Here is a 56,567-nt window from a genome sequence, read left to right on the forward strand (position 1 = left end):
CCGCAGGGGCGTATCGAGCACATGCTGGTCGAGTAGCCCCGCAGGGGCGTATCGAGCACATGCTGGTCGAGTAGCCCCGCAGGGGCGTATCGAGCACATGCTGGTCGAGTAGCCCTGCAGGGGCGTATCGAGACCCACCCTGTCAGCAGTGCGGGACTGCAGACCCGACTCCCGGTGACGCGGATCTCGATACGCCCGCTCCGCGGCCTACTCGATCAGCATGAAGCGCCCCGCCCGCCGCTCGCACGCCGGTCGAGCAGCCCCGCAGGGGCGTATCGAGCACATGCTGGTCGAGTAGCCCTGCAAGGGCGTATCGAGACCCACCGTCCCCACCACGCCGGATCTCGATACCGCGCTGACCCGCTCGCCCCTCACCCGACCTCCGGCACGCGGAACCACCCCGGGCACGCCGGAACCACCCGATCCCACGAGCCCGACCCCGTTCCACGAGCCGAACCCGACCCCGGCCGACCTCCGGCACGCGGATCCACCTCCGGCACGCCGAAATCGCCCGATCCCACGAGCCGGACCTCACTCCGCGAGCCGAACCGACGCCACCCGACCTCCGGCACGCGAAACCACCTCGGGCACGCCAGAACCACCTGATCTGACGAGCCCGACCCCATTCCACGAGCCGAACCCGACCCCGGCCGACCTCCGGCACGCGAAACCACCTCCGGCACGCCGAAACCGCCCGATCCCACGAGCCCGACCCCGTTCCACGAGCCGAACCCGACTCCGGCAGACCTCCGGCACGCGAATCCACCTCCGGCACGCCGGAACCGCCCGATCCCGCGAGCCGACCCCGATTCCGCGAGCCCGAGGTCCTCCCGAGCCGCGCACCCGCCCCGCGCGTCAGCGCCAGGCCAGCGCCGACCGCTCGGCCCAGTACTCCCCCGGATCCTGCGTCGGCAGCCCCTCCGGCACCGCGCCGGCCCGCGCGCGCACGTTCTCCCGCAGCTGCCCCGGAGTCGCCGCCCCGCTGAGCACCACGTCGGCCCACGGCTGCCCGAGCGCCGCACCGAGCGCGAGCTCCTCGGGAACCCCCGGCAGCCCCCGCAGCACCTCCGGCGCCCGGCCGCCGACCAGCCGCCCGTTCGCGAGCGCCTCCTTGACCACCACGGTCCACCCCGCGTCGTGCGCCTCGGCGAGCGCCGCCCCGGCCGAGCGCTCGAGCAGGTTCCAGGTCGTCTGCACCGTGCTGAACGGCGAGTCCGGGATCGCCAGGGCGAGCCGGATCGTCCGCGCCTGCTCCGGTCCGCTCGTCGACAGCCCGACCGCGACTCCCGACCCGGCGAGCCCGCGCAGCCGGTCGAGCAGCGCCCGGTCCACGAGCGCCGGGCTCTCCGGCGTGATCGAGTGCACGAGGTAGCGGTCCGGCGCGCTGCCCAGCGCCGCGAGGGTCGCCGACCACTGGCGCTCGAGCATCGCGACCGAGTGCTCCTTGCGCTCGTGCACCTCAGCGTCCATCGCCCAGTCGCCGACGTACTCGTAGCCCCACTTCGACTCGACCGTCAGCTCGGCGCGCCGCTCCGGATGCTCCGCCAGCCACCCGCCGAGGAACTCCTCCGCGCGCCCGTACGAGCGGGCCACGTCGAAGAAGCGGACGCCGAGACCCCACGCGGTGTCGAGCAGCTCGTGCGACCGCGCGCGGAGGGCGTCGACGCTGCGCCCCTCCGGGGGCCCGAGATCGCCGTCCCGCCCGGCGGTGATGTAGGCCGGTCGCCCGACGGCGGCCAGGCCGAGGCCGAGGCGGGGAGTGCGGGATGCCATGGTGCTCGTTCCGTCCGGGGTGCCTCCACCGTAGCCACCGCACGCCCACACCGCCCGCGCACCCCGCCCGCCCCGCTACCGTCGAGCGGTGACCACCACCGACCGCCGCACCCTCGACCGCAGCATCCTGCGGCTCGCCGTGCCCGCGCTCGGGGCGCTGATCGCCGAGCCGCTGTTCCTGCTCACCGACTCCGCCCTCGTCGGCCACCTCGGCGCTGTGCCGCTCGCCGGCCTCGCCCTCGGCGGAGCGGTGCTGCAGACGATCGTCGGCCTGATGGTGTTCCTCGCCTACAGCACCACTCCCCGGGTCGGCCGCGCGCTCGGCGAGGGCGACGAGCGCCGTGCCGTCGCGGCCGGCATCGACGGCGGCTGGCTCGCGCTCGCCCTCGGCGCGGTCATCGCGGTCGCCGGAGCCATCGCCGCTCCCGCCCTGATCGGTCTCTTCGGCGCCGAGCCCGCGGTCGCCGATGCGGGCGTCCGCTACCTCTCGGTGAGCATGGCCGGCATCCCCGCGATGCTCGGCGTCTTCGCCCTGACCGGGCTGCTCCGCGGCTTCCAGGACACCCGCACTCCGCTGATCATCGCGGGCGGCGGATTCGCGGTGAACGCGGCCCTGAACGCCGTGCTGATCTACCCCGCCGGCCTGGGGATAACCGGGTCCGCCCTGGGGACGGTGATCGCCCAGTGGGGCATGTTCGGCGCCTACGCGGTGATCGCCCTGCGGCTCGCCCGCCGCGTCGGAGCGCCGCTGCGCCCGCACCCGGCCGGGCTGCGCGCCTCCGCCGGCTCGGGCGGCTGGCTGCTGCTGCGCACCGCCTCGCTGCGCGCCGCCATCCTGCTCGCCGTCGCGGTCGCCGGCTCTCTCGGCGCGGAGGAGCTCGGCGCGTTCCAGGTCGCGATGACGCTGTTCTCCACGGTCGCCTTCGCCCTCGACGCCGTTGCGATCGCGGCGCAGGCGCTGCTCGGCCGCCTCCTCGGCGAGGGCGACCCGGCGCGCGCCCGAGCGGTCGCGAAACGCTGTGTGACCTGGGGAATCGGCGCGGGAGTCGCCCTCGGAGCGGTCATCGTCGCGACGAGCGGAGTGCTCCCGTTCGTCTTCTCGAGCGACCCCGAGGTGCTCCGCCTGCTCCCCGCCGCCCTCGTCGTGGTCGGCCTGACGGCTCCGCTCGGCGGCTTCGTGTTCGTCCTGGACGGCGTGCTGATCGGCGCCGGCGACGGCCGCTACCTCGCCCTGAGCGGCCTCGTGAACCTCGCCGTCCTCGCCCCGCTGGCCCTCCTCGCGCCCCTCGCACCCGAGGACTGGCGCCTCCTGGCCCTCTGGATCGCCTACGCCGCGGGCTTCCTCGGCGCCCGCGCGCTCACCCTCGGCCTCCGCTTCCGCGGCGACGTCTGGCTCCGTTGACCCTCGAACGAAGTTTCGAACACCCTGTGGACAACCCTGTGCACAACTCCCGGCGACCCCCGCGTCCGCCCCCTCCCGCGAGATGCCACTTATGAGCCCGACACGCCGCAGAATCCGCTCATAAGTGGCATCTCGCGGAGGGAGTCAGCGCGGCGGCGCGCTCGTGGTGCCGCGGTGGAAGACGGAGGTGAAGCGCACCGGCTCGGCCTCGTCGCCGGCGATCAGCGCGAGGACGGCGCGCGCCGCAGCCCGGCCCTTCTCGACCGCGGGCTGCACCATCGTCGTCAGGTCGTACTCGGCCGCGAGCCCCGGGACCTGCACCCCGTCGAAGCCGACCACCGACACCTCGGCCGGCACCCGCAGCCCGAGCTGCTCGGCCGCGAGGACGACCCCGGCCGCCAGCAGATCGCTCTGCGCGATCACGGCCGTCGGCGGCTGGGCGGCATCGAGCAGCACCCGCCCGGCGGCGACCCCCTCGTCGACCGTGCTCGCCCCCGCCGCGACGACCGCCAGGTCGCCGAACACGTCCTGCGCCCCGAGAAGCCGCTCGACCGCGGTGATGCTCGGGCTCGACCGCCAGTCCGCCGGGATCGCGCCGCGGCGGCGGTCCTTCGCGAAGGGCAGCGAGACGACGGCGACGCGCTCGTGCCCGAGCTCCCGAAGGTGCTCAGCGAGCGTCCGGGTCGCCTCCCGGTTGTCGAGGGAGACGACCGCAGCGCCGAGGTCGGAGACCCCCTCGACCACCACGACCGGCACGCCGCGGCGCCGCAGCACCGCCACGGAGTCGTCGACGGAGGGACTGCAGCCGACCAGGATCATCGCGTCCACCGGCGCCGTCGCCAGCAGCCCCGAGCCCCCCTCGGTCTCGGTGAGCAGCAGGATGCCCGCGCCGGCCCCGCCGAGCACGTCGGCGATGCCGTCGAGCATCGCGATCTTGATCGGGTCGCGGAAGGCGTGCAGCACGCGCTCGTCGACGACGACCCCGACGATCCCCGAGCGCCCGCGCCGGAGCGACTGCGCCCGCGGGTCCGGTCCGGCGTAGTCGAGCTCGGCGGCGGCCTGCAGCACCCGCTCGCGGGTCGACGCCGCGACCGGTCCGGAGCCGCTGAACACGAGCGACGCCGTCGACGGCGACACGCCCGCCCGGCTCGCGACCCGCGCGAGGGTCGGGCGCGACGTCGGCGATCCGCCGCTCTTCGACTCCACGGCCTTGCTCGACTCCACGGTGCTCCTCGTCCCCGACCCGGAGGGCCGGCGCCCGGCGACCCGTCCTTGACCGGTCCCGGCGTTCCGGATAGCTTAGACCGGCCCGCATCGAATCGATTCGATCATCGTCGATCAGGCCCCCACGACCGCCCCGCGATCAGCCAGGACCCCGCATGCCCTCGACCTCCGCCCTCAGCCGCCCGCAGCTCGTCGCGTGGCGCAACGCCGTCTTCACGATCTTCGTGCTGAGCGGCCTCTCGATCGCGACCTGGGTCTCGCGCACCCCCGCCATCCGCGACGAGCTGCAGCTCCCCACCTCCGGCGTGGGCCTCCTGATCCTCTCGATGTCGATCGGCGCGATCGTCGGCCTCAGCCTCTCCACCGCGATCATGTCGGCGCTCGGCGCCCGCCGCGGCATGGTCGCCGGACTCGCCGTCTGCTCCTCCGGTCTCGCGCTCCTGGGCCTCGCGGCGGACGCGTTCGGCGCGCTCCCCCTCGCCTTCGCGGGCATGGTCCTGCTGGGCTTCGGCAACGGCGCGGTCGACGTGATGATGAACGTCGAGGGCTCCGCGAACGAGAAGGCCTTCGGCAAGACCCTGCTCCCGCTCTTCCACGCCTTCTTCAGCCTCGGCACCGTCCTCGGCGCGATCCTCGGCGCCGCGGCCTCCGCGCTCACCGTGCCGGTGGCCGCGCACCTCTCGGGCGTCGCCGTCGTCGTGGTGATCACCGTCTCCGTCGCGATCCGCTTCGTCCCCGTCCGCGACGAGCTCGACACCTCCGGGGTCGCCGTCGTCGCGAAGGCGCCGGTCCGCGAGCGCGTCGCCGCCTCGCTCGGCGTCTGGCGCGACCGCCGCCTGGTGCTGATCGGCCTGATCATGCTGGGCATGGCCTTCGCAGAGGGATCGGCCAACGACTGGCTGACCCTCGCGATGGTGGACGGCCACGGCACCGACAAGACCACCGCCGCCGTCGTCTTCGGCGTCTTCGTCGCCGCGATGACCGTCGGCCGGGTGCTCGGCGGCCCCGTGCTCGACCGCTTCGGCCGCGTGCCCGTGCTCCGCGCGTCCGCCGGGCTGGCGATCGTCGGCATCCTGCTCTTCATCCTCGCTCCGGTCGACGGCCTCGTCATCGCCGGAGCGGTCGCCTGGGGACTGGGCTGCTCGCTCGGCTTCCCGGTCGGCATGTCCGCCGCGGCCGAGGGCCCGCACTCGGCGGCCCGGGTCAGCGCCGTCGCGATGCTCGGCTACGTCGCCTTCCTGGTCGGCCCGCCCGCGATCGGCTTCCTCGGCGAGCACTTCGGCCTCCTCAACGCGCTGTTCCTGGTGCTCGCGCTCGTCGTCCTCGCCGGTCTCGCCTCACCCGCCGCCCGCCCGCAGAAGGAGCCCGCGGAGCGCGTGCAGGACGGCGCGCGAGCATGAGCGCCCCCGGCCTCGAGCCCTGCCGCGTCGCCGTCGTCACCGGCGCGAACCACGGCATCGGCGCCGCGATCGCCGCGCGCCTCGCCGCCGATGGTCTGGCCGTGCTGGTCGCCTTCCTCGCCGAGGATCTGCCGGAGTACGAGCCGGAGCGCCAGCGTCTCGCCCACCGCACCGACGGCGAGCAGGTCGCCGAGCGGATCCGCGCCGCGGGTGGCCGCGCCCGCGCCGTCTCCGCCGACCTCCGCGACGCCGCCTCCGCCGCCCTGCTCCTCGACGCCGCAGAGGAGTCGCTCGGCCCGGTCGACGTCCTCGTGCACAACGCCACCGGCTCCGTCATCGACACCTTCCGCACCCGCCCGAACGACTGGATGGGCCGCCCCCAGCGCCGCGTCGACGCCGCGAGCATCGACCGGGTGCTCGCCATCGACGCCCGCGCCGGCGCGCTGCTGATCGCCGAGCTCGCCGAGCGCCTGGAGCGCCGCGGCGGCCACGGCGGGCGGATCGTCACGCTCACCTCGGGCGGCGAGCGCGGCTTCCCCGGCGAGGTCTCCTACGGCGCCGCCAAGGCCGCGCTGGTGAACTACACGATCTCCGCCTCGCTCGAGCTCAGCCCGCTCGGCGTCACCGCCAACGCGGTCCACCCGCCCGTCACCGACACCGGCTGGGTCACCGACGACGTCCACGCCGCCGTCGCCGCGAACGACGCCTTCTTCGACGTCGCCCGCCCCGACGAGGTCGCCGACCTCGTCTCCTACCTCGTCTCCCCCGCCGGCCGCCGCGTCACCGGCAACGTCCTCCGCATGGCCTGACCCCGCAGGGGCCCCCTGCATGCTGGTCGAGCAGCCCCGCAGGGGCCCCCAGCATGCTGGTCGAGTAGCCCCGCCGGGGCGTATCGAGAGCCACCGTCCCCAGCACGACAAGCCTGCACTCCGCCCTGCGGACATCGCCGGATCTCGATACGCCCTCTGCGAGGGCTACTCGATCAGCAAAGGCCGCGGCCTCACCCGTCAGGGGGAGTCCGCCGGCCCCCCTTCATGCTGGTCGAGCAGCCCCGCAGGGGCGTATCGAGACCCACCCGTCCGACCACCCCCGACCGCCCCCGTCTATCCTCGACGGGTGCGTCTCGTCATCGCGCGCTGCTCCGTCGACTACACCGGCCGTCTCAGCGCCCACCTCCCCCTCGCCACCCGCCTGCTGCTGGTCAAAGCCGACGGCAGCGTCCTCGTGCACTCCGACGGCGGCTCCTACAAGCCGCTGAACTGGATGAGCCCCCCGTGCACCCTCAGCACCGGCGAGCCCGACGAGGACGCCCGCGCGGCCGGCGTCCACGAGCAGTGGACGGTCACGCACCGCAAGACCGGCGACGCCCTGGTCGTCTCGATCCACGAGGTCCTGCACGATTCGGCGCACGAGCTCGGCGTCGATCCCGGCCTGATCAAGGACGGCGTCGAGGCGCACCTGCAGCGCCTGCTGGCCGAGCAGATCGATCTGCTCGGCGAGGGCCACACCCTCGTCCGGCGCGAGTACATGACGGCGATCGGACCGGTCGACATCCTCGCCCGCGATTCGAGCGGCGCCTCCGTGGCGGTCGAGATCAAGCGCCGAGGAGAGATCGACGGCGTCGAGCAGCTGACCCGCTATCTCGAGCTGATGAATCGCGATCCGCACCTCTCTCCGGTCACCGGAGTCTTCGCGGCGCAGGAGATCAAGCCGCAGGCGAGGACCCTCGCGCAGGACCGCGGAATCCGCTGCGTCGTGCTCGATTACGAGTCGATGCGCGGCGTCGACGATTCGCACACGCGCCTCTTCTAGCGCTCGCGTCCCCCTTTCCAGGGGCTCCGCGAGAATCCACGAGCGGTCGCGGAGAACAGCACGCGAAAGGCCCCGTCGACGGATCGACGGGGCCTTTCGACGATGCGGGCGCGACCTCTCGGTGCGCCCGGCGCGGCTCTACTTGTGAGCGGCGGCGTAGGCGGCCTGGACCTCGGCGGGGATGCGTCCGCGGTCGGACACCTGGTGTCCGTTGGCATTCGCCCACTCGCGGACGGCCTTCAGCTGCTTGGGGTCGCTCTTCGACGCCGAGGCGACCGACGTGGCGGCAGCGGGGCGCGAGCCGACACGGCGGCCGTTCGAGACGAACTTCTCGAGCACGGAGTGCAGCTCGGCGATGTTGTCCGGACCGAGGTCGATCTCGTAGTTGGCTCCGTCGATGCTGAAGCGGACGGTGCCGCCGTCCCCGGAGTCGATAGGGGTTCCGTCGATATCGTCGACAAGCGTGATCTTCTGGGCCACTTTTCCTCCTGGATGTCACTGACAGGAGGAGACATTACCCCTTCTTGTCGGCGGTCGAGCACTTATCGGCGCCATTCGCCCGATTCTCCGTCGTCATCTGCGCCGATACTCAGGATAAGCGTCGCAATCCGCCTGAGAATCGGCTCATCTCTCCGGCATCCGTCGTATAGCGCACTCGGACATCGAATGCGCGCGATTGTCGCGATGGATTCGAGAGATGGCGCGAACCCGGATACCGTGAAGACATGCCACGGAGGAACGGACCCCCTGCCCGCCCGTCGCGACCCGGCCCGTACCGCAACACCGCGGCGCGCGAAGCGCTCGAGGCACTGGTCGCCGACGCGACCGCGGAGGGGGTCGAGCGCCTCCTGGCCGCCTGCCTCGAGGGCTCGCTCGTCGTCGACGTGACCGGCTCGCAGCCCGGTGGCGTGCCGCACGTGCGCGTGGTCGCGACGACCACCGGCGAGCAGGTGCTCCCGCTGTTCACCTCGACCGACGAGCTGCGAGCCGCCGTCCCCCGGCAGCAGCACCCGCGCGTGCAGATGCTGGTCCTGCCCGGCCGCGAGGCGTTCGCGCTGATCCGCACCGCCGACTTCGTCGCCGTCCAGCTCGACGCCGGCTCGATCGCCCAGGTCGTCGCCCGGTCGTTCATCGAGCAGTCCCTCGACGCCGCGGCACCGTAGAGTGTTCCCCCCGACGGGGCACACCGCCGGGATCACGACGTCCCTCCGAGGGCAGGAGCCCGCCATGTCCGACACCACTCTCGCGCCCGACGCGCAGCCCGGCATCGAGGCGACCTGGAGCTGCATCCTCTTCGATCTCGACGGCACGATCACCGACTCGGCGCCCGGCATCACCGGCACCCTCGTCGACACCTTCGTCGAGCTCGGCCGCCCGGTGCCCACCCCCGTCGAGCTGCTCGCCTACGTCGGACCGCCGCTGCTCGACGCGTTCCGCGAGCTCGGCGGGATGAGCGTCGATGAGGCGCAGGCCGCCCTCGTCGTCTACCGCCGTCGCTACAACGCGGGCGGCCTCTTCGACTCCAGCGTCTACCCCGGCCTGCCGGAGCTGCTGGCGGGCATCGCCGCCGCCGGCATCCCGCTCTCGCTCGCCACCTCGAAGCCGGAGTCCGCCGCGCGCCGGGTCCTCGAGCACTACGGCCTCGCGCAGCACTTCACGATCATCTGCGGCGCCTCCGAGGACGAGGTCCGCAGCGCGAAGGCGGACGTCGTCGAGGAGGCGCTGCGCCGCCTCCGCGAGATCGGCGTCGACCTCTCCACGCCGGTCATGGTCGGCGACCGCGAGCACGACGTGCACGGCGCCGCCGCGCACGGGGTGCCGACGATCATGGTCGAGTGGGGCTACGGCTCCCCGCTCGAGGCGGTCGGCACCATCGCGGTGGCCGCGGGCGCGGACGAGCTGCGAGCGCTCCTGATGCCCTGAGGCCGGGCGCCCTTCCCGCCCCGCGCCCCGTACGATGAGGGCATGACTGGTCTGGGCGTCGTCCTCTCTTTCGTGCTGTTCCTCGGCGGCATCCTGGTGCTCGGCAACTCGTTCCTGCTGCCCGATCTCGCCGGGTTCCTCTTCTTCGGCGGGATCCTGATGATCTCGGCGTCGCTCGCGCTCGCCTTCCACCTGCTGCCGAAGTCGGAGTAGCGCCCGGCGCCGAGCCGGCGATCGAAGCGGCGCCGGCGGTCAGCCCAGGTAGTTCGCGTCGAGGTTGATGACGTTGCCGATGTAGACCGCCTCGCCCGCCCCCGCGACTCCGGGGTTCATCCGCAGGAGCTGCTGCACGGGGATCCCGAAGCGCTGGGCGATGTCGAAGAACGAGTCGCCCTCGACCACGGTGTAGGTCACGATGTCCCCCGCGCCGTTCGTCGTCGGCTCCCCGCTCGCTCCCGGGATCGCGCCGTTGTCGACGGCGAACGCCGTCTCGGGGATCACGGGCACGTCGTTCGGGGTGAAGGTGACGGTCGCCTCCGGCACCGGCACGAACACCGTGGCGGTCGACTGCGGAAGTGCGGCAGTGACGGTCGGATCGGGAGTCGGCGTCGCCGTCGCGAAGACCGTCACCGTGGGCGCAGGAGCCGGCGCGGAGCAGCCGGCGAGCACCCCCGCGGCCACCAGCGCGAGCAGTGCGCCTCCCAGAACTCGTGCGCGCATGTGCTCCCCCTCGTCGCGCCCACCCCCGGGCGCACGGATCCACCCTAGGAGACGTGCAGGGCGCTGCGATGCCGGACGACGCTCGGGAGCAGGCGTGCGGCGCGGATCAGGCGTGCGGCTCGGGCAGCAGCCGCAGCCCGCCGCCGCCGTTCGCCGCGTCCATCAGCACCTCGACCCAGGACGGGTTGATCGTGGGCTGGCGGCTGCCGGCGAAGTGGAACTGCAGGGCGATGTTCGGGTTCATCCAGAACGAGTGGCGGCCGCGGGCCCCCTCGGGCATCGAGTCGAGAGTGAGGCTGAAGCGCTCGTCGCGCCGGAACTTCGCGTAGACGACGATCTGCAGGTGGGCGAGGGTCCGGTCCTCGATCTCGATCACGGCCGGCGGTGTGCCGTAGAGGAATTGACCCATGACGCCAGCCTATCCCTAGTCCGGCTCTTTACTAGAATGTCTAGCTACTTCTCGGGTTCGTCGTCCGCGGCGGCGTCGATCTCGTCGACCGCGGCGCCCATCCGGCGGAGGAAGTTGACGACGACCTCGGCCTCGCCCGCGTCGAGGTCCTCCGCGATCTCGAGCATCCGGCGGTGCATCTCCTGCAGCGTCTCGCGGACCTCCTGATCGCTGTCGACCGTCGCCTCGACGACGATGCCGCGGCGGTCGCTGGGGTGCGGCTTCCGCACCAGGTGCCCGCTGCGCACGAGCCGGTCGATCAGCACGGTGGTCGAGGCGGAGGAGATCGAGAGGTGCGCGGCGAGATCCTTGGCGCTGACGAGGTCGCCCTCGCGCTGGCGCCGCAGCAGGAACTGGATCGCGATCAGGTCGGTCTCGCCCATCGCCATCTTCTCGCGCGTGCGGCGGCGCATCGCCACCTCGGAGACGCGGTACCCGCGCATCGCGCTGAGCACCTCGACGGCACGTCGCGTCGAGGACTCGTCCGGGTACCAGTAGCCGGCGCCGCCTCGGACCGTCGTCTCGCTCATCCGGCCATCCTAGACTCGCGTGCAATCAGAGCGTCTAGCGACCGGGGGCCGGTGCCGGCGGCCCGCCCGCCTACGCTGGACCGGTGACCGCCACCCTCGTCGCCAAGGGCCTCTCCGGAGGCTACGCGCACCGCACCCTGTTCGACCGCCTCGACCTCACGGTCGCCCCGGGCGACGTCGTCGGCGTCGTCGGCGCGAACGGAGCGGGCAAGTCCACCCTCCTGCGCATCCTCGCCGGCGAGACCGCCCCGCTCGACGGCAGCGTCGTACTCGCGCCCGGCGACGCGTTCGTCGGCTGGCTGCCCCAGGAGCACGAGCGCCGCGAGGGCGAGACCGTCGCCGGCTACATCGCCCGCCGCACCGGGGCCGCGGAGACCTCGGCCGAGCTCGACGCGGCCGCCTCCGCGCTGGCCGAGCCCGACCCCGACGGCCGCATCGCCGACCGCTACGCGCTCGCCCTCGACCGCTGGCTGGCGAGCGGCGCCGCCGACCTCGACGAGCGGACCCCGGTCGTCCTCGCCGACCTCGGCCTCGCCCTCGACCCGACGGGCCGCACCGGCGGCGTCTCCGCCGACTCCCTGATGACCTCGCTCTCCGGTGGCCAGGCGGCCCGCGTCGGCCTCGCCGCTCTCCTGCTCTCCCGCTTCGACGTCGTGCTTCTCGACGAGCCCACCAACGACCTCGACCTCGACGGCCTCGAGCGGCTCGAGGCGTTCGTCCGCGGCCTGCGCGGCGGAGTGGTGCTCGTCAGCCACGACCGGGAGTTCCTCGCCCGCAGCGTCACCCGCGTGCTCGAGCTCGACCTCGCGCAGAGCACCACCACCGTCTACGGCGGCGGCTACGACGCCTTCCTGGAGGAGCGCGAGACCGCCCGCCGCCAGCGCCGCGAGAAGTACGAGGACTTCGCGGACAAGAAGGAGGACCTCGTCTCGCGCGCCCGCACCCAGCGGGAGTGGTCGAGCCAGGGCGTCCGCAACGCGATGAAGAAGGCGCCCGACAACGACAAGATCCGCCGCAAGGCCTCGGCCGAGTCGAGCGAGAAGCAGGCCCAGAAGGTCCGCCAGATGGAGAGCCGCATCGCCCGGCTCGAGGAGGTGGAGGAGCCGCGCAAGGAGTGGCAGCTCGCCTTCACGATCGGCAGCGCCCCGCGCTCGAGCTCGGTCGTCTCGACGCTGAACGCAGCGGTGGCCCGCCGCGGCACCTTCACCCTCGGCCCGGTCTCGCTGCAGGTCGACGCGGGCGACCGGATCGGCATCACCGGGCCCAACGGCGCCGGGAAGTCGACGCTCCTGTCACTGCTGCTGGGCCGCTCCGCTCCGGAGGAGGGCGGCGCCTCGCTGGGCGCGAGCGTCGCCATCGGCGAGATCGACCAGGCGCGTGCGATGCTCGCCTCCGACGTCCCGCTCGCCGACGCCTTCGAGGCGCTGGTGCCGGAGTGGCCGACCGCCGAGGTGCGCACCCTGCTGGCCAAGTTCGGCCTCAAGGCCGACCACGTCTCGCGCCCCGTCGGCGAGCTCTCCCCCGGCGAGCGCACCCGCGCGGCCCTGGCGCTGCTGCAGGCGCGCGGCACGAACCTCCTCGTGCTGGACGAGCCGACCAACCACCTCGACCTCGCCGCGATCGAGCAGCTGGAGCAGGCGCTCGAGGCCTACGAGGGCACGCTGCTGCTGGTCACCCACGACCGCCGCATGCTCGAGACCGTGCAGCTGACCCGCCACTGGCACGTCGAGGCGGGCGTCGTCACCGAGCGCTGACCCGCGCGCCCCGGACACCCCCGCTCCCCCCCCCTCCCTGCACTCTCCAGAAGTTGTCGTACTCGACCACCCACTACGACAACTTCTGGACCGCGGGTGCACCTCTCACTCCCGGCACTTCTTGCGCTCTCCAGAAGTCGTCGTACTCGACCCTCCGCTACGACAACTCTTGAGGAGTCGGGGCGCCGGAGTCAGAGCGACGCGGCGCGGGCCAGCAGCAGGGCGCGGGTGCGCTCGTTGCCGGCCAGCGCGGTGGCGACGGCGAGCTCGGCGCGCGCCTCCTCCCGCCGGCCGAGGCGCGCGAGCAGCTCGCCCCGCACGCTCGGCAGCAGGTGCGAGCCGCGGAGGACCCCGTCGGACGCCAGCCGGTCGACGATCAGCAGCGCGGAGGCCGGACCGGTCGCCATCGACACCGCGACGGCGCGGTTCAGCTCGACGACCGGGCTCGGCGACACCCGCCCGAGGATCTCGTACAGCAGCACGATGCGCTCCCAGTCGGTCGAGGCGACGCTCGGCGCGATCGCGTGGCACTCGGCGATCGCCGCCTGCAGCCCGTAGGACCCGCGGCCCTTGCCCACGCGGTCGGCGCGGCGCAGCGCCTCCCGGCCGCGCTCGATCTGCCCGCGGTCCCAGCGGGTGCGGTCCTGGTCCTCGAGCAGCACCGGCGAGCCGTCGGGCGCCGTCCGCGCCGCGAACCGCGAGGCCTGCAGCTCCATCAGGGCGAGCAGCCCCTGCACCTCGGGCTCGCGCGGGAGCAGCGCGGCGAGCACCCGCCCGAGCCGCAGCGCCTCCCCCGCCACCTCCGTGCGGAGCCAGCGATCGCCCGAGGTCGCGGCGTAGCCCTCCGTGAAGATCAGGTAGACGACCCCGAGCACCGCGTCGAGCCGTGCCCGCCACTCCGCCGGGTCCGGCACCTCGAACGGCACGCCCGACGCCGCGAGCGACTTCTTCGCCCGGACGATCCGCTGCTGGACGGTCGCGACCGGCACCAGGAACAGCCGGGCGATCGCCTCCGTCCCGAGCCCGCCGACGAGCCGCAGCGTGAGCGCGATGCTCGCCTCCCGCGAGAGGACGGGGTGGCAGGCGGTGAAGACCAGCCGGAGCACGTCGTCCTCGATCGGCCGCCACTCGTCGTCGACGCTCTCCTCGAGGGTGCGCGCGAGGAGGCGGTAGCGCTCGTCGAGCGCCGTCCGCCGCCGCCAGCCGTCGATCGCCCGGCGCTTCGCCACGGCCGTCAGCCAGGCCCCGGCGTTGCGCGGGACGCCGGTCGTGGGCCACTGCTCGAGCGCCTCGACCAGGGCCTCCTGCGCCAGGTCCTCGGCCAGGCCGACGTCGCCCGTCACCCGGGCGAGCGCACCGACGATGCGCGCGCTCTCGATCCGCCAGACGGCGTCGACCCGCGCCCGGGTCTCCTCCCCGGGAGGCGCCGGCGTCATGTCAGCCGTTCTCGGCGCGGGCCTTCTCGTCCTCGCGCCAGCCGGCCTCCTTCTGGAGGTACTCGTTGTCGGCGAAGTCCGCGAAGTCGCTCTCGTCGGTGACGCGGCGCACCTCCAGCTTGTTGCCGGGGACGAGCGGGCAGCGCAGCGCCCACTCCTTCGCCTCCTCCTTCGAGGACACCTGGATGATCCAGAAGCCGTTGAACAGCTCGTGCGTCTCGCCGTAGGGGCCGTCGGTGATCGCGGCCGGCTCGGAGGCGAAGTCGACGACGAATCCCGAGGTCGCGACGTCGTCGGCGAGCCCCTCGCCCGCGAGCAGGACGCCGGCGGTGATCATCGCCTCGTTGTACTGCCCCATCCGGGTGATGATCTCGTCGAACGGGATCGCCTCGTAGGCGGCCTTGGCGGCATCGGTCGCGCGCATGATCAGCATGTACTTCACGGTGGTCTCCTCGGGATTCGCGGGCGCCCTCTGCGCCCTCCTACTATCCCGTCGAACGGCGCCCGCCGATATCGACATCCCCGCCGAGAAGAATCGGAATCATGCCGGTCGGCGTCTCGGTGGTGAGGGAAAGGACGCGCAGCGTCCTGTTCATGCTGGTCGAGTAGCCCCGGAGGGGCGTATCGAGACCCGCCGTCACCAGCGGGGCGGGCCTGCAGACCCGCCTTCTGACGCAGGTGGATCTCGATACGCCCGTTGCGCGGGCTGCTCGATCAGCATGAACCGCCGGCGACCACGCCGGTCGAGCAGCCCGACGGACCGGAATCATGCCGGTCGAGCAGTCCGACGGATCGAAGACATGCTGGTCGAGTAGCCCCGAAGGGGCGTATCGAGACCCACCACCCTCGGCACCCCGGCTCCGCAGACCACCCCGCGCCGCGGATCAGCCCACCGCGTCCAGCAGCGCCCGCACCACGGCCGCCGAGCGGTCCGCCGCGTCGTCCACGTGAGCCTCGAACGATCCGGGCTCGCAGAGGTCCGAGATGCCGCGCACCGACACGAACGGCAGCCCGTGCACGAAGGCGGTCTGCGCGAGCGAGACGGACTCCATGTCCGTCGCCAGCGCCCCGTCGTACAGTCCGCGCACCCGCGCCACATGGTCGCCCGAGACGAAGACGTCGCCCGAGACGATCAGCCCGCGCCGCACCGTGATCGCTGCACCGTCCGGCATCGCCGCGTCGAGGTCCGCGGCGAGCGCCGCCGCGTGCCCGGAGTAGCGCGCCGGCATCCCCGGCACCTGCCCCATCGCGTAGCCGAATGCCTGCGCGTCCGCATCGGTCTGCACGTACTCGTCGCCGACGACCACGTCGCCGACGCGCACCTCGGCACCGAGCCCGCCCGCCGATCCGGCGCTGATCACCAGCGGCGTGCCCCCCACCCGGAGGACCGCCGCCGTCAGCCCGCCTGCCGCGTTCACGAGTCCGACGCCGGTGCGCACGAGCAGCACCGGGTGGCCGCCGACCTCGAGCGACCACTGCAGCGCATTGCCCACCGCGACCGGCTCCGGGGCGCCGCCCGCCGCCGCGAGGAACGGCTCGGCCTCCTCGTCCATCGCGACGAGGACGATCGCCTCGACTGCGCTCACGCGGTGACCTGCTCCCACTGGTCGCGCTCCGCGAGGAACGTGCGCGCCGCGTCCTGGGCGCCCTCGAGCGAGTGGTTCGCGCCCCAGCCGCACTGCGTCTCGTTGGCGGCGGGGACCTCGGTGGCCTCGGTGATGTCGCGGAGGGTCGACTCGACCAGGTCGAGCACCTCGGCGAGCTCGGGCTCGCCCTGCAGGATCAGGTAGAAGCCGGTCTGGCAGCCCATCGGCGAGAAGTCGACGACGCGGTCGGAGTGGTTGCGCGACTTCTCCGCGAACAGGTGCTCGAGCGAGTGCACGGTCGGCATCTCGAGGTGGCCGTGGTTGGGCTGGGTGAAGCGCACGTCGTACTTGACGAGGTGGTCCCCGGCCGGAAGCGTCTTCGCGTCGGCCAGGCGCACGTAGGGCGCGGCGACGGTGCGGTGATCGAGGTTGAACGACTCGACGTTCATGCGCGGCTGATCCACGGTGGTCTCCTTCTCCTGGGGTCCCTCCATTGTCCCCCGCGCCTCCGACAGCGGCCCGAGCGCCCTGCACGCTGATCGAGCAGCCCGCCCAGCGGGCGTCCCGTGATCCACCGTCACGCCTACCGACGGTGGACGGGTCTCGATGCGCCCCCGCGATCCATGCTGATCGAGTAGCCCGCGCAGCGGGCGTATCGAGATCCGCCGTCACCGAGAGCTCGTTCCGCAGCCCCGGCCGGGCCGACGGCGCCGGGCTGTGCATCGCTGCCGACCGGTGTCCGTCTGCGCGCCTACCGCGCCGCCGCGTCCTCGCCCGGCACGAAGCGGTAGCCCATCCCCGCCTCCGTCAGCAGGAACCGCGGGTGCGCGGGATCGGGCTCGAGCTTCTTGCGGAGCTGCGCGAGGTAGAGCCGGAGGTAGCCGGTGTCGGTCACGTGGGTCGGCCCCCAGATCTCGTCGAGCAGTGAGCGCCGGGTGACCAGCTTGCCCGCGTTCCGCACGAGGATCTCCAGCACCTGCCACTCCGTCGGCGTGAGCCGCACCGCGGCGCCGTCGCGCATCGCGCTCTTCGCCGCGAGGTCGACGGTCACGTCTGCGATCCTGACCGTCGGCTCGCCCTCGGCCGGCTGCACGCGCCGCGACAGGGCCCGGATGCGCGCGAGCACCTCGTCCATCGAGAACGGCTTGGTCACGTAGTCGTCGGCCCCCGCGTCGAGGGCACCGACCTTGTCCGCCGACCCGGTGCGCCCCGAGACGACCAGCACCGGCGCGCTCGTCCAGCCGCGCAGCGCCTGGATCACCTCGACCCCGTCGAGCCGCGGCATGCCGAGGTCGATCATGTAGAGGTCCGGCCGCTCGTCGATGGCGCGGTTGATCGCCTCGGTCCCGTCGCCCGCGGTGACCACGTCGTAGCCGCGGGCGGTCAGGGTGATCCGCAGCGCGCGCAGGATCTGCGGGTCGTCGTCGGCGATCAGGATCTTCATGCGGCTCCTCCCGAAGCATCGGTGCCCGGGGCCCGCAGCTCGGCGGCATCGGTTTCGGCGACATCGGTCTGGGCGGCATCGGTCCGGGCGGCCGCGTCGTCCGCCACCACCGGCAGCGTCACCACCATCGTCAGCCCGCCGCCCGGGGTGTCCTCGGCCTCGAGCGTCCCGCCCATCCCCTCGGTGAACCCCTTCGACAGCGCGAGCCCCAGCCCCAGCCCGGTCGTGTTGTCGTCGTCACCCAGGCGCTGGAACGGCACGAAGACCTCCTCCCGGCGCTCGGGCGCGATCCCGGGGCCGTGGTCGACGATCCGGAGCTGCGCCGTGCCGCCGAAGACGCTGGTCGACACCCGCACCCGGGTCCCCTCCGGCGCGTAGCGCACCGCGTTCGCCAGGAGGTTCACCACGACCCGCTGCAGCAGCACGCCGTCGGCGAGCAGCTCCGGCCCGTCCGGATCCAGGTCGAGGTCGACCTCCCCCGGGCCGAGCCCCAGCTCGTCGAGAGCGGGCAGCACGACATCGGCCGCGTCCAGCGGCGCGAGCGACACGGCGAGCACTCCCGCCTCGAGCCGGGTCACGTCGAGCAGGTCGGTGACCAGCGCGCCCAGGGTGGTGAGGCTCTCGTCCGCGGTCGCGAGCAGCTCCGCCCGGTCGCCCTCGCTCCACTCCACGTCGCGCGAGCGCAGCCCCGAGACGGCGGCGGTGGCGGCCGCCAGCGGCCGGCGCAGGTCGTGGCTGACCGCCGAGAGCAGGGCGCTGCGCACCCGATCGGTCTCGGCCAGCGGAGCCAGCGAGCTCGCCGTCTCGCTCAGCGCCTCCCGCTCGAGCGCGGAGTCGAGCTGCGCGGCGACCACCTGCAGCAGCCGCCGCTCGCTGCCCTCCAGCTCGCGGCCGTGCAGCTCGAGCTCCGCCTGCGCGCCCACCGGGATCCGCACGGGCTCACTCGCGGCCGTCGGCTCGCCGTCCGCGGCGACCACCGCGCCGTCCCGCACCAGCCGGACGCCGGTGAGGCCGAACGCCTCGCGCGCGCGCTCGAGGATCGCCTGCAGCGCACCCTGGCCGCGGATCACCCCGCCCGCGATCGTCGCGAGCAGCTCCGCCTCGGCTCCGGACCGCTTCGCCGCGCGGGAGCGCCGGGCCGCCCTGTCCACCACGGCGCTGACCAGCACCGCGTTGAGGACGTAGAGCGCGAGCGCGAGCTCGTGCAGCGGCTCGTCGACGGAGACCGTGTAGAGCGGATCGACGAAGAAGTAGTCGAGGGTCAGCCCTGAGAGGACGGCCGCGAACAGCGCGGGCCAGAGCCCGCCGACCAGCGCGACGAGCACGACGAGCAGCTGGTACGAGAGCACGTCGCTGGTGATCGACTCGTCGCTCCGCAGGCTCGCCATCAGCCAGGTGACCAGCGGCCCGCCGACCAGCGCGAGGGCCGTGCCGAAGAGCCGGCGCCGCAGCGTCAGCGCTCCGCCGAGGCGCGGCAGCACCGCCGCGCGACCGGCGGCCGAATGGCTGACGATGTGGACGTCGATGTCGCCCGACTCGCGGATCACGGTCGCGCCGATCCCCGGAGTGAGCGCCGCGGCGAGGCGGCTGCGCCGGCTCACGCCGAGCACCAGCTGCGTGGCGTCCACGGAGCGGGCGAACGCGACGAGCGTGCGCGGCACGTCCTCGCCGACCACCTGGTGGTAGCTGCCGCCGAGCGACTCGACGAGCGCGCGCTGCGTCGCGAGCACCTCGGGGCGCGGCGTCCGCAGTCCGTCCGGCGTCAGCACGTGCACGGCGAGCAGGTCGCCGCCGGAGGCCCGCGCGGCGATCCGCGCACCGCGGCGCAGCAGAGTCTCGCCCTCCGAGCCGCCGGTCAGCGTCACGACCACGCGCTCGCGGGCGGCCCAGGTGCTGTCGATGCCGTGCTCGCCGCGGTAGTCGCGGAGCGCACTGTCGACCTCGTCCGCGAGCCAGAGCAGTGCCAGCTCGCGCAGCGCGGTGAGCGTGCCGAGGCGGAAGCGGTGCGAGAGCTCGGCGTCGATCCGCTCGGGCGGGAAGACGCGGCCCGCGGCGAGCCGGTCGCGCAGCGCCTGCGGAGCGAGGTCGACGAGCTCGATCCGGTCGGCGGCGCGGAGCACGGCGTCGGGGATCGTCTCGTGCGGCCGCGCCCCGGTGATCGCCTCGACGACGTCGTTCAACGAGGCGATGTGCTGGATGTCGACGGTCGTGAGCACGGTGATGCCGGCGTCGAGGAGCTCCGCCACGTCCTCCCAGCGCTTCCGGTGCGACGAGCCGGGAGCGTTGGTGTGCGCGAGCTCGTCGACCAGCGCGATGTCCGGTCGGCGGGCGAGCACCGCCGCCGGGTCCATCTCCTCGAGTCGCGCACCGAGGTGCAGCACCGCGCGCCGCGGGACGACCTCGAGGCCCTCGATCCTCGCGGCGGTCTCGGCGCGGCCGTGCGTCTCGACGACCGCGATCACGACGTCGCGGCCCTCGGCGGCGAGCCGGCCGCCCTCCTCGAGCATCGTGGACGTCGTGCCGACGCCGGGCGCCGCTCCCAGCAGCACGCGCAGGCGGCCCTTCGTCATGCTCCGGCCCCCACCCTCGGCTCGCGAGATCGGCTCCGGCACGCACGATCGCGGCGTTCCGGCGAGCCGAAGGTGATTCTACGAGCCCGAGGTGCGCCGCGAGCCTCAGCGCAGGCGGTACGCCTTCCAGAACTGGCGCATGGTCAGGCCGTACTCCTTGCGGAACAGCCGGGCGGCGGTCACGTACTCGTGCAGTCCGCACCGGGCGGCGAGCACCTCGAAGCCGTCCGGGTTGTCGGCCGCGCTGATCTCCGCGGCGAGTGCCGTCAGGCGACTGGTCCGGATGTACTCGGAGAGGGTCGGTCCGTCGCTCGCGAAGAGCCGGTGGATCGTGCGGGGACTGGTGTGGAAGACCTCGGCCAGGGTGCCGACGGTGAGATCGCGCTGGGCGAGGTGATCGCGCACGTAGCCCTCGACGTGCTCCCGGGAGAGTTTGATGCGATCGAGGTCGCCGACGGCGAGGTGCGACCGGTTCGCGAGCGACGCCTCGATCAACCCGGTCAGCTGCGCGAGCTGCGCGCGGAACGCGTCCGGCGAGATCGAGTCCTGCGAGGCGAGCTCGTGCGAGAGGGTCTGGAACAGGCGCATCAGTCGCGGCGGCGAGATCACCTCCACTCCGTAGAGCGGAACCGAGGCCCGGAAGCGCTCGCTCAGCTGATCGACCGGAATGCTGATGAAGACGCACTCGGTCACGTCGTAGGTCTCCGAGGACACCGGCTCGCCGCCGCCCGCGATGGCGATGGAGCCCCGCGTGAGGCGATAGCGCTGAGTGCCGACGGAGATGAAGCACTCGCCCTCGATCAGCGCCACGATCTCGATGCGATTGCTTCTCGGGAATCCGAGGGAACTCGAATCCGGAGAGGTGAAGTAATTGGCGCGGGCAGTCAGCCGCTGAGCACTCACCTGATCGATGACCACTCGCTCCGACTCCGCCTCGAACGCCTCTCGACTCCGCGGATGGAATTCACCGACTCCCATCCACTCGCTGATCGCCTTCTCAGCGCCCGGACCGCTGAAGCGCTGCCGATCGATGCGGCAGGGCGAGCTCGGCCTGAGGGGGGAGTCCGTGGACGGGAGGGTCTCTTTCATCACTGCAGTTCCATCTCGAGGATCGGCTACGAGCGCCCGGAACGGGATCCACTCGCCACACGTCCGCGACGGCAGGACATGTGAATTCTCAAAGCCACCACCTGCTCATCCGCACGCTGAACGGGGACTGCTGCGGGGTGACCGAGCGGTGAGTGTAACAGGAGAGAGGGCGCCGAATTCAAGTCCGGCGCCAATTGAGTGATTCCCCGCCGAATCAGCTGATCTCCGCCATCTTCGATTCCCCGTCTTTCCGCGGATGGATGTCTTTCTATACGCAAGCATCGACCTTTATATACGTCCTCATGAACGAAGAGCACTTTCAGGTTCCGGACATGGATCACCGAGCCTCATCAGCCGTTCCCGCCATCTCCGATGATCCGTGCCAGAGATTTCGGGACGCCGCGCGGTCGGCTCACCATCGATGTCGACCCCGCGAAAACCGCTCTGCCGCCCACGAGGCCGGTTCAGATCGTCGTCCGCCGCGACCGTCGCTCGCCCTCCCCACCCACGAAAGGGACATCCGAGAATGAGACCACGACTCCGCCGCCGCCTCCTGGCCGCCGCCGCCCTCGCCACCGCTGTCGCCGTTCCGAGCGCCGTCGCCGTGGGCGGTGCCGCACCGGCCGCCGTCGCCGACACCGCGACCGCCGTCCCTGACCTCCGCGTCTCCTACCTCCAGCTCGGAGCCACCGGCTCGCTGGCGCAGATCGATCCGGCCGGCATCGCCGCCTCGAACGTGATCGTGTTCGCCTTCGCCGACCCGGCGAGCAGCACGGCCGATCCCGCGACCCTCGCGGCGATGCAGAAGGTCATCGACCAGGAGGCGAAGGGCACGGTGAACCTGCTCAGCCTCGGCGGGCAGACCGTCACCCGGGACACCGTGAACGCCGGCACGGCGAGCGCCGTCGGCTCCCGGCTGCTCGCGCAGATCGAGGACTACAACGCGAAGCTCAGCGGCGGGAGCATCACGGGCGTCGACCTCGACCTCGAGAACGGCATCGACGCCCCGACGATCAGCGCCCTCGGCGCGACCGTGAAGGGCGCGGGCCTCTCCCTCGCCGTCGCGCCGCAGGTCTACCTGAGCAGCGGGACCGAGGTGGACCCGGCCGCGCCGACGAACCTGACCCTCACCTCCGGTGTCCACGACGGCGCGAACGACCAGTTCGGTCCGCTCCTGAAGAGCGGCACGGTCGACTACCTGCTCGCCCAGACCTACAACACCGGCGGCTGGACGGTCGGCGGCGCCGCCGAGAAGGACCCCGGCTTCTTCAGCACGATCGCCCATGCGCTGAACAGCGCGGTGCGGTCCGATTGCTCCGCCGCCACCTCGCTGTGCATCGGCGAGGGCACGAGGATCGTGATCGGCCAGGTCAGCAACGCCGGCGCCAGCGGCACCGCGAACAACGTCTTCGGCGGCTCGGGCGCCGCCGCCTACGACCAGGCCGCGGTGCTCGCCGACCTCGCTGCGCAGTGGAAGGCGATGAAGGCGAAGCCCGAGCTCTACGGTCACGTGACCGGCGTGATGCAGTGGTCGCTCAACAACGACTACGCGCCCGCGGCCTGGGGAGACACCTCGGCCGTCCCCGGCGCCTTCAGCGTCGCGCTCTTCGGGGCGGCCGCGCCGGCACCGGCTCCGTACTTCCTCCTCCAGGTGAGCAACACCGGCCCGGACAGCCCCGACTCGGGCGCCTACGCCTCGGCCACGCTCGTGGTCGACGGTCAGTACTGGATCTTCGGCAACAAGTGGGGCTCGGCACTGAGCCCGGGCGCCAACGAGTCGTTCGGCACCTCGGCGTCCGCCAAGAACCCCGCGACCCCGTACGTGATCAACAGCAGCAGCCTCGACTCGATCTTCAGCGGCGGGAAGAAGTCCTTCACCACCTCGCAGGTGCTGATCAACGGCTACTCCGCGCAGAGCGACGTCGCCTCACCGGGTGAGCAGTACGCCTGCCCGGTCGGATCGGGCTACACGTTCGAGGCCGGGCACTCCTACAACGTGCAGGTCAACGCGAACTCGGGCTTCAAGTCCTGCGCCATCTCGAAGGTCAACTGACCCTTCCCGCACTCCTCGGGCGGGCCGCGCCGTTCCCACACTCCGCTGCGGCCCGCCCGAGGTCGCGACCGGCTCCCCTCCGGTCGCCCTTCCGCTCTCCCGGTCACCCCGACCCGGAGAGCCAGAACGAGAGGAACACCCCATGTCCCGTCACCTGCTCCCCAAGGCGATCGCCGGAGTCGTCCTCGTGGCCGGCGTCCTGACCGGCTGCGCGCCGGCCACCGGAACCGCCTCGCAGTCGTCCACGAGCTCCAGCTCCGCCGCCGCGAAGACCACGGCGCCGTCGACGGTCGCGCCGGCCGGCGAGAGCCGCGAAGGCGCGTTCGAGGGCCTCAACGGCAAGAAGGTCACCGGCACCGCGACCGTGTCGGGAAAGACGGTCGACCTCAGCGGCTTCTCCTCCGACGAGGGCCCGGACCTGCACCTCTACCTGACGAACGGGACCGACGAGAAGGCCGTGAGCGCCGGAGTCGAGCTGGGCCCGGTCTCCTACGACACGAAGACCCAGTCCTTCGACGTGGGCGACGCCGCCGACTACACCTACGTCGTCGTGCACTGCGACAAGGCGAAGGCCGTCTTCGGCGCGGCGAAGCTCTCGTGACGCGGCCCGGGTGGCGCTGGGCGGCCGCGGCCCTGGGCACCGCCGTCCGCGTCGCCCTGGGCCTGCTCTGGATCAACGAGGGTGCGATCAAGCTGCGATCCGGATTCGGGGCCTCCGACATCCTCCTCGTCGCCGACGGCGCCGCGGAGAACGGGCGGGTGCCCGACTACTTCCAGCTCTTCGCGTCGACGATCCTGCACGATCAGGCCGGCCTCTTCGGCTTCGTCACGCCGCTCGTCGAGATCGGGCTGGGCGTCGCGCTGATCGCGGGGATCCTCACCGCGCCGGCCGCGCTCGCCTCGCTCGCGACGCTGCTGATGTACTGGTCGGCCGATCAGCTCATCGAGGAGTACCCGGTGATGGCGCTGCTGTCGGGCCTCGTCCTCGCCTTCGCGGCGACCTGCTCGCGGATCTCCGCGACCGGTCTCCTCGTCCGCATGCTGCGGACCCGGAACCGCAGCCTGGCCGGCGTCCTGGAGCGGCCGGGCCTGCGCCGCTGGCTCTGACGACGGCGCTGCAGAACACGGGGACCCCGGAACGAGCTCGGCTCGTGCCCGGGGTCCCCGCTTTCATGTCACCCCCTGAGAGCGGTCTCACCCAGCACTGGCGCGGAGACACCGGCGGAAGGTCACGGTTCGGCAACGCCGCGGATCGATCTCCCGCCGCGCTTTACAGACCGGTGCACGCGCAATATGTTGTCTCCGTGGACAAAGCCCCTCGGGGCTCCCCGCCCCTCCCGGGCGACGACACGACGACGTGCTCCCACCTGCACGCTCTCGCGCCGTCCTCATCCTCGGACACTGCTTTCAGAGAGGAATGCACTCCATGAAGTTCTCCCGCAGCATCACCACGCTGGCCGCCGCCGGCATCATCTCCCTCGGCCTCGCGGCCTGTTCCGCCAGCCCCGCCAACTCGGGCGGCGCCGCTGCCGGCGCCGGCGCCGAAGGCGACTGCACCGTCGGCATCTCGATGCCCACCCGCAGCCTCGAGCGCTGGATCAACGACGGCGAGGGCCTCCAGTCCCAGCTCGAGGGCGACGGCTGCACCGTCGACCTGCAGTACGCCGACAACAAGACCGACCAGCAGATCTCGCAGATCCAGAACCAGATCGCCGGCGGCTCGAAGATCCTCGTCGTCGCGGCCATCGACGGCGAGGCGCTCGCCCCCGTCCTCGCCGAGGCGAAGAAGCAGAACGCGACCGTCATCGCCTACGACCGCCTGATCAACGGCACCGCCGACGTCGACTACTACGCGACGTTCGACAACTACAAGGTCGGCCAGCTCCAGGGCCAGTACATCGAGTCGACCCTCGACCTCGCCAACGCCGCGGGTCCCTTCACCCTCGAGCCCTTCGCCGGCAGCCCCGACGACAACAACGCCAAGTTCTTCTTCTCCGGCGCCTGGGACGTCCTGCAGCCCTACATCGAGAGCGGCAAGCTCGTCGTGCCGTCCGGCAAGTCGCCCGCCTCGGACGACGACTGGGCCTCCATCGGCATCCAGGGCTGGGCCTCGGACAAGGCGCAGTCCGAGATGGACAACCGCCTCTCCTCCTTCTACACCGGTGACCAGAAGGTCGACGTGGTGCTCTCCCCCAACGACAGCCTGGCGATCGGCATCGAGGCCTCGCTGAAGTCCGCCGGCTACGCGCCCGGCGCCGACTACCCGATCATCACCGGGCAGGACGCCGACAAGGCCAACGTCAAGGCGATCCTCGCCGACGAGCAGTCGATGACGGTCTGGAAGGACACCCGCACCCTCGGCGACCGCGTCTTCCAGATGGTGCAGTCGATCGTCGCGGGCGACGAGCCCGAGGTGAACGACACGAAGACCTACGACAACGGCGAGAAGGTCGTCCCGTCCTTCCTCCTCGAGCCCGAGGTCGTCACGAAGGACGACGTGCAGTCGGTCCTCGTCGACTCCGGCTTCCTCAAGGCCGGCGACGTCGGACTCTGATCGGTCGGGCGGGGCAGGGGAGGAGTGATCCTCCCCCACCCCGCCCTTCTCCCCCTTCTTCTCCGCGTCCCACCCATCCTCTGCACAACGAAGTGAGGCCCTGTTGGCCAGTCCCATCCTCATCATGCGCGACATCGTCAAGGAGTTCGGCGGCGGCGTCCGCGCCCTCGACGGCGTCTCGCTCTCGGTCCAGCCGGGCGAGGTCCACGCCATCTGCGGCGAGAACGGCGCCGGCAAGTCGACGCTCATGAAGGTCCTCTCGGGCGTCTACCCCGTCGGCAGCTTCGAGGGCTCGATCGAGTTCGAGGGCCGCCAGGCGCAGTACCGCTCGATCAACGACAGCGAGGCCGACGGCGTCGTCATCATCCACCAGGAGCTCGCTCTGAGCCCCTACCTCTCGATCGCCGAGAACATCTTCCTCGGCAACGAGAAGTCCACCCGCGGCGTCATCAACTGGAACGCCACCAACGCGGAGGCGGCCAAGCTGCTCGCCCGCGTGGGCCTCGCCGAGAGCCCGGCGACGAAGATCCTCGAGCTGGGCGTCGGCAAGCAGCAGCTCGTCGAGATCGCCAAGGCGCTCGCGAAGGAGGTGAAGCTCCTCATCCTCGACGAGCCCACCGCCGCGCTCAACGACGAGGACAGCGACCACCTGCTCGGCCTGATCGACCAGCTGCGCCGCCAGGGCATCACCTGCATCATCATCAGCCACAAGCTGAAGGAGATCCGCGCCATCGCGGACACGGTGACGATCATCCGCGACGGCCGCACCATCGAGAGCTTCGCGATGGCCGGCGAGGACGCCTCCGAGAGCCGGATCATCCGCGCGATGGTCGGCCGCGACCTCAACAGCATGTTCCCGCCGCGCGATCCGCAGATCGGCGAGGAGAAGCTCCGCGTCGAGAACTGGACGGTCCACCACCCGGTCGACATCAACCGGGTCGTCGTCGAGGACGCCTCCTTCACCGTTCGCGCCGGCGAGATCGTCGGCTTCGCGGGGCTGATGGGCGCCGGGCGCACCGAGCTCGCGATGAGCATCTTCGGTCGCAGCTACGGCACCGGCATCTCGGGCCGCGTCTTCAAGGACGGCAAGGAGATCCAGACGCGCACCGTCGAGGAGGCGATCCGCAACGGCCTCGCCTACGCGACCGAGGACCGCAAGCGCTACGGCCTCAACCTCATCGGCGACATCACCGTCAACGTGTCGGCCGCGGCGCTCTCGCGGCTCGCCCGCCTCGGCGTGATCGACAAGCACCGCGAGTACAAGGTCGCCGACTCGTACCGCTCGAAGATGAACATCAAGGCCCCGAGCGTCTCCGCCGTCACCGGCAAGCTCTCGGGCGGCAACCAGCAGAAGGTCGTCCTCTCGAAGTGGATCTTCTCGGGCCCGGACGTGCTGATCCTCGACGAGCCCACCCGCGGCATCGACGTGGGAGCCAAGTACGAGATCTACGGCATCATCAACGAGCTCGCGGCCCAGGGCAAGGCGGTCGTCGTCATCTCGTCCGAGCTGCCCGAGCTGATCGGGCTGGCCGACCGGATCTACACCATCTCCGAGGGGCGCATCACGGGCGAGATCGACCGTGCCGACGCCACCCAGGAGCACCTCATGCACTACATGACCGCCGGAAAGGAACAGGCCCGATGAGCGCCACGACCACGACAGCCCCGAGCGGAACGCCGGCGAGCACGCCGTCGACGCCGCCCAAGCGGGCACGCCGACTGAACATCAACCTCCGCCAGTACGGCATCCTCGCCGCGCTCGCGATCATCATCCTGCTCTTCCAGGTCCTGACGAACGGCCGGCTGCTGCTGCCGGGCAACGTCAACAACCTGATCCAGCAGAACGCCTACGTGCTGATCCTCGCGATCGGCATGGTGATGGTGATCATCGCCGGCCACATCGACCTCTCGGTCGGCTCGGTCGTCGCGATGGTCGGCGCCATCTCCGCGATCGCGATGAACAACTGGGGCCTGCCCTGGTGGGCCGCCGTGATCGTCGCCCTGGTCACCGGCGCCGCCGTCGGCGCCTGGCAGGGCTTCTGGGTCGCCTTCGTCGGGATACCGGCGTTCATCGTGACCCTCGCGGGCATGCTGATCTTCCGCGGCTTCACCCTGGTCCTGCTCACCGGCGGCACGATCAACGGCCTGCCGACCGAGTTCACCGCGATCGGCGCGGGCTGGCTGCCGGGCGTGCTCGGCGGCATCGCCGGCCGGGATGCGCTCACCCTGCTGCTCGGGCTCCTCGTCTGCGTCGCCCTCGTCGTGCAGCAGGTGCGCACCCGCGCCACGCTGCGCCGTCTCGAGCTCCCGCGCGAGCCGATCGCCTCCTTCTACGTGAAGGCCGTCGTCGCGGTCGTCGCGATCATGGCCCTCGCCTGGCTGCTCGCGGGCTACAGCGGCACGCCGATCATCCTGATCGTGCTCGCCGTGCTGATCCTCGCCTACAGCTTCGTGCTCGGGCGGACGGTCTTCGGCCGCCACATCTACGCGATGGGCGGCAACCTGTTCGCCGCGATGATGTCGGGCGTGAAGACGAAGTGGGTCAACTTCTTCATCTTCGTCAACATGGGAGCGCTGGCCGGCGTCGCGGGCATCGTGAGCACGGCCCGCGCGGGCGGCGCCGTCGCCTCCGCCGGTCAGAACTACGAGCTCGACGCGATCGCCGCGGTCTTCATCGGCGGCGCGGCCGTCCAGGGCGGCGTCGGCACGGTGGTCGGCGCGGTCATCGGCGGTCTCGTGATGGGCGTGCTCAACATGGGCCTGTCGATCCTCTCCGTCGACGCCGCGTGGCAGATGGCGATCAAGGGCTTCGTGCTCCTGCTGGCCGTCGCGTTCGACATCTTCAACAAGAGGAGGGCGGGCGGGCGCTAGCCTTCTCTCCTCCCTGCACCGTGCTCGGGCGCGTGCTCTCTCCACGGAGGGCCCGCGCCCGAGCGCATCCCCGGACCGGTGCCCCATCGCGCCGACGAGAGGCTGAGCAGCATGGCAGGAGCAGTCGGAGCATCGAGCAACGCTCTGCTCCGTCGGCACAACCTCGCCGCCATCGCGACCCTGGTGCACCGCTCCGGACCGATCAGCCGCGCCGAGCTGGGCCGCCTGACCGGCCTGAACCGCTCGGCGGTCGCCAACCTCGTCGGCGAGCTGAGCGAGCTCGGCTGGGTGGAGGAGGAGACCACCGCCTCCGACGGCCGCATCGGCCGCCCGAGCGCGACGGTCGTCCCCGGCCGCACCTTCGCGATGGTCGGCGTCCACCTCGACACCGACGCGATCATCGTCGGCCTGGTCGGCCTGCACGGCGACCTCCTCCGCCGCGTCCGCTTCGACACCCCGAAGCCGGCGAGCCCGGCGACCGTCGTCCGCGTGGTCAGCGGCATCGTGGCCGGCTTCCGCGCCGAGCGGGAGACCCATCGCGTCCTCCTCGGCGCCGGCGTCGCCGTGCCGGGCCTCGTGCAGGCCGACTCGGGCTTCGTGCACCGCGCGCCGCACCTCGGCTGGCGCGACGTCGACCTCGCGTCGCAGCTCAGCCGCGCGCTCGACCTCCCCGTCTCGGTCGGCAACGACGCCACGCTCGGCGCGATCGGCGAGTCGCTGTTCGGAGCCGCACGGGGCGTCGCCGACGTCGTCTACGTGACCGGCGGCGCCAGCGGCATCGGCGGCGGCGTGATCATCGGCGGCGTTCCCCTGCAGGGCTCCTCCGGGTTCGCGGCGGAGCTCGGCCACACCCTCGTCGCCGCGAACGGCCGCCTCTGCGGCTGCGGGCGGCACGGCTGCCTCGAGGCGGAGGTCCGGATGCGCTCCCTCCTCGACGTGCTCGGCGCCCGCGTCCTCGATCAGGACGAGCTCGACATCGCGCTCGGCACCTCCCGCGACCCCGCCGTCCTCGGGGAGGTGGCCCGCCAGGTCGACCTGCTCGCCGAGGGCCTCTCGACCTACATCAACCTCTTCAACCCGACCGCTGTCGTCCTCGGCGGCTTCCTCGGCTCGCTGCTCACCGTCGACCGCGAGCGCCTCGCCGCCCGCGTCTCGGCGCGCGCCCTCAGCGACCTCGCCCGCGGTGTCCGGATCGAGCGCGCGGCGCTGCGATCGAGGCTGGAGCTGGTGGGGGCCGCGGAGCTACCCTGGCGTCGCGCGCTCGCGGATCCCGCGGCGGCGGTCGGCGGCTCGGAGCCGCCTCCCGCGTCCGGCCCCGGCTCGCGGACGGACGCCCTCGGCGCCCGCGCCTGACACCGACGTCGAGGAGCACGAGCATGGCCGACTTCAACGAGCAGATCATCGCGGAGTTCCGCGCGAACGGCGGCACGGTGACGACCGCGGGCTTCGGCCGCAGCCTCGTCCTCGTGCACCACACCGGCGCGCGATCCGGCGAGGAGCGCATCGCCCCGCTGATGGGCCTGCACCCCTCCGACGACGTCTGGCTGATCGCCGCCTCCGCCGCCGGCGCCCCGAAGCACCCCGCCTGGTTCCACAACCTCGAGGCGAACCCCGACACCGTGATCGAGACCCCCGACGACGGCACCGTCCCCGTCCGCGCCCGTGTCCTCGAGGGCGCCGAGCGCGACGCCGGCTGGAAGCGCTTCACCGACGCCTCCGACGGCTTCAAGGGCTACGAGGCCAAGACCACCCGCACCATCCCGGTCGTGGAGTTGACCCGCAGCTGACCCCGTCCCTCCCCCTCCGCGAGATGCCACTTGTGCACGCGACACGCCGTGAAAGGCGTGCACAAGTGGCATCTCGATGGCCGGAGAACGAAGTCGACCCCGGATGTTCATCCACCCCCTCTAGGGTGACGTCACTCAGGACCGGTCCGCCGGCGATGGACCGGATCCGGTTGCCGCGATCCCGCGAGGGGTGCCGGCCGGCAGTCGCCTCGCCCGTTCGCGGTCGCTCCCCCGAGGCCGCACGACCGCGGCTGGAGTCAGCATGGCGCACCCCCTCACCCCCACGCAGCACCTCCCCTTCGCGCACGGCGGCGGCGCCGTCGTCGGGATGCTCTCGACCTTCCCGCCGACCCGCTGCGGCCTCGCCACCTTCGCCCAGTCGCTCGGCGACGCGCTGGCCGCGGAGCACGGCGCGACGATCCGCACCGTCCGGGTGATGGACGAGCTCGCCGTGCCCGGCTCGGCCGTCGGCCGGAGTGTCGTCGCCGAGCTCGTCGCGGGCGACCCGGCGAGCATCGCGCACGCCGCGGCGGAGCTCAGCCGCAGCGACGTCGCCGTGATCCAGCACGAGTACGGCATCTACGGCGGCCCGGACGGCGACGAGGTCCTCGCGCTGATGGAGCAGCTCACGTTCCCGGCGATCGTCGTGCTGCACACCGTCCTCGAGACGCCCAGCGACTCGCAGCGCTCGGTGCTGGAGCGGGTCGCCGACCTCGCCGACGCGGTCGTGGTGATGACGGCCGTCGCCGCCGAGATCCTCGAGCGCCGCTACTCCGTCGACACCCGCAAGGTCGGCGTCATCGCCCACGGCGTGCCGGTCTGGACGGGCGGCACCGAGCGCACCGCGCCGCGCGCCGACTCCGGCGCCACCCCGCAGATCATCACCTGGGGCCTGATCGGCCCGGGCAAGGGCATCGAGTGGGGGATCCGCGCCACGGCGCTCCTCCGCGACGCCGGCGTCGACGCCCGCTACACGGTGTTCGGGCAGACGCACCCGAAGGTCGTGGCCTCGCACGGGGAGGCGTACCGCGAGTCGCTCGCCGCGCTCGTCGCCGAGCTCGGTCTCGGCGACCGGGTCGTCCTCGACGGCCGCTACCTCGACCCGGCCCAGCTCGCCGCCGCGGTCGAGGAGGCCGACGCGGTGCTCCTCCCCTACGACTCCCGCAACCAGGTCACCTCCGGCGTGCTGGTGGAGGCGCTCGCCGCGGGGCGCCCGGTCGTCGCGACCGCGTTCCCGCACGCACTCGAGCTGCTGACCGCGCCGCGCGGCCGCACCGTCGCGCACGAGGACCCGGCGGCGATGGCCGACGCGCTGCGGGAGGTGCTCGCCGGGGCCGCGGGGGCCGCGTCCGACACCACGGGGCCGTCCGCCACGGAGCTGCCCGCCACTGGCCTGTCCTCGGAGGCGCTGTCCTGGCCCGCCGCGGCCGGCCGCTACCTGGACCTGGTCGAGCGCCGCCGGGTGGAGCGCGCGGCGTGACCTCCCGAGCGGACGGCACGGCGCCGGTCCTCTCGACCGCACTCCCCTACTCCCACCTCGACGCGCTCACCGACGCGGGCGGGCTCTTCGAGCACGCGCTGCTCGACGTGCCGCGGCGCGAGCACGGCTACTGCGTCGACGACGTGGCGCGCGCGCTGATCGTGGTGGCGCAGGAGCCGGAGCAGTCCGAGGTGACGCGGCGGCTGACCGAGCAGTACCTGCGCTTCCTCGAGCGCGCGAGCGCCGCGGACGGCACGGTGCGGAACCGCGTGTCGGCCGACGGCGACTCCCCGGAGGAGCCGTCGCTCGGCGACTGGTGGGGCCGCACGGTCTGGGCCGCCGGCGTCGTCGCGGCGCGAGCGGAGCTGCCGCTCAGCCGGCACCGCGGGATGCGGCTGTTCCTGCGCCTCGCGGCACGGCGCTCGCCGCACCTGCGCGCGATGACCTCGGCCGTGCTCGGCGCCGTCGAGGTGCTCGAGGCGCATCCCGAGAGCGCAGCCGCGGCGCAGCTCATCGCGGACGGCTCGGCGCTGCTGCACCACGCGGCCGAGGCCGACTGGCCCTGGCCCGAGCCGCGGCTGCGCTACGCGAACGGCTGCCTCCCGGAGGCGCTGCTCGCGGCCGGCGCGGCGCTCGGCGACCCCGTGCTGCTCGCGCGCGGGTTCCATCAGCTGGCGTTCCTGCTCGCGCTCGAGTCCGGCGAGAACGGCCTCTCGGTCTGCGGAGTCGCCGGCCGCGGCCCCGGCGAGACCGGCGCGCTCTTCGACCAGCAGCCGATCGAGGTCGCGGCGCTCGCGGCCGCCTGCGCCCGCGCGCTGACGATCGAGGAGGACCCGCTCTGGCGCGACGGCCTGGCCGCGTGCTGGGCCTGGTTCCGCGGGGTCAACGACTCCGGGACCGTGATGATCGACCCGGTCACCGGCGCCGGCTACGACGGCCTGACGCCGACCGGCCGCAACGAGAACCGGGGCGCGGAGTCGACCATCGCCGCCCTGCACACCTCGCTCGTCGTCCGCCGCACGGAGCCCGCGCAGGCGGCCGCGGCGTGACGGACCTGCCAGGAATCGCGGGCCTGCGCGTCGGGATGCTCGCTCCCGTCGCCTGGCGCACCCCGCCGCGGCACTACGGACCGTGGGAGCGGGTGGCGAGCCTGCTCACCGAGGGCCTGGTGCGCCGCGGGGTGGACGTGACGCTGTTCGCGACCGGCGACTCCGCGACCGCGGGCCGCCTGGAATCGACGGTGCCGCAGGGCTACGCCGAGTCCGGCGCGGACGGCCGCGTCCAGGAGTCGCTGCACATCGCGCACGCGCTCGCCCGCTCGCGCGAGTTCGATCTCGTGCACAACCACCTCGACTGGCTGCCGCTGGCGCTCGCCGCGCAGTGGCCGGTACCGCTGGTGACGACGGTGCACGGCTTCTCCGGCCCGGGCATCCTGCCCGCGTACCGCGAGGCGCTGCGGCACCCGCTGACCGCGAACCTGGTCTCGATCTCGGAGAGCGACCGCGCGCCCGAGCTCGACTACGTCGCCACGGTGCACCACGGGATCGACCTGTCGGAGCTGCCGTTCTCGGACGGGCCCGGCGACGCCCTGGTGATCCTCGGCCGCATCCACCCCGACAAGGGCACGGCGGAGGCGGTGCGCATCGCCGCCGGCGCGGGCCTGCGCCTCGTGATCGCGGGCATCGTGCAGGACGAGCGCTACTGGCGCGAGGAGGTCGAGCCGCACGTGGACGGCGACCGCGTGGTCTACGCGGGCTCGGTCGGGCCGGCCGAGCGCGCGGCGCTGCTCGGCTCGGCGGTCGCGCTGCTGCACCCGATCGGCTTCGACGAGCCGTTCGGCCTGTCGGTGGTCGAGGCGATGGCCTGCGGCACCCCCGTGATCGCGTACCGGCGCGGATCGATGCCCGAGATCGTCGACGAGGGCGTGAGCGGCTTCGTCGTCGACTCGGCGGCGGAGGCGGTCGCCGCGGTGCCGCGTGCCCGCCGGCTCGACCGCGCACGGGTCCGCGAGACGGCCGTCCGCCGCTTCGCCGTCGAGCGGATGGTCGACGACTACCTCCGCGTGTACGCGCGGGTGCTGGGGCGCTGACCCCCGCGCCCCCCGCGAGATGCCACTTATGACGCGATTCCACGGCGTGTCGAGCTCATAAGTGGCATCTCGCGCGGAGGGTGTCGAGGTGCCTCCGATCGCGATCCGCCCCTACGCCGAGTCCGACGCCGCCGGAACCCTGGCCGTCTTCCTCGCCGCCGTCACCGAGACGGCCGCCGCCGACTACTCCCCCGAGCAGATCCGCGCCTGGGCCGGCGAGCGCGACGTGCCGACCTGGCACGCCGCGATGCTGACGCGGAACGCCTTCGTCGCGATCATCGACGGCGAGCTCGCCGGCTTCTCGGACGTCAGCGCCGACGGGTACATCGACATGATGTTCGTCGCCCCGCGCTTCCTCCGCCGCGGCGTCGCGACCCGCCTGCTCGCCGAGGCGGAGTCGCAGGCACGGGACGCGCCGGAGCTGTCGGCGGACGTGAGCATCACCGCGCGCCCCTTCTTCGAGCACCACGGCTTCGTCGCGGTCGCCGAGCAGTACCCGGTGCGCGCGGGCGTGGAGCTGGTGAACTGGCGGATGGTGAAGCGGCGCGGGTGAGGCGCGGCGCGGATCAGGCGCCACCGGCCTCCGGTCGGACATCGACGCGTCTATCGTCCGTCCATGCGAGTGGGCGTCTACATCGATGGGTTCAACCTCTACTACGGAGCGCGCCGGATCTGCGGCCGCGGCACACCGGGGTGGCGCTGGCTCGACCTGCGCGCACTCGCCGCGGGCCTCCTCACCGGTCCCGGCGCAGGATGGGGTGCGGTATCGAGCACGCGCATCGTCTTCTGCACCGCACGCGTCAGCGGGGCCTCTCATCCGCAGGGGCAACGCGATCAGGACACCTACCTCCGTGCACTGCAGCGGCATGGATCCATCGACGTCCTCGCTCTCGGGAGCTACGTCTCGCGGGTAGCGACCGCTCCACTCGCGACGCCGGACCGACGCGGGCGACCGGTCCTCAGCACCCCCTCCTGGCCGCTGATGATCAGGGACCGGGACGGAGCCGACGCCCCGGGAGCCACCTTCATGGCCTCGATCGCCCGACGGGAGGAGAAGGGATCCGACGTGAACGTCGCCTCGCACCTCCTGATCGATGTGCTGGAACGCTCGGTCGACGCGCCGTCGTCATCAGCAACGACAGCGATCTCGAGTTCCCCATCCGCGAAGCGCGTCGTCGAGTGCCGGTCGGGGTGGTCAACCCCACTCCCGCCTACCGCGCCGGCGCGCTCGCGGGAGAACCCGGCGAGGGTGCGGGCGGTCACTGGTGGTACGAGCTGACCGACCACGACCTTCGGAGTTCGCAGCTTCCCGAGCGGATCGACAGGCTCTCCCGACCAGACGGTTGGTGACAATCCGGCGCCACGTCGCCGCCCGCAGGCGGCGTTCGTCTATGCTTTTCGAATACCACCCGGCCCCTCTGGGGCCGGGTTTTCTCTTTGTCCCGAGCGGAGGACGCCGGGTCAGGCCGTCTCGGGCGCCCGCAGCGTCGGCGGCGCCAGACCCTCGGCCGCCAGCAGCCGGGCCGCGCCGAGGGTCGCGAGGTCGTCGCCGTGCGCGCCGATCAGCTGCGCGGCCAGCGGCAGGCCCGAGGTCGCGCCGAGACCGATCGGGAGCACCGTCGACGGGCCCATCGCGAGGTTCGCCAGGCAGCTCCAGCGGCCGATCGCCCGGCGGTCGGCCTCGGCGAGCGGGAACGCGGGCGCCGCGAACGGCACCACCGGCGCGAGCACGACGTCCACCCCGGCGATGGCCCGCTCCCACTCCGCGCGCAGCCGCAGCTGCTCGTCCCAGTCGGCCCACACCTGCGCCACAGGGGCGCCCGGGCCGCCGGGGTAGCTGATCTCGTGCAGGACCAGCCGGTCGAAGAGCGCCTCGGCCTCCGCGGTGCCGAGCACGGACGGCCCGAGATCGACCACCGTCGCGCCGGCGGCGCGCAGTCGCTCGGCGAGGCCGGCGAGCGCCGCCGCCGTCTCGTCGTCGACCGGTGCGCTCTCCTCCGCGAGCCACAGCCCCACGGTCAGCTCGCTCAGCCGGGAGAACCGCGGCTCGGGCAGCGCGAGCCGCCACGGCCCGGAGGAGACCGACCCGGCGAGCACCGCGAAGAGCGCCGCGGTGTCGTCGGCGCTCCGGGCGATCGGCCCGGCGGCGGACGCGGAGGGCTCGAGCCGGGTGCCGACCGGCCAGGGCAGGTGCCCGCGCTTGGAGATCACTCCGCTGCTCGGCCGGTGCCCGCAGACGCCGTTCCAGGCGGCCGGCACGCGGATCGACCCGGTCAGGTCGCTGCCGAGATCGCCCCAGGACAGGCCGGACGCGACCGCGGCGGCGGACCCGCCGGAGGAGCCGCCCGCCGTCAGCTGCGCGCCCCACGGATTGACCGCCCGGCCGTGCAGCGCGCCGGCGGTGTCGAACGAGTCGAGGAACGGCGGCACCGCCGTCTTGCCGAGGATCACGGCGTCGGCGGCCCGCAGCGCGGCGACCGCCGGGGCGTCCGCGACGGAGCGGTGCACGCTCTCGGCGGTGCCGACGCTGCCGTCGAGCCCGGCGACGTCGAACGAGTCCTTCACCGTGAGCGGGACGCCCGCGAGCGCCCCGAGCGGCTCGCCCCGCCGGCGGCGCTCGTCGACCGAGGCGGCGGCGCGAAGGACCGCCGCCTCGTCCCACGCCACGACCGTGCCCGACTGCGCGGCGACCGCGGCGAGCCGATCGGCGGCGACCTCGACGGCCGACACGGCGCCGACGGCGAGCGCGGCGCGCAGCTCGGCGATGCTCCCGACGCTCACGCCCCGGTGCTCGCGACCGCTGCCCGCTTCAGCAGGCGCCCCGCCGCCGCGTCCGCCGCGAGCCGCGCGACGCACGCCTCGAAGTCACCGAGGACGACGGTGCTCGACGAGGACAGCATCAGATTGAACGGCGCGCCGAAGTTCTCGACCGTGAAGCCGTCCGCGTCGGTGAAGCCGCCGGCGCCGTCGGGGGTGACCGGGCCGAAGAAGTCGCGGGTGCGCTCGACCGCGGTGGCGCCGTCGGAGGCGTAGACGTAGCTGGCCTTGCCGCGCGCCACGGCGTAGCCGACCTCGAAGCAGGTGCCCGCGTCGGGATCCGGGCCGCGGAAGTGGTTGAGGTTGGCGAGGATCGCGTCGGCGCGCTCGATCATCGCGATGTTGTTCGCGTAGATCAGATCCGCGAGCGCCTCGCCCTCGAGCGCGGGCCCCTGGTCGGCGTCGGCCTGATCGGCGTCGGCGCCCTTGTCCAGCGGCGAGATCGGCTCGAGCCCGTAGCGGCGGCAGGTGGCGCGCATCCGCTCGGCGAGGGCCGGCCCGTCGGGCGCGAAGACCTCGAAGCCGGCGAGGTAGACGCCGACAGCGGGCGTGGCGGGGGTGGTCATGGTGGTGGTGGTCATGGCGGTGCCTCTTCCGTGATCGCGACAGCAGGATCGGGAATGTCGCGATGACGAGGAGCCCCGCCTGTCGTTTTTCCCGTGCCCGTCGACCCTATGCGGCGGCGGATCACCGACTCGTTTCGCCAGGTTTCGGGCGCGTAAACCTTCCGTCGTCGGTTCGTCGGCGCGAGCAGCGGCCGCATAGGGTCCTTCGGAGACGGTCCCCTGATCCGTCGCCCGCGGCCGTCCCGCCGCCGCCCCGCCCCGCCCGAGGAGTCCCGCCGTGCCCGAGTCCACGCCCCTGCACCGCCTCAGCGGTGCCTGGCGTCTGGGCACCTGGCGGCTCTCGAACTCGCGCGCGCCCGCCGCGGGCTGAGCCGGCACCACCCCTCCTTCGCGCACCGACGGCTCCGTCGTGCGCGCTCCCGACCGCGCCCTGCCGCGGTCCGTCGCGGACGCCTCCAGCGCGCCCGCACCTCCTCTCGAGCGCTCCGCGCTCCCCTCCCCGTGAAGGTCGTCATGCCCGCACCCCTGCTCCGCCGCGCTCCCCGCGCCGCCCTCGCCCTCCTCGCCGGCGCCTGCACCGTCGGTCTCCTCGCCGGCTGCGCCGGCTCCGACAGCTCCGCGTCCGAGGGCGGCGGCACCCAGGCCGCCACCCTCCAGCTGGGCTGGATCGCCAACGTCGAGAACATGGGCCCGTTCATCGGCGAGCGCGACGGCGACTACGCCGACGCCGGCGTCGACATCACGATCACGCCCGGCGGCCCGAGCACGACCGTCGAGCCGCTGGTCGCCAGCGGCAAGGCACTCGTCGGCCTCTCCTCGGCCGACGTCGTCGCCCGTGCCCGCAACGAGGGCGCGCCGCTGGTCATCGTCGGCGCGACTCTCCAGGTCAACCCGATGAGCATCATGTCGCTCGCCTCGTCGCCCGTGAACACGCTCGACGACCTGGTCGGCTCGCGCCTGTGCATCCAGACCTCGGGCGTCTCGATCATGGACGGCATCCTCACCGCCAACGACATCGAGCCCTCGGACGTCGAGTACGTGACGGCCGACTTCGACCCGTCGCCCCTCGTCGCGGGCGACTGCGACGCCTTCGTCTCCTTCCTCAACAACCAGCCGGTCACTCTTAAGCTGCAGGGCATCGACACCGTCGCCTTCCCGCTGAGCGACTACGGCTACGAGGCCTGGGGCAACGTGCTCTTCACCACGGAGGAGGCGCTCGCCGACGAGACGCAGCGCGCCGCCGTGAAGGCCGTCGTCGAGGGCACCATCGCCGGCTGGACCACCGCGCTCGCCGATCCCGACGACGCGGCCTCCTACGTCGTCGACGGACCCGGCAAGAGCCAGAACCTCGACCTCGAGCAGCAGAAGCTCGCCGCGGAGGCGTTCGTCCCGCTCGTGCAGACCGCCGAGACCGAGCAGAACGGCCTCCTCACGATGAGCCCCGAGGGCATCGCCGCGAACATCGCGACCCTCGAGGGCCAGGGCGTCGAGGGCGACCTCGACTCGCTCTTCGACACCTCGATCCTCGACGAGATCCACGCCGGCTGACGCCGCGCCCACCCTTCTCCACCGACACGCTCCTCCTGAAAGCGAGACCTCCCATGCCCGTGCACTTCTCCGAAGACCCCTGGACCCGCGTCACCTCCGTCCGCGGCTACCCCGCCGACGAGCTCATCTCGACCCTGCAGAAGTCGATCCGCCGCGGCGACACCCAGCTCGCGCTGCTCGTCGGCCGCGAGATGTTCGAGTCCAGCGCCGACCTCGAGGAGATGATGTGGGCCCGCCTCAACGTCGTCTCCTGCGAGGACGTCGGCGACGGCAGCTACTCCGAGCCCGTCGTCGTCAACAGCCTCTACCTGATGCACCAGCGCCTCGACCGCTCGTTCGGCGACCGCTGGCTGTTCGCGACCCACGCGATCCGCTTCCTCTCCGAGCGCACCAAGGACCGCACCTCGGACGAGCTCGCGAACCTGACCATGCACCTCATCAACGCGTCCGAGAAGCCGTTCGAGATCCCGGAGTACGCGCTCGACGTGCACACCCGGCGCGGCCAGCTCGCCGGCCGCTCGGTCGACGACTTCTGGGGCGACGGCGGCGGCTCCGAGCTGGTCAACGAGGTCGCGGGCCGCGACAGCGCGCTGAAGGACGAGATCCTCCGCCTCCGCGCCGCCGGGGAGTGGAAGGCGTGACCCTCGGCCTCTCCGCCGCGGGCGTCGTCAAGGAGTTCGACGTCGGCCGCGGCACGGTGCGCGCGCTCGACGGCGTCGACCTGGAGACCCGGGAGGGCGAGTTCACCGCCCTCCTGGGGCCCTCGGGCTGCGGCAAGTCGACGCTCCTGCGGATCTTCGCCGGTCTCGAGGGCGTGAGCGGGGGCGTCGCGCAGCTGCACGGCGCCGATCCCGAGCGCGCCCGGATCGACCACCGCGTCGGAGTGGCGTTCCAGGACTCGGCGCTGCTGCCCTGGCGCAGCGCCGCGTCCAACATCGCGCTCGCCTACGAGGTGTCGGGGCGGCGCACCGACCGCGCCGCGATCGCCGCGCTGATCGAGCTGGTCGGCCTGACCGGCTTCGAGAAGGCCAAGCCCGCGCAGCTCTCGGGCGGCATGCGCCAGCGGGTGTCCCTCGCCCGCGCGCTGGCCATGGAGCCGGACGCGCTGCTGCTCGACGAGCCGTTCGGCGCCCTCGACGAGGTCACCCGGCACCGGCTGAACCTGGAGCTGCAGCGGATCTGGACCGAGCGCGCGACCACGACGCTGCTCGTCACCCACAGCATCAGCGAGGCCGTGTTCCTGGCCGACCGTGTCGTGCTGATGGCGGCGCGGCCGGGCCGGATCGTCGAGATCGTCGACATCGACCTGCCGCGCCCGCGCACCGCGGAGCTGCAGCAGACGCCGGAGTTCCACGCCTACTGCGACCGGCTCTCGCGCGGACTGTTCGGCGAGACGATCGCGGCGGGAGTGCCGCGGTGACGGCGCTCGCCCCGGCGGCGCGGCCGAGCACCCGCACCAGCGCCGTGCTGATCCGCCGTCGGCCGCGCGGCGCCGTCGGCCGCGTGGTCCCGATCCTCGGGCTGATCGCGCTGTGGTGGCTCGTCGCGCTGGTCGCCGCGCCCCTGCGCGTCGTCCCGACGCCGTGGGCTGTGGTGGCGGCGTTCGTCGACGACCTGTCCGTGCTGCCGATGAACGTCGGCGCGACCCTCGCCAACGCCGGGATCGGCTACGTCGTCGGCAACGCGGTCGCGGTGCTCGCCGCGATCCTGTTCGTCCAGGTCCCGTGGACCGAGCGGGTGCTGCTCCGGATCGCCGTGATGAGCTTCTGCGTGCCGCTGGTGGCGATCACGCCGATCCTGGTCGTGGTCTTCCCGGGCGACATGCCCAAGCAGATCCTGGCCGGGCTGTCGGTGCTGTTCACCACGCTCGTGTCCTGCCTTCTCGGCCTGCGCTCGGTGAACGGCGCGACGGTGGACCTCGTCCGCTCGATGGGCGGGTCGGACCGCGTCGTGCTGCGGAAGGCTCGGCTGACGGCGATGCTCCCCGGCCTCTTCGCCGGTCTGCAGATCGCCGCACCCGCCGCGATCCTCGGCACCATCCTCGGCGAGTACCTCGGCGCCTCCCGCGGCCTCGGCGTGATGCTGGTGCAGGCGCAGTCGTCGTTCCAGGTGCCGCGGACCTGGGCGGTCGCGCTGACGATGTCGGCACTGGCCGGGCTCGTCTACTTCGCGGCGGGACTGATCGGCCGCGCCGCCACTCCGTGGGTCTCGCGCGACGTCTCGACCGCGGTCGGCCAGAGCATCGCGACCGCGTCGGGACTGCGCGGCGGCCGGAGCGCCGTCACGGCGCTCCTCGGGCTGCTCGGCTCGATCGCGGTGGTCGTCGCGGTCTGGTGGGGCGCGATCCTGGCGTTCGACCTGTCGCCGTACTTCGCGAAGACGCCGCTGGACGTGCTGACCCACCTCTTCGCGGCTCCCGACGCCGCTGCGAACCGCGGGCTCATCCTCGACGGCCTGGCCATCACGCTCCGCGACGCCGGGGTCGGCTACGTCATCGGCACCGCGCTGGCCTGCCTCGTCGCGGTGGGGATCGTGCTGTCCCGCTGGGTCGAGCGCACGGTGCTGCCCGCCGCCGTGGTGATGCGCTCGATCCCGCTGGTCGCGATGACCCCGCTGCTCGCCCTGGTCTTCGGGCGCGGGCTGCTCGGCGTGACGGTGATCGTCTCGCTGGTGACCTTCTTCCCGACGCTGGTGAGCGTCGCGGCCGCCCTGCGCGCCGCGCCGGTCCTCGCCTGCGACCTCGTCGTCTCGATGGGCGGCTCGACCGCGATGGTGACCCGCAAGGTCCGCCTGCTCTACGCCCTGCCCGCGATCTTCGCCTCTGCGCGGATCGCCGTGCCGGGCGCGTTCGCCGGTGCGACGCTGGCGGAGTGGCTCGCGACCGGCGAGGGCCTGGGCAGCATGCTCGTCCGCGACTACGCGGCCTCGCGCTTCAGCGCGCTGTGGTCGGAGACGGTGGTCGTCGTCGCGGTCGCCGTCGCGCTGTACGCGCTGGTGAGCGTGGTGGAGCGGCCCGTGGTGCGGCGCTTCGCGGCCGGGCAGGGGTGACGGGGTGAGGGGCCGGGCGGGGCGGATCGAGTGAGGGCCTGACGCCCCCCAACAGGGGGGCCCTCTGCCGGTGCCCATTGCCGAGGCGGTGGCCGTCTCGCTAGCTTTCGAGCACCGATCCGTTCCCCTGTCGACCCCGACACCCCGCCCGCGACGCCGCGGCCGCGAGGGAGGAGGGATCGCGACGAGGGACCGGAGCGGCCCGATCCGCCCTCTCGAGAAAGGCGACACGATGTCGTCATCGCTCCACCTCTCCTGCACGCCGACCGCCGCGGTGGTGGCACTGTGAGGGCCCCGCGCCGCTCACGGGTCGCCCTGATCGCCGCCGCGGTGATCGCCGGCACCGTCGGCCTCACGCCCGCCCTCAGCGCCGCCGCCGCCCCCACCGCCTCGACGGACGTCACCTGCACCGACGGCGCCCCCGTCAGCGCTGTCGTCGCCGGCGACACCGGCGGCCCGGTCGCCGGCACGGGGGCCACGAACCTCGGACTGGCCGTCAACGGCACGACCGCCACCCAGACGACCGTCCCGGCGACCGGCGGCCCGTTCGCCTTCGCCCCGGTGCCCGTCAAGACGGGCGACCGCCTCGTGGTCTGGGCCGGCAGCTCGGCCAACGTGCAGTACAGCTACGACGTCACCGCCGCGTCCTGCGACGACGGGACGACGCCCACGCCGACCCCGACCGCCACCGGCACCCCGACGGCCACGCCGACCGCCACGCCGACCGCGACGCCCACCGCCACGCCGACCGCGACCCCCACCGCCACGCCCACGGCGACTCCGACCGCCACGCCGACCGCGACTCCCACGCCCGGTGGCCCCGTGGTCGTCACCCGCATCGCCGGCGTCGACCGTCAGGACACCGCGGCGAAGGTCTCGGCCGCGACGTTCAAGGCGAACGTGCCGGTCGTCTTCATCGCCACCGGCGGCAACTTCCCCGACGCCCTCGCCGCGGCACCCGCCGCCGCGAAGCAGAACGGCCCGCTGCTGCTGGTCGACCAGGACTCGATGTCGCAGCCGGTCCGCGACGAGCTGCGCCGCCTCAAGCCGAGCAAGATCGTCGTCGTCGGCTCGAACCTGAGCGTCAGCGACCGCCTCGTGACCGAGCTGGCCGCCTACGCGAAGACCGGCGAGGTCCAGCGCATCGGCGGCGTCGACCGCTACGACACCGCGGCGAAGCTCGTCGAAGCCGCGTTCCCGAAGGGCTCCTCGCAGGCCTGGCTCGCCACCGGTGAGAAGTTCCCCGACGCCCTCGCCGCGGCTGCCGCGGCCGGCTCGGTCCGGGCGCCCGTCCTCCTGGTGAACGGCGGACTCAGCGCCGTCGACGACACCACCCGCTCCCTGGTGCAGGGCCTCGGCGTCAAGAAGCTGACCATCGCGGGCGACCCGCTCTCGGTCAGCACCGGCATCGAGAACTCGTTCCGCATCACGCCGATCCGCATCGGCGGCGTCGACCGCTACGACACCTCGGTCCAGCTGAACCGCGCCGCCTTCACGGCCGCGTCGACGGTCTACCTCGCCACCGGCGAGAAGTTCCCCGACGCCCTCTCCGGAGCGGCCGCCGCCGGCTTCACCCGCAACCCGCTCTACACGGTGAAGCCCGACTGCGTCCCCCAGCCCGTCCTCGACGACATCAAGAGCCTCGGCGCCACCAGCGTCGTGCTGCTCGGCGGGACCGGCACCCTCTCCGACGGAGTGGCGAGCCTGACGGCCTGCCGCTAGCCACCCGCCGCCCACCCGGCCGCTCACTCGCCCGAGAAGGCTCGTTCCCCACCCGGAGAACGAGCCTTCTCGGGCGAATCAGTTCCATTGGAAGCGAAACGGCAGGAGCCCCCGGTTGAGGGGCCATTCGGCTAGGCGCACGATGACGCCTACCTCCAGGGAAGGTAGCCGAATCACTCACGAGTCGCGCGGTGGCCAACTATCTTCACCGGTTGTCGGCGACGCGGCCGTGACGCCTGCTACGCGGCAACAAGCGTCGAGCCGCCCTTCGCGCGGCGCTTTGGAGCGAGGCGGAGGTGGGGCGAGGTGCCCGAAAAAACTCGATCAGCATCGAGCCGAACGGCAATCGAGTCGCTCAGCGCGCGCACTACCGCTCTGACCGCTCTCCCTATTGACCACTCGAGGTGAGCCGTTAAAGATCGCTAAGCCTGAGCAGGCAAATCTGCGTCTTGCGCCGGACGATGTCCGGGCTTGGTCAGCTCGAGGCTCGCCAGGTGTTTCTGCAGGCGCTTGGACATCGGGAGGAATGTAGCAAAGGTCAGCCCACCCGAGAAGACGGCTCCCACGATCGGAACAAATTTTGCGACGCCGCTCGCGAACAGCTGCTTGGTCATGCTCACGCCAAGGAACCCTGCGACCTTCTTCACGACCGGGTACAAGACGCCCTTAGTCAACGCCTGCTGGGGGAGCTTCTTGAGCATCTGCCCGGCGATCATAGCCGAGGCCTTCGATACCCCCGCCTGAGCAAGTTGCACGCCGAACATCACGCCAACGAACAATGTGAGCATGCCTTCGGTGGCTTCGTCGACCTCTTCCCCCTCCTCCACAAAGAGATTCGGCCAGCTATAGATGTAGGCAAGCTTCTGAGCAATGCGTAGAACGTGGCCAAAATACTGCGCCATATCAGCTGGAACGGTTCCGACCATCGCAAGCCCTCCGGGAATCCCGGCGATGGTAGATATGCCCGTCACCTTGCTGGTCTCGTACGAGATCGACGTGTTCGCAGCATTCTGGATCACGGAAAGAGGGATACCGGCAGCCGCCGGACTCTCCGCGATCGCTGCCTGGATCTGCTCATCAGTGCAGTAACGGTTTAGTGCAGAGCGCAAATAAGCTGCCCGGTCGATACGGACGCCGGGCAACCTTGCTGCGGCATCCAGGACCTGGGTGAACTTGGTGCTTGCAGTGTCTAGAGATGCATCGGCCATTGCCTGAGCCTACCCGGAAGCGAATGCTTCAAACATTACGGAGGGCGGCTGGATCTGCAATCTTCAACGCAGACGAGCAAGTTCATCTCAATACCAGCGAGATCGACGTCTCGACTCACCCCGTGGGCACCACCCAACCCCCCTGACCCCCCTGTCCGCTTCCGGACACGTCCGCAAGCGGCTCTTCCGTCGGCGGCCGCGCGGCGTCAGACTCGACCGATCCCCTCTGCGTCCGCGGCAGCGCAACTCCCGCACCCACTTCAGGAGTCCCGCCCGTGAGCACGAGCGCACCCCAGGCCTCCGCCGCGACCGAGGCCGAGACCGGGACCGACGGAGCCGAGACCGCAGCCGCAGCCCGCCGTCCGCTCCGCGCCTGGCTGAGCCAGGGCTCCTACGGCCCCACCGATCTCACGCGGCGCGGCGTCCTGCTGGTCGTCGTGTCGGTCCTCGCCGTGCTCGTGCCGGTGGTGACCCTCACGCTGCTCGACGTCGACTCGCACGTCTCGCTGAAGGTCTGGATACTGGCCGTCACCGTGATCGCGCTGCTCGGGGCGCTGCTGCGCGTCGTCGCGGACATGCGGCCCGGCCCCCGCAGCGATCTCGACCGGGCCGGCAAGGCGGTCGGGGCGGTCGCGGCGCTGTTCACCGCGCTCGCGGTCATCATCGACTGGAGCCTGCTGCACCTGTAGCGGGGCAGCGCGGAGGGATCCGCGCTCAGGACTCGGGCAGGAACCGCACCGGCAGATCCGCGATGGACAGCCCGGACTCGCGCAGAGCCTCCTCGACAGCGGCGTGCTCACTCTCGGGGGCGGTGACCTGGACCTTGTCGACGCCGTCCGTCTGCGTGCCGTCGCTGCTGTCGGAGAAGCCCGTCACGCCGTGCCGCCCCAGCAGCTCGGCGAGCAGTGCCGCGTAGCGCTCCTGCTACCCCGACCGGACCAGCGCGCTGATCGTCCAGCTGCACAGGGTCGCCCCGCCGACCGCGAGACCGGTCGCGGCGACCGCCGCCAGGGGGAGCCACCACCGCCCCGTCATCCGACCAGGGTGCCTCGCCGGCGCCCGTCCCACCGGCGCGGAGGGCCGCGCTCGGGCGAACGCGGGGTGAGCGGACGTCGCCGGGCACAATGGGACGGTGCCGCCCACCTCCGCCGACCCGCGTCCGGATCCGCAGCCGGACCCCGCCGCCGATCCGCGCGACGACGTGGCCGGCGACGGCCGCGACGAGACCGAGAACGAGCGGCTCGACCGCAACTGGAGCGAGATCCTGCAGGAGCTGCGGGTCATCCAGACCGGGACGCAGATCCTCACCGGGTTCCTGCTGGCGATCGCCTTCCAGCAGCGCTTCGAGGACCTCGACCTCTTCCAGACCGACGTCTACCTGGTGCTGATCAGCGGCTCGGTGCTCGCGACCCTGCTCGGGCTCGCGCCGGTCAGCCTGCACCGCGAGCTGTTCCGCCGCCGGGCGAAGCGGACGCTGGTGCGGGCGGCCGACGTCCTGCTGCGGCTGACGCTGATGGCGGTGGCGCTGGTGCTCGTGGGAACCGTGCTGCTGATCTTCGACGTCGTCACGACGCGGCCGCTCGCGATCACGATGGCGTCGGTCACGGCGGTGCTCATCGTCGGCATCTGGCTGGCGCTGCCGTGGCGGATCCGGCGGCGCGGGTAGGCGCACGGCGATTGCAGGGGGGGGTGGATCTCGATACGCCCGCTCCGCGGGCTACTCGATCAGCATGAAGGCGCGGATCTCGATACGCGCGCTGCGCGGGCTACTCGATCAGCATGAAACGGGCGGGCCGGCCATGCCGGTCGAGCAGCGCGCAGCGCGTGTCGAGACCCGCATCGGCGCAGGATGACGGATGCGCGGCGCGCGCCCCGCCCGGGCCGACCGCGCCGTCGCGCCAGTCGTCTGCGCATCCCCGCCAGTGCCGGGGCTTGCGCCCACCGCTCGGCACTGGAGCGCCACCGCCTCGCCCGCCGCCCGCTGTCGCGGCCCGTCCCCCGCCGCTCCCCCGCGCTGACCGCGACGACTCACTGATCCCGCGGTCCGACGCCACCACTCGCGCCCGCCCGCAGCGCGCCCGCCGCCCAGCCCGCGCGCCGCCGCCGCCGCGCGTCGCCATCGGTGACCACTCGCCGCTGAGCGCACCCTGTGCGCCGCCTGAGAGCACGTCACTGGATTGGACCTGCGCGTGCCCAATCCGGGGGTCAAGGCGCGTCGACCTGAACCGTATCTTGATGCCTGCTCCACCCGGACCGCCCGCTGGAGCAGCCCGGAGGGATCGGATCATGACGGAAGTGCGCGCGCTCGCCCGCCACCGTCACCCCACTCCGCAGACCCCGACCTCGGCAGCACCGCGCCCGCTCGCCCTGACGCTGATCCTCGTCCTGCTCGCCGCCGTCCTCGTCGTCCTGCCCGCGCCGCGCGCGGAGGCCGCCACCGTCCTGCTCCAGGAGGGCTTCGGCGGCACGAGCGTCGTCGACCCCGCCTGGCAGGCCCTCGACAGCGCCTGCATCACCCGCGCCACGACGGCGCCGCCCGCCGGCACCTCGACCCTCGGCGTCTGCGCCAACCGCACGCAGGCTCCCGCCGCCGCGACCACCCCCGGCTTCCTGCAGCTCACCGACACCCGCACCAACGCCAAAGGCGGCGCGGTCTTCAACCGCCCGATCCCCGCGACCGGCGGCCTCGACGTCCAGTTCGACCAGTACCAGTACCAGGCGGCGCTCGGCCTGCAGGGCGCCGACGGCATCGGCTTCTTCCTCACCGACGGCTCGCGCAGCCTCACCGCTGCGGGCGCTCCCGGCGGCTCGCTCGGCTACGGCCAGTCCACGACCGTCGACGGCGTGAACGGCGGCTACCTCGGCATCGGCCTCGACGTCTTCGGCAACTTCTCCAGCACCGGCGGCGGTCTCGGCGCGGGCTGCGCCACCCCGCCCACTCCTCCGGGCACGACCGCCAACCGCATCGTCGCCCGCGGCCCCGGGCAGGGCAAGACCGGCTACTGCTACATCGCGGGCACCGCCCCGCCCGGAACACTCGCCTCCCTCCGCCCGACCGTCAACCTCAGCGACACGAGCGCCCCCGGCACCGGCGCCGGACGCACCATCCGCGTCACCGTCTCGTCGGCCGCGTTCCCGGTGGTCACCGTCTACTACGGCGCCACGGCCGGCATGGCCGCCGCCTCGCTCACCCAGGCGCTGCAGTTCACGATGACCACCGCCGCCCCCTCCACCTACAAGCTCGGCTTCACCGCGTCGACCGGCGGATCGAGCGACACCCACCTGATCCGCAACGTCTCGGTCTCCTCCATCAACGACCTCGACGACATCTCGCTCGTCAAGCAGATCGACCGCACCACGACCCAGCCCGCCACCTACAACGAGGGCTCGGTCATCCCCTACCAGTTCGTCGTCACGAACGGCTCGGTCACCGGCACGCTCAGCGGTGTCGCCGTCTCCGACCCGAAGGTGCCGACCGTCACCTGCCCGACGACCACCCTCGCCCCACTCGCGTCGGTGATCTGCACCGGCAGCCATACCGTCACCGCGGCGGAGGCGGTCGCCGGGAACCTCGTCAACACGGCGACGGCCTCGGCCACCAAGACGACTCCGGGCCAGACGACCGTCACCGTCACGAGCCGCACCGCCACCGTCACCGCCCCGATCACCACGCCCGCCCCCGCGATCACCCTGGTCAAGTCCGGCGCCCTGACCGACACCAACGGCAACGCGCAGGCCGACGTCGGCGAGCAGATCGTCTACACCTTCCGCGCCACGAACACCGGCAACGTCACCCTGCAGAACGTCGCCGTCACCGACACGAAGGTCGCCTCGATCACCCCGGCGACCGCGACGATCGCCCCCACCGCGCAGGCCGTCTTCACCTCCGCCGCGTACACGGTGACCCAGGCCGACATCAACAGCGGCACCGCGATCCCCAACACGGCGACGGTCACCGGCCGCACCCTCGCGGCGAGCCCCACGACGGTCACGGCGAGCTCGAGCACCACCACGCCCATCCGCTACGCGCCGGCCCTGACGCTCACCAAGAACGGCGCGCTCAACGGCGCCGCCGCGGTCGGCTCGACGATCACCTACTCCTTCACCCTCGTGAACACCGGCAACGTGCCGCTGACGTCCGTGGCGATCGCCGACCCCAAGGTCACCGTGATCTACGGAGCCTGGCCCGGCACCGCCGGCCAGCTCGGCATCGGCCAGCAGGTCACCGCGACCGCCAGCTACCCGCTGACCCAGGCCGACGTCGACGCCGGCTCGGTCGTCAACACCGCCACCGCGACGGGCACCCCGCCCACCGGCGCCGCCGTCACCAGCACCGCCACCCGGACGATCACGCTCACCCGGGCCGCCGACCTCGCCTTCACCAAGACCGCCAACCCCGCCTTCATCAGCACCGCGGGCACCGTCGTCACGTACACCTTCCGCGCCACCAACACCGGCAACACGACCCTCACCAGCGTCGGGATCACCGACCCGAAGTCCGGCCTCTCGGCGCTGACCTTCAGCTGGCCCGGCACCGCCGGCCGGCTCACGCCCGGCCAGGTCGTCAGCGCGACCGCCACCTATACGACCACCGCGGCGGACGTGACGGCCGGCACGATCTCGAACACCGCGACCGCCACCGCGACACCGCCGACCGGCTCCGCGATCACCCGCACCGCCTCCGTCACGATCTCGGTGATCCCCGACCCGCTGCCCGACGCGGCGACGGTCGTCCAGGGCGGCTCGGTCGTCGTCGACGTGCTCGCCAACGACGGCGCCGCGGCGACCGGCGCGACCTTCTCCCGGGCTCAGCTCTCGGCGACCCCCAAGGTCGTCGGAGGTGCCGCCACCCCCGCCCCCGCGACCCCCGTCTTCGGCTCGGTCACCTGCGTCGACAGCGGCGCCACCCGCGGGCAGTGCACCTACCGCCCGATCGCCGCCTTCGTCGGCACCGACGTCTTCGACTACGCGCTCTCGGGCACCTACGGCACCTGGAACGTCCGCGTCACGATCACCGTGACCGCCCTCAACCACGCGCCGATCGCCCGCCCGGACCGCGCCGTCGCGACCGCCGGCGGCCCCGCCGTCACGGTCTCGCCGCTCGCCAACGACACCGACGAGGACGCCGGCACGACGCTGACCCTGAGCGCCGTCGGCACCGCGAGCAGCGGCACCTTCTCCTGCACGGGCGCGACCTGCACCTACACGCCGGCGGCGGCCTTCACCGGCACCGTGCCGATCGCCTACACCGCGAGCGACGGTGCGCTCACCGCGAGCAGCACGATCACGGTCTTCGTCGACCCCGCCCCGCTGGTCCCCCGCGGCTTCACCGACACCGACACGACGAGCGGCGCGATCGGCCTCGGCGCCTGGACCCGCTCCTCCGTCGTCGCCACCCCCGTCGCGAGCTGCACCGCGAACCGTCCGAGCACGCTCGTGAGCTGGTCCGCCGCACCCGGCGCCACCGGCTGGACCCTCGAGCGCCGCCTGGCCGGAGCGACGCCCGGCGCCTGGACCGTCGTCGCGACGCCCGCGGCGAGCGCCACCTCCTTCACCGACGACCGACTCGGCGAGGGCCGCAGCTACCAGTGGCGGGTCCGACCCGACCTGCAGCGCTGGCTCGGCACCGCGTCGGCCCCCTCGACCGCCGTCGCGCAGCCGGCCGTCGTCACCGCGAGGGGCTGCTGATGCCACGGCCGCCTCGCCCCACGAACCCTCCCATCCGTCCTGCACACGCCCGCGTGAGGGAGACCAGGCCCGCACCGGGCACCCATCTGAAAGGAACCGTCATGACCGCCACAGCCTCCACCGAGAACGACTCCCGCAAGCGCGCCCCCTGGAAGAGGATCGCCCTCACCGGCGGTGTCCTCCTCGCCGCGGGCGCCCTCGCCGGCGCCGGCGCCTTCGCCGTCTTCACCGACTCCGGCACCGCGGTCGGCAACGTCGACGCCGGCCAGACCGACATCAACGTCACCGGCGGCTTCACCGTCACCGACATCGCGCCCGGCGACACGATCCAGCGCCCGCTGACCCTCGTGCTCCCGAACGCGACCAACGACGGCGACCTCGTCTCCACCGTGCGCTTCTACCAGGACGTCACCTCGGAGACCGCCGGCACCGACGACCCGCTGCTCGCCGGCCCCGGCGAGTCGCTCGTCACCGGCACCGACGGCCTCGACTACCGCCTGCTGACCTGCACCGTGGCGTGGACCACCGCCGCGACCGCCCCCGCGGTGAACGGCCCGTACACCTGCGCCGGGACCACGACGACGACCGGCAGCGGCAAGCTGTCGACCATCGGCGGAGTCGCCAACGCCGCGAACTTCACGCCGGCGAACTTCGGCCTCACCCCCACGGCGACCGGCACCTTCCCGTCGGACGCCGGCGACGTCTCGCTGAACACGCTGATCGAGCTCGTGCTGCCCACCGCGGCCGACAACGACTACGAGAACGCCGCCGCGCAGATCACCTTCACCGCCGCCGCCATCCAGCGCGCCGGCATCCAGAAGTAGCCGACCGCTCCCGCCCCGGCGCCGTGCCCGCCCGCACGCGCGGCCGGGGCGGGAGCTCCCCCTCCTCTTCCTGCCCTTCTCCCCTCTCCCTCTTCTTCCCCCCTTCTTCCCCTCGGAGCCCCATGCCAGCCCTGCGCGCGATCGGCGCCGTCCTCGCGGCGGTCCTCCTCGCGCCCGCGGTGTCCGCGGCGTCGGTCGCTCCGCCCGCCGCCCTGCTCGACGTGCGCGAGCTGACGGCTCCCGCCGCCCTCACCGGCCTCGCCCCCGGCGACACCACCGAGTGGGCCGCCGAGGTCACCAACGTCGGCTCGTCGGCGCACCAGGTGTCGGTCGCCTTCGCGGTCGACGGCGGCGACGCGCTCGCCACGGACCCGCGCGCCGGGCTCCAGCTGGTCGTCGACCTCTGCCCCGCCGCCTTCACGATCGACGACGTCCTCGTCGCCGACGGCCGCTCCGTCGAGCGCTACCGCTGCCCCGAGGGCGTCGAGCCGATGGGCACCGGACCGGCCGCGTCGCTCGGCCGGCTCGACGGGTCCCGGGCGCTCGACCGCGGCGAGACCGTCGGCGTGCGGGTCCGCGTGAGCTTCCCGAGCGGATCGGGCAACGCGCTCGAGAGCACGTCGGCCGCCCTGCGCGTGCTCGTGCGCGAGACCGGGGCGATCGACGGCTCCGGCGCTCCCGGGGACGGCCCTTCCGGGAACGGCGCCCTCGGGAACGGCGGCCCGGGGAACGGCCTCGCCGTCACCGGCCGCGACGTCGGCGCCGCGCTGCTCGGCGGCCTGCTCGCCCTCGGCGCCGGGCTGCTGCTCGCTGCCACCGGCCGCCGCCGGAAGGAGGCTCGATCGTGAGCAGCACGGACAGGACCAGACCCGTCGCGAGCAGACCGGTCGTCACGGGCCTTCGCCGCCTCCTCGGCCTGGCCGTCGCGCTCGTCGCGATCGCGGGCATCGCCGTCTTCGTCGCGTCCGCCCTCGGCGTCGTGCGCCTCGTGCCCGTGCTCTCGAACTCGATGGCGCCGGACATGCCCGTCGGCTCGCTCGCCGTCACCCTCCCCGTCGACCAGGCCGCGGTGCGCGCCGGCGACGTGATCGTCTTCACCGACCCCGACGTGCCCGAGCGCCGGGTGATCCACCGCGTCACGCTCGTCTACTCCGAAGCCGAGGCCGCCGAGCTGCGCGGCTGGTCGCCGGGGCTCCTCGCGCTGACCACCAAGGGCGACAACAACCCGCAGGCGGACCCGTGGATCGTCACCATCGCGGATCAGCGGATCTGGCGCGAGGAGTCGGTCGTGCCGATGCTGGGCTGGCCGAGCATCGCGCTCGCGCAGCCCCAGGCGCGCTTCGCGTTCTTCGCGATCGGCGGCGCGCTCGTCGTCGGCGCCGTACTCGTCGTCATCTGGCGTCGACCCGCGGAGGTGCGGTCGTGAGCGGCACGGGCGCGACCCGCGCGCACGGCCGTCGGCGCGCGGTCCCGGTCCGCCGCCGCTCCCGCGCACCGCTCGCCCTCGCCGCGGCGATCGCGCTGGTGCTCGGCGCCGGCGCCTCCGCATCCGCTCTCTTCCTCGACCGCGCGACCGCCGGCGCCCAGGTCGGCGCCGGCACCGTCGTCGCGGAGTTCGACGCCACGGGAGTCACCACCGTGCAGGTCCCCGTCACCGATCTGCTGCCCGGCGGCACGGCCCGGCGCCTCGTCGACCTCACCAACGCCGGCACCGTCTCGATGGGCGCCCTGCAGCTCGCGTCCGCCGCCACGACCGTCGGCGCGAGCGCCTCCGACGGCCTGCAGCTCGCCCTCGAGCGCTGCTCGGTGGCCTGGTCGTCCGACGCCGCCACCTGCCCCGGCACCACGACCACCGTCGCGGCCGACCGCCCCGCCACGGTCCGCATCGACCTGCCCGCCTCCCCCGCCTTCGCCATCGGAGCGACCGATCACCTCCGCCTCACCCTCCGGCTCCCGGAGTCGTCCCCGTCCGCCGCGCAGAGCACCTCCGGCACCCTGACCCTCGCCGTCCTCGGCATCCAGGCCCCGGGCAAGCACCGCTGACGCCGCCGCCCCGGCCGGCGCCGGGTCTCCTCGGAGGAGCCGCCGCCGCCGCCCATGCTGGTCGAGTAGCCCCGACAGGGGCGTATCGAGACCCACCCTCCCCAGCACGGCGGGCCCGGCGACCCCACTCCAGGCGTCGCCGGATCTCGATACGCCCGCTCCGCGGGCTACTCGATCAGCATGGAGGGACGCGAGCTCCGCACAACATCAGCTGAGAAGGGGTGCCCTCCGCTGACAGAGGAGGCCCACCCGCCTCAGCTGATGTTCTGCAGCACCCACCACCGCCTGCACGCCCCCTGCCGGTCGAATAGCCCCGACAGGGGCGTATCGAGACCCACCGTGTCCCGGACGGCAGGCCACCTCTCGGCGTCGCCGGATCTCGGTGCGCCCGCTCCGCGGCCTGCTCGATCAGCAGGGCGGCTGCAGGGTCGCGAGCGCCTCGTCGAAGCTCTCCGCGGAGGCGAGCACGCCCTCCGGACCGATCGCGATCCAGCGGCCGCGATCGCGCAACAGCAGGCCGAGCTCCTCGGACGGCCGGCGGCGGGTGCGGCGCAGCTCGAGGACGAACGCGCCGGGACCGGTCTCGCGGATCTCCGGCGTCCGGCGATCGGGCAGTCTCAGCGGTACACGCTCCACTCCTTCTTCATCACGCGGGTCTCCTGGCCGTCGACCGCGACGATCCAGGCGCCGTCGGTCTTCGCCAGCACGCGGCCGCGCAGGTACTGCGGCTCCCAGCCGTCGGCACGGTGCACCCACTTCACGAAGCGGGCGAACCGGCCCGGCATCACGTCGTCTCTGGACATCTGGTCCTCCCCGTCGTCGGAGCCGCGCCCGCAGCCGTCGCGGGACGACGGCGTCTCCGGATGCGGCCGGATGACAGGACTGTAGGACGCGCTCAGCGGCCAGGAGGAGACCCTTGACGGAATCGCCGGCGTGGGCAACAGCTGTCGGGGAGCGCCCGGATCAGCGCCCGAGCAGCCCCAGGACGCGCCGCTTGAGCGGGTGCAGCCGGTACGCCGCGTACCGCACCGCCGGGTGCACCAGCGCGCGCAGCCGCCGCAGCAGCGTGCTCCGCGCGGCCACCGCCTCCGCGTAGATCGCCGCCTGGGTGCGCGCCGCCGCCGCGAGGCTGAAGCGCTCGACGACCACCTCGCGCCCGAGCGCGCCGAGCCGCTCCCGCTGCTCCGCGTCGGCCGCCAGCGGCGCGAGGATCCCGGCGAGGCGCCCCGGCCCGTCGACGCCGTCGCCGAGCGAGTACCAGCCGCCGTCGAGGAAGAACGGCAGGGACTCCGGCGTCAGCAGCCGCCAGAACGCCTTCTCGCCCTGCACGACCAGCGGCTTCGCGAACGCCATCCCCCGCAGCGCGGAGCTGCCCATCCCGAGCACGATGTCGGCGACCGCGTAGGCGTCGCGCGGGTCGAGCATCTGCCCGGTCAGCGTCACCAGCTCGCGCGAGCGCCCCGCGTTCACCCGGTCCGCCGCGGCCTGCAGCTCGCCGCGGACCGGGCCGTCGCCGACGACGATCAGCCGGAGCCGCGGCCCCTCGGAACCCCGCTCGGCGTCGAGCCGCCCGACCGCCTCGATCGCCGCGAGGATCCCCTCGCGCTTGAGGTCGACGACCAGCCGCGCCACCGTGACGACCGCGATCTCGCCGTCCTGCACGTCGAAGCGCGCCCGCAGCTCCGCCGTCCGCGCGGCGTCCTCGACCGGCGCGTTCAGCTCGGTGTCCACCGGCGGCTCGATCAGGTGCAGCGTCGGCCGGCGCCGCGACTCCTCCTCGAGCAGCTCGACCACGCCGACGATCATCGGGAACGCGGCCGGCACGAAGTCGGGCACCTCCGGCGAGAGCACCGTGGTCACCACGGGCACGCCGTCGATCAGGTGCGGCCCGAAGGCGGCGTCCATCGTCGGCGCCCACTCGTAGGCGTGGATCAGGTCGATCCGCCGCTCGCGGACGATCCTCCGCAGCCGCGCCATGCTCCGGAAGGACAGGCGGGGCCCCTTCTCGGGCGCCTCCTCCCAGTCCAGCCCGAGCTCGGCGACCAGCGGGCGCAGATCGCCGTCCGGCCCGTAGACCACCGCCTCGTGGCCGAGCGCGGCCATCCGCCCGGCGAGCTCGATCCCGTTGATCTGGCTGCCGCCGACCTCCATCGTGTGCAGGCAGGTGAGGATGCGCATCAGACGGCCGGAGCGGGAGACGCGGCCGGGGTGGACGGGGCCGCCTGAGCCTGAGCCTGCGCCGCGACCTGGCGGCGGGCCTCGTCGATCGTCGCCAGCACCGAGACGACCTCGTGGTGCGGATGCACCGGCGATTCCACGAGCCCCGCGGCGACGTAGGAGGCGAACGCCGTCGCCTGGAAGGACAGCGCGCCGTACGGCCACGGCCCCTCGTCGGTCCAGACCTCCGAGTCCTGCCCCGAGCTCATGCTGCCGAGCGTCAGCGTCACGCCGCTCGGGCCGAAGAACGGGCTGTGCACCGCGAGCCGCCCCTCCGAGCCGAGGACCATCGCCTCGACCGGCAGCGACGTCTGGAGCGAGGTCGACAGCAGCGCGCGGGCGCCGGAGGCGGTGGTGAGCAGCAGGTCGGCGCTCGCGTCGACGCCCGTGCCCGGGTCGACGGTCCCGGAGGCGACGACCGAGGCGGGCGCGCCGAGCACCGAGGACGCGAACGAGATCGGGTACACCCCGGCGTCCAGCAGCGCGCCGCCGCCGAGCTCCTTCGCCCAGAGCCGCCCGGTCGGCTCGACGGGGACGGAGAAGCCGAAGTCGGCGGTGACCAGGCGGAGCTCGCCGAGCACCCCGCTCTCGACGACCTGGCGGATGACGTCGGCCTGGGGAAGGTAGCGCGCCCACATCGCCTCCATCACCAGCAGGCCGGCGGCGCGGCCCGCGTCGGTGATCTCGCGCGCCTCGTCCGCGGACATCGCGATCGGCTTCTCGATCAGCACGTGCTTGCCGGCCGCGAGCGCGGCGAGCGCCTGCGCGCGGTGCAGCGGGTGCGGGGTCGCGATGTAGACGGCGTCGATCCCGGAGTCGGCGACCAGCTCCTCGACCGTCGCGTGCACCGTCGCGATGCCGTGCTTGTCCGCGAAGGCCCGGGTCTTCTCGGCGTCCCGCGCGGTGACGGCGACGGCGCGCTGCACCGAGCGGGAGTGGAT

General features: G+C 72.8%; 55 protein-coding genes (1 of these 55 running past the window's edge). 34 read left to right on the forward strand and 21 right to left on the reverse strand.

All coding sequences use genetic code 11. The features are described from left to right. Positions 1-855 precede the first annotated feature (855 nt). Positions 856-1,773, reverse strand: coding sequence for an aldo/keto reductase (locus MT351_RS05085; protein ID WP_123736187.1), 918 nt, complete (start codon positions 1,771-1,773; stop codon positions 856-858). 88 nt (positions 1,774-1,861) lie between these two features. On the opposite strand from MT351_RS05085, the gene MT351_RS05090 reads away from it, so the two are divergent. After that, positions 1,862-3,175 (forward strand): MATE family efflux transporter, encoded by a 1,314-nt coding sequence (locus MT351_RS05090; RefSeq protein ID WP_243581438.1) that lies wholly within the window; start codon positions 1,862-1,864, stop codon positions 3,173-3,175. 144 nt (positions 3,176-3,319) lie between these two features. Here the strand turns inward: MT351_RS05090 and MT351_RS05095 are convergent, their stop codons facing one another. Further along, the gene (locus tag MT351_RS05095; RefSeq protein ID WP_243581439.1) at positions 3,320-4,399 is read right to left on the reverse strand and encodes a LacI family DNA-binding transcriptional regulator; all 1,080 of its coding nucleotides are present in this window, start codon (positions 4,397-4,399) and stop codon (positions 3,320-3,322) included. A 155-nt stretch (positions 4,400-4,554) separates the two neighbouring features. Between MT351_RS05095 and MT351_RS05100 the strand changes: the two genes are divergently transcribed. The 3 genes from MT351_RS05100 (at position 4,555) to nucS (ending at position 7,611) form a co-directional block, all read left to right on the forward strand. Next, complete coding sequence (locus MT351_RS05100) at positions 4,555-5,799, forward strand: sugar MFS transporter (protein ID WP_243581440.1); 1,245 nt, start codon at positions 4,555-4,557, stop codon at positions 5,797-5,799. Further along, positions 5,796-6,608, forward strand: a complete 813-nt coding sequence (locus MT351_RS05105) for an SDR family NAD(P)-dependent oxidoreductase (RefSeq protein ID WP_243581441.1) — start codon at positions 5,796-5,798, stop codon at positions 6,606-6,608. Before MT351_RS05100 ends, MT351_RS05105 begins: the two co-directional genes overlap by 4 nt. 307 nt (positions 6,609-6,915) lie before the next feature. Then, a complete protein-coding gene (gene nucS, locus MT351_RS05110) occupies positions 6,916-7,611 on the forward strand; it encodes an endonuclease NucS (RefSeq protein ID WP_123736183.1) in 696 nt (231 codons plus the stop codon). A gap of 138 nt (positions 7,612-7,749) precedes the next feature. On the opposite strand, the gene MT351_RS05115 is transcribed toward nucS, so the two are convergent. After that, a complete protein-coding gene (locus MT351_RS05115; protein ID WP_123447211.1) occupies positions 7,750-8,091 on the reverse strand; it encodes an Lsr2 family protein in 342 nt (113 codons plus the stop codon). Positions 8,092-8,336: 245 nt separating this feature from the next. On the opposite strand from MT351_RS05115, the gene MT351_RS05120 reads away from it, so the two are divergent. The 3 genes from MT351_RS05120 to MT351_RS05130 all read left to right on the forward strand — a co-directional run bounded on the left by MT351_RS05120 (position 8,337) and on the right by MT351_RS05130 (position 9,747). Then, positions 8,337-8,774 carry an SseB family protein gene (locus tag MT351_RS05120; RefSeq protein ID WP_132437339.1) on the forward strand — a complete coding sequence of 146 codons (438 nt, stop codon included), beginning with the start codon at positions 8,337-8,339 and terminating at the stop codon, positions 8,772-8,774. Positions 8,775-8,838: 64 nt separating this feature from the next. Beyond that, the gene (locus tag MT351_RS05125) at positions 8,839-9,534 is read left to right on the forward strand and encodes an HAD hydrolase-like protein (protein ID WP_132437338.1); all 696 of its coding nucleotides are present in this window, start codon (positions 8,839-8,841) and stop codon (positions 9,532-9,534) included. A 42-nt stretch (positions 9,535-9,576) separates the two neighbouring features. Beyond that, positions 9,577-9,747 carry a hypothetical protein gene (locus tag MT351_RS05130; RefSeq protein ID WP_164874567.1) on the forward strand — a complete coding sequence of 57 codons (171 nt, stop codon included), beginning with the start codon at positions 9,577-9,579 and terminating at the stop codon, positions 9,745-9,747. 39 nt (positions 9,748-9,786) lie between these two features. Here MT351_RS05130 and MT351_RS05135 read toward each other — a convergent pair whose 3' ends face one another. The 3 genes from MT351_RS05135 to MT351_RS05145 all read right to left on the reverse strand — a co-directional run bounded on the left by MT351_RS05135 (position 9,787) and on the right by MT351_RS05145 (position 11,232). Then, positions 9,787-10,254, reverse strand: a complete 468-nt coding sequence (locus MT351_RS05135; RefSeq protein WP_123736181.1) for a LysM domain-containing protein — start codon at positions 10,252-10,254, stop codon at positions 9,787-9,789. Positions 10,255-10,360: 106 nt separating this feature from the next. Beyond that, on the reverse strand, positions 10,361-10,663 hold the full coding sequence (locus tag MT351_RS05140) for an ATP-dependent DNA ligase (RefSeq protein WP_123447216.1): 303 nt from the start codon (positions 10,661-10,663) through the stop codon (positions 10,361-10,363). A gap of 44 nt (positions 10,664-10,707) precedes the next feature. Continuing rightward, positions 10,708-11,232: a MarR family winged helix-turn-helix transcriptional regulator gene (locus MT351_RS05145; protein WP_132437337.1), complete on the reverse strand. Its 525-nt coding sequence runs from the start codon at positions 11,230-11,232 to the stop codon at positions 10,708-10,710. Positions 11,233-11,315: 83 nt separating this feature from the next. Here MT351_RS05145 and MT351_RS05150 point away from each other — a divergent pair, with 83 nt between their 5' ends. Next, positions 11,316-12,986: an ABC-F family ATP-binding cassette domain-containing protein gene (locus MT351_RS05150; RefSeq protein ID WP_132437336.1), complete on the forward strand. Its 1,671-nt coding sequence runs from the start codon at positions 11,316-11,318 to the stop codon at positions 12,984-12,986. A 191-nt stretch (positions 12,987-13,177) separates the two neighbouring features. Here the strand turns inward: MT351_RS05150 and MT351_RS05155 are convergent, their stop codons facing one another. The 7 genes from MT351_RS05155 to MT351_RS05185 all read right to left on the reverse strand — a co-directional run bounded on the left by MT351_RS05155 (position 13,178) and on the right by MT351_RS05185 (position 21,111). Beyond that, positions 13,178-14,422: an RNA polymerase sigma factor gene (locus tag MT351_RS05155; RefSeq protein ID WP_132437335.1), complete on the reverse strand. Its 1,245-nt coding sequence runs from the start codon at positions 14,420-14,422 to the stop codon at positions 13,178-13,180. Position 14,423: 1 nt separating this feature from the next. After that, entirely contained in the window at positions 14,424-14,864 is a 441-nt protein-coding gene (locus tag MT351_RS05160; RefSeq protein WP_123706090.1) for a YciI family protein, read from the reverse strand. A gap of 442 nt (positions 14,865-15,306) precedes the next feature. Then, a complete protein-coding gene (gene mtnN / locus MT351_RS05165) occupies positions 15,307-16,008 on the reverse strand; it encodes a 5'-methylthioadenosine/S-adenosylhomocysteine nucleosidase (RefSeq protein WP_243581442.1) in 702 nt (233 codons plus the stop codon). After that, the gene (locus MT351_RS05170) at positions 16,005-16,457 is read right to left on the reverse strand and encodes an S-ribosylhomocysteine lyase (protein ID WP_123736308.1); all 453 of its coding nucleotides are present in this window, start codon (positions 16,455-16,457) and stop codon (positions 16,005-16,007) included. The genes mtnN and MT351_RS05170 overlap by 4 nt, the downstream gene beginning before the upstream one ends. A 302-nt stretch (positions 16,458-16,759) precedes the next feature. Further along, positions 16,760-17,452, reverse strand: a complete 693-nt coding sequence (locus MT351_RS05175) for a response regulator (RefSeq protein WP_243581443.1) — start codon at positions 17,450-17,452, stop codon at positions 16,760-16,762. Further along, positions 17,449-20,022: an ATP-binding protein gene (locus tag MT351_RS05180; protein ID WP_243581444.1), complete on the reverse strand. Its 2,574-nt coding sequence runs from the start codon at positions 20,020-20,022 to the stop codon at positions 17,449-17,451. Before MT351_RS05180 ends, MT351_RS05175 begins: the two co-directional genes overlap by 4 nt. A 105-nt stretch (positions 20,023-20,127) precedes the next feature. Continuing rightward, the gene (locus MT351_RS05185) at positions 20,128-21,111 is read right to left on the reverse strand and encodes a helix-turn-helix domain-containing protein (RefSeq protein ID WP_132437332.1); all 984 of its coding nucleotides are present in this window, start codon (positions 21,109-21,111) and stop codon (positions 20,128-20,130) included. Between the two features lie 526 nt (positions 21,112-21,637). Between MT351_RS05185 and MT351_RS05190 the strand changes: the two genes are divergently transcribed. The 13 genes from MT351_RS05190 (at position 21,638) to MT351_RS05250 (ending at position 35,224) form a co-directional block, all read left to right on the forward strand. Then, positions 21,638-23,164 carry a hypothetical protein gene (locus tag MT351_RS05190; protein ID WP_132437331.1) on the forward strand — a complete coding sequence of 509 codons (1,527 nt, stop codon included), beginning with the start codon at positions 21,638-21,640 and terminating at the stop codon, positions 23,162-23,164. Between the two features lie 142 nt (positions 23,165-23,306). Continuing rightward, positions 23,307-23,765, forward strand: coding sequence for a DM13 domain-containing protein (locus tag MT351_RS05195; RefSeq protein ID WP_123736172.1), 459 nt, complete (start codon positions 23,307-23,309; stop codon positions 23,763-23,765). After that, a complete protein-coding gene (locus tag MT351_RS05200) occupies positions 23,762-24,271 on the forward strand; it encodes a DoxX family membrane protein (RefSeq protein WP_207901747.1) in 510 nt (169 codons plus the stop codon). Before MT351_RS05195 ends, MT351_RS05200 begins: the two co-directional genes overlap by 4 nt. 319 nt (positions 24,272-24,590) lie before the next feature. Further along, positions 24,591-25,718 (forward strand): multiple monosaccharide ABC transporter substrate-binding protein, encoded by a 1,128-nt coding sequence (gene chvE, locus MT351_RS05205; RefSeq protein WP_374204751.1) that lies wholly within the window; start codon positions 24,591-24,593, stop codon positions 25,716-25,718. 124 nt (positions 25,719-25,842) lie between these two features. After that, the gene (gene mmsA / locus MT351_RS05210) at positions 25,843-27,363 is read left to right on the forward strand and encodes a multiple monosaccharide ABC transporter ATP-binding protein (RefSeq protein ID WP_123447230.1); all 1,521 of its coding nucleotides are present in this window, start codon (positions 25,843-25,845) and stop codon (positions 27,361-27,363) included. Further along, positions 27,360-28,589 (forward strand): multiple monosaccharide ABC transporter permease, encoded by a 1,230-nt coding sequence (mmsB, locus tag MT351_RS05215; protein ID WP_123736170.1) that lies wholly within the window; start codon positions 27,360-27,362, stop codon positions 28,587-28,589. The genes mmsA and mmsB overlap by 4 nt, the downstream gene beginning before the upstream one ends. Before the next feature lie 111 nt (positions 28,590-28,700). After that, the gene (locus MT351_RS05220) at positions 28,701-29,942 is read left to right on the forward strand and encodes an ROK family transcriptional regulator (protein ID WP_132437328.1); all 1,242 of its coding nucleotides are present in this window, start codon (positions 28,701-28,703) and stop codon (positions 29,940-29,942) included. Between the two features lie 23 nt (positions 29,943-29,965). Continuing rightward, positions 29,966-30,376, forward strand: coding sequence for a nitroreductase/quinone reductase family protein (locus MT351_RS05225; protein WP_132437327.1), 411 nt, complete (start codon positions 29,966-29,968; stop codon positions 30,374-30,376). A gap of 262 nt (positions 30,377-30,638) precedes the next feature. Beyond that, positions 30,639-31,856: a glycosyltransferase gene (locus MT351_RS05230; RefSeq protein WP_243581445.1), complete on the forward strand. Its 1,218-nt coding sequence runs from the start codon at positions 30,639-30,641 to the stop codon at positions 31,854-31,856. Beyond that, positions 31,853-32,905, forward strand: a complete 1,053-nt coding sequence (locus tag MT351_RS05235; protein WP_243581446.1) for a glycosyltransferase — start codon at positions 31,853-31,855, stop codon at positions 32,903-32,905. Before MT351_RS05230 ends, MT351_RS05235 begins: the two co-directional genes overlap by 4 nt. Next, entirely contained in the window at positions 32,902-33,945 is a 1,044-nt protein-coding gene (locus MT351_RS05240) for a glycosyltransferase family 4 protein (RefSeq protein ID WP_243581447.1), read from the forward strand. Before MT351_RS05235 ends, MT351_RS05240 begins: the two co-directional genes overlap by 4 nt. Positions 33,946-34,033: 88 nt before the next feature. Continuing rightward, on the forward strand, positions 34,034-34,498 hold the full coding sequence (locus MT351_RS05245) for a GNAT family N-acetyltransferase (RefSeq protein ID WP_123734616.1): 465 nt from the start codon (positions 34,034-34,036) through the stop codon (positions 34,496-34,498). Positions 34,499-34,561: 63 nt separating this feature from the next. Next, positions 34,562-35,224 (forward strand): NYN domain-containing protein, encoded by a 663-nt coding sequence (locus MT351_RS05250; RefSeq protein ID WP_243581448.1) that lies wholly within the window; start codon positions 34,562-34,564, stop codon positions 35,222-35,224. Between the two features lie 182 nt (positions 35,225-35,406). Here the strand turns inward: MT351_RS05250 and MT351_RS05255 are convergent, their stop codons facing one another. Both MT351_RS05255 and MT351_RS05260 read right to left on the reverse strand, forming a co-directional pair. Beyond that, positions 35,407-36,726, reverse strand: coding sequence for an amidase (locus MT351_RS05255; protein WP_243581449.1), 1,320 nt, complete (start codon positions 36,724-36,726; stop codon positions 35,407-35,409). After that, on the reverse strand, positions 36,723-37,343 hold the full coding sequence (locus MT351_RS05260; protein WP_243581450.1) for a nucleoside 2-deoxyribosyltransferase: 621 nt from the start codon (positions 37,341-37,343) through the stop codon (positions 36,723-36,725). The genes MT351_RS05255 and MT351_RS05260 overlap by 4 nt, the downstream gene beginning before the upstream one ends. 498 nt (positions 37,344-37,841) lie before the next feature. Between MT351_RS05260 and MT351_RS05265 the strand changes: the two genes are divergently transcribed. From MT351_RS05265 to MT351_RS05285, 5 genes are all read left to right on the forward strand, one after another. Beyond that, positions 37,842-38,876 carry an ABC transporter substrate-binding protein gene (locus MT351_RS05265; RefSeq protein WP_243581451.1) on the forward strand — a complete coding sequence of 345 codons (1,035 nt, stop codon included), beginning with the start codon at positions 37,842-37,844 and terminating at the stop codon, positions 38,874-38,876. Between the two features lie 53 nt (positions 38,877-38,929). Next, complete coding sequence (locus tag MT351_RS05270) at positions 38,930-39,517, forward strand: AAA family ATPase (RefSeq protein ID WP_123444462.1); 588 nt, start codon at positions 38,930-38,932, stop codon at positions 39,515-39,517. Continuing rightward, a complete protein-coding gene (locus tag MT351_RS05275; RefSeq protein ID WP_243581452.1) occupies positions 39,514-40,296 on the forward strand; it encodes an ABC transporter ATP-binding protein in 783 nt (260 codons plus the stop codon). The genes MT351_RS05270 and MT351_RS05275 overlap by 4 nt, the downstream gene beginning before the upstream one ends. After that, a complete protein-coding gene (locus tag MT351_RS05280) occupies positions 40,293-41,924 on the forward strand; it encodes an ABC transporter permease (RefSeq protein WP_243581453.1) in 1,632 nt (543 codons plus the stop codon). The genes MT351_RS05275 and MT351_RS05280 overlap by 4 nt, the downstream gene beginning before the upstream one ends. 285 nt (positions 41,925-42,209) lie before the next feature. After that, positions 42,210-43,646, forward strand: a complete 1,437-nt coding sequence (locus tag MT351_RS05285) for a cell wall-binding repeat-containing protein (protein ID WP_243581454.1) — start codon at positions 42,210-42,212, stop codon at positions 43,644-43,646. 422 nt (positions 43,647-44,068) lie between these two features. On the opposite strand, the gene MT351_RS05290 is transcribed toward MT351_RS05285, so the two are convergent. Then, on the reverse strand, positions 44,069-44,854 hold the full coding sequence (locus MT351_RS05290; RefSeq protein ID WP_243581455.1) for a hypothetical protein: 786 nt from the start codon (positions 44,852-44,854) through the stop codon (positions 44,069-44,071). A gap of 275 nt (positions 44,855-45,129) precedes the next feature. Here MT351_RS05290 and MT351_RS05295 point away from each other — a divergent pair, with 275 nt between their 5' ends. After that, entirely contained in the window at positions 45,130-45,543 is a 414-nt protein-coding gene (locus MT351_RS05295; RefSeq protein ID WP_243581456.1) for a hypothetical protein, read from the forward strand. 25 nt (positions 45,544-45,568) lie between these two features. On the opposite strand, the gene MT351_RS05300 is transcribed toward MT351_RS05295, so the two are convergent. Then, positions 45,569-45,730, reverse strand: coding sequence for a hypothetical protein (locus MT351_RS05300; RefSeq protein WP_243581457.1), 162 nt, complete (start codon positions 45,728-45,730; stop codon positions 45,569-45,571). Between the two features lie 256 nt (positions 45,731-45,986). Between MT351_RS05300 and MT351_RS05305 the strand changes: the two genes are divergently transcribed. The 7 genes from MT351_RS05305 to MT351_RS05330 all read left to right on the forward strand — a co-directional run bounded on the left by MT351_RS05305 (position 45,987) and on the right by MT351_RS05330 (position 53,409). Beyond that, entirely contained in the window at positions 45,987-46,520 is a 534-nt protein-coding gene (locus MT351_RS05305) for a DUF6328 family protein (protein WP_243581458.1), read from the forward strand. A 64-nt stretch (positions 46,521-46,584) separates the two neighbouring features. Beyond that, entirely contained in the window at positions 46,585-46,707 is a 123-nt protein-coding gene (locus tag MT351_RS19890) for a hypothetical protein (protein WP_279398060.1), read from the forward strand. Between the two features lie 433 nt (positions 46,708-47,140). Next, positions 47,141-50,542: an Ig-like domain-containing protein gene (locus tag MT351_RS05310; protein WP_243581459.1), complete on the forward strand. Its 3,402-nt coding sequence runs from the start codon at positions 47,141-47,143 to the stop codon at positions 50,540-50,542. Positions 50,543-50,643: 101 nt separating this feature from the next. After that, a complete protein-coding gene (locus MT351_RS05315) occupies positions 50,644-51,366 on the forward strand; it encodes a TasA family protein (protein ID WP_132435277.1) in 723 nt (240 codons plus the stop codon). Between the two features lie 122 nt (positions 51,367-51,488). Continuing rightward, complete coding sequence (locus MT351_RS05320; RefSeq protein ID WP_243581460.1) at positions 51,489-52,214, forward strand: sortase; 726 nt, start codon at positions 51,489-51,491, stop codon at positions 52,212-52,214. Further along, a complete protein-coding gene (locus MT351_RS05325; protein ID WP_243581461.1) occupies positions 52,211-52,792 on the forward strand; it encodes a signal peptidase I in 582 nt (193 codons plus the stop codon). The genes MT351_RS05320 and MT351_RS05325 overlap by 4 nt, the downstream gene beginning before the upstream one ends. Then, positions 52,789-53,409, forward strand: coding sequence for a peptidase (locus tag MT351_RS05330; RefSeq protein ID WP_243581462.1), 621 nt, complete (start codon positions 52,789-52,791; stop codon positions 53,407-53,409). The genes MT351_RS05325 and MT351_RS05330 overlap by 4 nt, the downstream gene beginning before the upstream one ends. A gap of 408 nt (positions 53,410-53,817) precedes the next feature. Here the strand turns inward: MT351_RS05330 and MT351_RS05335 are convergent, their stop codons facing one another. The 4 genes from MT351_RS05335 to MT351_RS05350 form a co-directional block, all read right to left on the reverse strand. Next, entirely contained in the window at positions 53,818-54,045 is a 228-nt protein-coding gene (locus MT351_RS05335; protein WP_123444448.1) for a hypothetical protein, read from the reverse strand. Then, positions 54,027-54,212, reverse strand: coding sequence for a hypothetical protein (locus MT351_RS05340; RefSeq protein ID WP_123734602.1), 186 nt, complete (start codon positions 54,210-54,212; stop codon positions 54,027-54,029). The genes MT351_RS05335 and MT351_RS05340 overlap by 19 nt, the downstream gene beginning before the upstream one ends. Positions 54,213-54,372: 160 nt before the next feature. Further along, complete coding sequence (locus MT351_RS05345) at positions 54,373-55,587, reverse strand: glycosyltransferase family 4 protein (protein ID WP_243581463.1); 1,215 nt, start codon at positions 55,585-55,587, stop codon at positions 54,373-54,375. Further along, positions 55,587-56,567 carry the 3' portion of a Gfo/Idh/MocA family protein gene (locus MT351_RS05350; protein ID WP_243581464.1) on the reverse strand. Its footprint extends 105 nt past the window's final position, so 981 of the gene's 1,086 nt are visible here — the last part of the coding sequence; its start codon lies off the right edge, out of view; its stop codon occupies positions 55,587-55,589. Before MT351_RS05350 ends, MT351_RS05345 begins: the two co-directional genes overlap by 1 nt.

Source organism: Rathayibacter sp. VKM Ac-2926 (assembly GCF_022815565.1).
GTDB classification, from domain to species: domain Bacteria; phylum Actinomycetota; class Actinomycetes; order Actinomycetales; family Microbacteriaceae; genus Rathayibacter; species Rathayibacter festucae.

Bases quoted from the DNA above. Each gene is read 5' to 3' on its own strand.
- MT351_RS05085 (WP_123736187.1), bottom strand. From the start codon at position 1,773: ATGGCATCCCGCACTCCCCGCCTCGGCCTCGGCCTGGCCGCCGTCGGG.
- MT351_RS05100 (WP_243581440.1), top strand. From the start codon at position 4,555: ATGCCCTCGACCTCCGCCCTCAGCCGCCCGCAGCTCGTCGCGTGGCGC.
- MT351_RS05105 (WP_243581441.1), top strand. From the start codon at position 5,796: ATGAGCGCCCCCGGCCTCGAGCCCTGCCGCGTCGCCGTCGTCACCGGC.
- MT351_RS05120 (WP_132437339.1), top strand. From the start codon at position 8,337: ATGCCACGGAGGAACGGACCCCCTGCCCGCCCGTCGCGACCCGGCCCG.
- MT351_RS05125 (WP_132437338.1), top strand. From the start codon at position 8,839: ATGTCCGACACCACTCTCGCGCCCGACGCGCAGCCCGGCATCGAGGCG.
- MT351_RS05130 (WP_164874567.1), top strand. From the start codon at position 9,577: ATGACTGGTCTGGGCGTCGTCCTCTCTTTCGTGCTGTTCCTCGGCGGC.
- MT351_RS05135 (WP_123736181.1), bottom strand. From the start codon at position 10,254: ATGCGCGCACGAGTTCTGGGAGGCGCACTGCTCGCGCTGGTGGCCGCG.
- MT351_RS05140 (WP_123447216.1), bottom strand. From the start codon at position 10,663: ATGGGTCAATTCCTCTACGGCACACCGCCGGCCGTGATCGAGATCGAG.
- MT351_RS05145 (WP_132437337.1), bottom strand. From the start codon at position 11,232: ATGAGCGAGACGACGGTCCGAGGCGGCGCCGGCTACTGGTACCCGGAC.
- MT351_RS05155 (WP_132437335.1), bottom strand. From the start codon at position 14,422: ATGACGCCGGCGCCTCCCGGGGAGGAGACCCGGGCGCGGGTCGACGCC.
- MT351_RS05170 (WP_123736308.1), bottom strand. From the start codon at position 16,457: ATGAACGTCGAGTCGTTCAACCTCGATCACCGCACCGTCGCCGCGCCC.
- MT351_RS05175 (WP_243581443.1), bottom strand. From the start codon at position 17,452: ATGAAGATCCTGATCGCCGACGACGACCCGCAGATCCTGCGCGCGCTG.
- MT351_RS05180 (WP_243581444.1), bottom strand. From the start codon at position 20,022: ATGACGAAGGGCCGCCTGCGCGTGCTGCTGGGAGCGGCGCCCGGCGTC.
- MT351_RS05185 (WP_132437332.1), bottom strand. From the start codon at position 21,111: ATGAAAGAGACCCTCCCGTCCACGGACTCCCCCCTCAGGCCGAGCTCG.
- MT351_RS05190 (WP_132437331.1), top strand. From the start codon at position 21,638: ATGAGACCACGACTCCGCCGCCGCCTCCTGGCCGCCGCCGCCCTCGCC.
- MT351_RS05195 (WP_123736172.1), top strand. From the start codon at position 23,307: ATGTCCCGTCACCTGCTCCCCAAGGCGATCGCCGGAGTCGTCCTCGTG.
- chvE (WP_374204751.1), top strand. From the start codon at position 24,591: ATGAAGTTCTCCCGCAGCATCACCACGCTGGCCGCCGCCGGCATCATC.
- mmsA (WP_123447230.1), top strand. From the start codon at position 25,843: ATGCGCGACATCGTCAAGGAGTTCGGCGGCGGCGTCCGCGCCCTCGAC.
- mmsB (WP_123736170.1), top strand. From the start codon at position 27,360: ATGAGCGCCACGACCACGACAGCCCCGAGCGGAACGCCGGCGAGCACG.
- MT351_RS05220 (WP_132437328.1), top strand. From the start codon at position 28,701: ATGGCAGGAGCAGTCGGAGCATCGAGCAACGCTCTGCTCCGTCGGCAC.
- MT351_RS05225 (WP_132437327.1), top strand. From the start codon at position 29,966: ATGGCCGACTTCAACGAGCAGATCATCGCGGAGTTCCGCGCGAACGGC.
- MT351_RS05230 (WP_243581445.1), top strand. From the start codon at position 30,639: ATGGCGCACCCCCTCACCCCCACGCAGCACCTCCCCTTCGCGCACGGC.
- MT351_RS05250 (WP_243581448.1), top strand. From the start codon at position 34,562: ATGCGAGTGGGCGTCTACATCGATGGGTTCAACCTCTACTACGGAGCG.
- MT351_RS05260 (WP_243581450.1), bottom strand. From the start codon at position 37,343: ATGACCACCACCACCATGACCACCCCCGCCACGCCCGCTGTCGGCGTC.
- MT351_RS05265 (WP_243581451.1), top strand. From the start codon at position 37,842: ATGCCCGCACCCCTGCTCCGCCGCGCTCCCCGCGCCGCCCTCGCCCTC.
- MT351_RS05270 (WP_123444462.1), top strand. From the start codon at position 38,930: ATGCCCGTGCACTTCTCCGAAGACCCCTGGACCCGCGTCACCTCCGTC.
- MT351_RS05290 (WP_243581455.1), bottom strand. From the start codon at position 44,854: ATGGCCGATGCATCTCTAGACACTGCAAGCACCAAGTTCACCCAGGTC.
- MT351_RS19890 (WP_279398060.1), top strand. From the start codon at position 46,585: ATGAAGGCGCGGATCTCGATACGCGCGCTGCGCGGGCTACTCGATCAG.
- MT351_RS05310 (WP_243581459.1), top strand. From the start codon at position 47,141: ATGACGGAAGTGCGCGCGCTCGCCCGCCACCGTCACCCCACTCCGCAG.
- MT351_RS05315 (WP_132435277.1), top strand. From the start codon at position 50,644: ATGACCGCCACAGCCTCCACCGAGAACGACTCCCGCAAGCGCGCCCCC.
- MT351_RS05320 (WP_243581460.1), top strand. From the start codon at position 51,489: ATGCCAGCCCTGCGCGCGATCGGCGCCGTCCTCGCGGCGGTCCTCCTC.
- MT351_RS05340 (WP_123734602.1), bottom strand. From the start codon at position 54,212: ATGTCCAGAGACGACGTGATGCCGGGCCGGTTCGCCCGCTTCGTGAAG.
- MT351_RS05345 (WP_243581463.1), bottom strand. From the start codon at position 55,587: ATGCGCATCCTCACCTGCCTGCACACGATGGAGGTCGGCGGCAGCCAG.